The sequence below is a fragment of the Brevibacillus sp. HB1.4B genome (genome assembly GCF_013284285.1).
GTDB lineage: Bacteria > Bacillota > Bacilli > Brevibacillales > Brevibacillaceae > Brevibacillus > Brevibacillus porteri.
This window is the reverse complement of record NZ_JABSUT010000006.1, coordinates 288358-345558: the sequence shown is the minus strand read 5'-3', so window position 1 is coordinate 345558 and position 57201 is coordinate 288358. Positions and strand designations below refer to the sequence as shown.

Here is a 57201-nt window from a genome sequence, read left to right as displayed (position 1 = left end):
GTGGCTTTGCCTGCCGTCGCAAATGAATCCATTACTCTCGTAAAGGATACAGCGCTGCTCTATGCGGTTGCCGTCCCAGAATTGCTTCACTTTGCACAAACGGCTGTGAATCGCGACTTTACCATCGTTCCGTTTTTTATTGCCGGAATCATTTATTTGTTGATGACGCTATTGTTGACGTTATTCTTTAAGTGGCTGGAAAAAAGGTTCAAATTCGAATAAAGGGCTGGCGCAATATGGATATCATTCAAGTATCGAATCTAAAGAAATCGTTTGGCAATCAGGAAGTTTTGCGAGATGTCTCGTTTTCGGTGAAAAAGAACGAAGTCGTGGCGGTCATTGGACCGTCTGGCTCCGGCAAAAGCACAATGCTACGTAGCTTGGTCAATCTGGAGCAGGTGAATGGTGGCAGCATTCGGGTGCAGGATGATTATTTGGTGAAGGACGGCGTTTACGCCAGTAACCAGGAAATCAAGCAGATCACCTCGAGAATGGGCATGGTATTTCAGCATTTTAATCTGTTTCCTCATTTGACGGTGAAGGAGAATCTTGAGATCGCACCTAGAGTGGTCAAAGGGGAGGCGGCGGAGGACATCCAGCGCATGAGTGCAGAGCTCTTGGAAAAGGTCGGCTTGTCTGATAAGGCAGGCGCATACCCAGCAAGGCTCTCAGGCGGACAGAAGCAGCGTGTGGCGATCGCCAGAGCATTGATGATGAATCCGCAAATCTTGTTGTTTGACGAGCCTACGTCTGCGCTCGATCCAGAACTGACAGGTGAGGTCCTGCAAGTCATCAAGCAGCTTGCCCAAGAGCATATGACGATGATGGTTGTGACGCATGAGATGGGATTCGCGCGCGAGGTGGCGAACCAAATCATGTTTATGGACAACGGGGAATTCGTAGAGTCGGGGACACCTGAGCAATTGTTTACAAACGCTAAATTTGAGCGGACCAAATCATTTTTGCATCGCGCATTAAAATAGAGAAGATCAACAACAAATACCCTCAGTGTCGAGAAGACAGACTGAGGGCATTTTGTATAGACAGGTTACATCACCTGATAGTTCAAGTACCGTTGGCTGATGAACGAATGAAAATGATCGCTGAACGAGTCAGCATTTAAAAACGCATTGTAAGCGTAAGGAGTGACCCGACAGTAAACGACCTCGCGTCCATCGTGAAAACGGATGTAGAGGTGGTTTGTAACCAGATCGTAGCGAGCAGCTTTGATCAATTTCGAATCCAGTTCCTTGTAGGTAATTTCTTGGGGTTGATTCTGACGTGGCAGAAATTGGCGAAAAAAAGATCTCAATGTACGTGCAAACTCCTTTATCTAAAAATCGGCTTATCTATTTCTACGAGTCTTCATTTTACGCAAAAATTTGGATTCGGAATACAAAAATAGCACACCAATTGCAAAATAGGCTAAGAGAACTGCGTTCAGAACGATCGATGAAAAGTCGGCAAGCATGTAAGTGCCTCCTGTTAGAGAGAATGAAGTCACGAATTGAAAGGAACCTGCTCCATAAAAGGGAAGATCTTCTTTTTGGTTCATTCTATGGGCCTATTATCTAGTTGTGTTTTGAAAAGAATGATCATCCAAAAGTACGTAGACTCATGAAAAATCTTGTCGAATATAGTCTATATTACCTATTTTATTATTGTCAATAATTACATAGAACTAAATGAATTATCCGCAAATTTCCTTGATCAACTACCTTGTATCACGAGGTATAGTGTGGTAATCTCTAGGCATGTCACAGGGAGGAGATGCTTTTGTGAACAAAGAGTTGTTGAAAGGAAGCATCGATCTATTGCTACTCTCGCTGATCGCACAGAAAGATCAGTACGGCTATGAGTTGGCCAAGAAGATTCGCGATAAAAGCGATGAGCTGTATGAAATCGGTGAAGGCACACTATATCCTGCCCTAAAGCGATTGGAGACGCAAAAGGCAGTGGAGTCTTACTGGGGGGAAGCCAATGAGGGCGGACGCCGTAAATATTATCGGATCACCAAGACAGGCCAGGGACTTCTTCAAGACAAGATGAAGGATTGGCAGAGCTTGAGCAGACTCATTACGCTCGTCAATGAGGGAAGTGAGTAAGCGAATGAAGCTGGAAGAATACGCAGAGCGGGTTGTCAATCGTTTGCCGTGTTCCAAATGGGAAAAGCAGGATGTCAAGGATGAGCTGATGGATCATTTAAGGAGCATGAAGTGTGAGCTGGTCGAAGAAGGCTACGAGGAACAGCAAGCCGTCTCTCTGACCATTCAACGATTTGGACCTACGGGGGCAATCAGCCGGGAACTGTCTGAATCGATGCCGCTCATTGATAAATACTTCCGCAAATGGTTCATGACGTTGTTTTTCTTGTATGTAGCGATCTCCAGCTATCTCTTGTTATTGTCGCCTGATCGCTTCCGGCGCAGAGCTTTTACAGTGGAATGGAAGCAGAGGATGATCGAGTACGGCGTCCCGCAATATACGCATCTTTTTCAAAATACGAAGCCATTTCAAACCTTGGTGGATTACGTCTTCCATTATGATCATTACAGCTTCGGTACGGTGATGTATAACTTGATAGGGAATATCCTTATTTTTTTGCCGCTGGGATTGTTTTTGCCGCTGTTATTCTTGTCCTTTCAAAACATGCATCGCGTGTTTTTTCTCACATTGTCTGCCAGTCTTATCATTGAAGCGTTGCAGCTTTTGCTTGCATTAGGAAGCTTTGATGTCGATGATCTACTGCTGAATGTAATCGGGGGACTGATTGGTTATGGCATGTTTCGATTAGGAGCAGCTATGATACACAGGCGAAGGAAAAGTATTCGCTTCGATGATGATTTGTCCGCTACACCCTCGTAAAAAGCAACATAAGTCGAAGAAGACTCATGGACCGAGGTCGCCGGGTTGTAAGGTGACCTTGGACAAGGTTTTCGATGACTTTTTATGCATATGTACATCGTAATACGATATACATAGTTATTCGATCTAGGAGGATTTCATGAAAAGAAAAGCGATTTTACTCATCGTGTTCGCCCTCATGCTCCAAGTAGTAATTGGTTGTGAGAGCAACCATGCTAACGGGCAAGTGCAGGCGAAGCAACACGCAGATTTTACTTTTGATGTGAAGCCGGAGACCTTCGAAGTATTTGTCGAGAAAGACGGAGTTAAGGAAAGCGCTTCTGAGCCTATGCCAGCGCGTAAGGTAGCGAATGTACAAAAAGGTGAGCAAGAGATTACCTGGAGCTACCCAGACGATAAGCTGGATGTCTCGCTTCAAAAGAAAGAAGATCATTTGCAAATCACCCTGACCTCGACAGGGACAGAGAGCTTTTCCTGGCCTACCGTGAAAGGACCTAGCTATATGCTGCCTTTGGGGGAAGGAAAGTGGATTCCTGCCGACGACAGAGAGTGGCAGTCCTTTTTCAAAGAGGAGAGTCTTACTTTCGCGGAGTCATTCTCGATGCGCTTTTTTGCTGTCAATAAGAACAAGTACGCGCTCATGTTCGTGGTGGACAACTTGTTTAACAGTACAGTCGATTTTGCAGTCGATCCGACGATTTCCTTCACGTTCTCGCATGAGTTCCCGACGATTCATTCAGACAAGACCTACGGATTCCGCTTGTATGTAACAGACAATGATCCAGTCAGCATTGCAGGCGTGTACAAGGATTATATAAAGGAAAAGGGAGAGCTGCTGACTCTTGCTGAAAAAGCGAAAGCGAACCCGGATGTGGAAAAGCTGTACGGAGCTCCTCATTTTTATTTGTGGAACAAGAGCTTCCTGACTGCTGAGGATGTAAAATGGCGTGCATTGAAAACCAAACTGGACGCGAATTTCATCGGATGGATGGAGCAGTTCTTGCAAAGCAGCGAGGATGGAAAAGAGAGCATCCAGCAATTCCGCGAGATTCAAAAACAGGATTACGTTGCGGACTACCAGAAGAGAGCGATCATCAGCGGGTTCAACTATGCATTGCGCTCGCGTGAGTTTTACAATCCGAAGCTATTTACGAACGTCGATGAGAAGACAAAAGAACTCATCGGAAAAGGGATCGACAAGCTGACGGAAGCACAGCTGTACGACTTGAACAAACAACTGCTGAAAAGTGTATTGCAGGATGCCGTTCCACCGGTAGAAAAGTGGGGCAATGCGGATTCTACTGATCTGCTCAAGGACATGAAAGCAGCCGGAATTACGAATGCATGGATCGGCTTGCCGGACTGGACAGCCGCATACATGAAGCCAGCATTCATTCAACAGGCGAATGATACAGGCTATTTGATCGCTAGCTACGACTCGTACCATTCCATTCATAAGGAAGAAAATCAGGATTGGAATACGGCCATTTTCAAGGATAAGAGCTTGTATGAGAATGCGACAATCACGAAGAAAAATGGAGAAAAGAAGGCTGGTTTTCTGCAACGTGGCAGATTGCTGAATCCAACCTTATCGCTGCCAAGTGTGAAGCAGCGCATGGATGAAATCATGAGTAACGATGTCGCTTTTAATTCGTGGTTTATTGATGTGGATGCAGCAGGAGATTTCAACGATGATTATTCACCTGAGCACACGACGACAGAAGCACAGGATATGAAGGCGAAGCTTGCACGGATGGACTACATTCGTGATGAAAAGAAATTGGTCGTTGGCTCTGAGACGGGCAACGACTTCGCTAGCAGAAGCATTGCTTTTGCCCACGGGATTGAGACGCCTGTCATCAAATGGGCAGATCCAGATATGCGAAAAAACAAGCAAAGCCCGTATTATGTGGGAGGTTATTGGTCCCCAGCGGGTGAGATTCCAGAGAGATACAAGAAGCAGGTTCCGATCAAGGAAGAGTACCAGCATGTGTACATTGATCCAGCGTACTCCTTGCCGCTATACAAACTGGTGTACAATAACTCGGTGATCACAAGCCATCACTGGGAGTGGGGGAGCCTGAAGATCAAGGGAGAAGTCGGTACTCGCATGCTCAAAGAACTGCTCTACAATGTTCCGCCGCTCTATCATGTGGATAGAAAGATGTGGGATGCTGAACAAGAGTTGATCATGAACTATCTGAAGGTGTGGTCTCCCTTCCATAAAAAAGCAGTGCAGCAAGAGATGACCGATTATCGCGTGTTGTCTGAAGACAGACTCGTGCAAAAGGCAGTTTATGGGGATGATTTGCAAGTGATCGCCAATTTCTCACAGAAAGATTTCACGTACGAGAATCAAGTGGTGAAGGCTAGATCGGCTCTCATCATCGATGGTAAGAATAAACAGACATTCCTTGCTCCAGCGCAGTAAGAATGAATAGAAAAAGGCTGTCCGCGAAAATAATGCCGGCAGCCTTTTTGCTTACTAAAGAAGCGGGGAGTATTTCTTGCTTTTCAAATCGTATTGGAGTCGATTGATAAAGTTCATGGAAATGCGGGAGTAATGCCGTTCCGCAGAGCGGACCCAGCCATAATAAATAGGTTGCTGATAAGGGATATCCAAATCAAGGGTTCTCGTATCGGAGTCTTGCAAATGTGGTTCATGAACAAAAGAATAATCCAGTCCGATCGTAACAGCGAGATTTTGCCGGATCGCATTGCGGAGGGCTTCTGTGTTGTTAGTCGTAAACAAAATGTCGACAGGACCATACGTAGCGGCAAAATCCTCTACGAACCATTTGACATAGTCGTCGTTGTACAGGACAAAGGATTGCTTGCGAAGCTCTTCGGGCGTAACGGAATCCTGATAGGCAAGGGGCGAGTTTTTGGGGACGCCGACGACCATTTTCCCCTCTAGCAACTGTTCGAACACCAAGCCAAGTCCCTCGCTCTTTTTGAGCAGGTTCTCGTGGATGATGACTAGCCCGATGTCCAGCTTGTCATGAAGAATGTCCTCTAATATTTCCTGCGTGCCTTTTTCTGCAATTTCGGTACGGATGTGAGGATAATCTTTTTTAAAGCTCGCGACGGCATCGACCAGTAGATTCATGGGACCGGGAATCGTAGCGAGTCTCAACTCACCAGTCAACGTGTTCGTGTAGTTTTGTGCTTCCTCCCAAATCTCCTGGATTTTTCCCAAGGCTTCAAACGCTTTTTTGATGATGATGCGCCCCTCAGAGGTCGGTACAGCTCCAAGGCGCGAGCGTGTAAACAGAGTAACGCCTAGCTCTGCTTCCAGACTGGCGAGCGACTGACTGATGGCGGAGAGTGTCACATGCTTGTTCTGAGCGGCTTTGGTCAGGGAGCCTGCCTTCGCTATTTCTACGATATATTCCAGTTGTTCCAGATGCATTTGGCAAGCTCACATCCTTTAGTCGTACTTAAGGAAGGGTAAGTATGTTTACATATTTTTAAATATAAAAGAGTCCTATAATGAAAGCAAGGCAAGAGATCAGGTACAAAAGACATAATAAATGGAGGCGTTTACAATGGCGAGACTCGAAGGGAAAGTAGCGATCATTTCCGGTGGTGGAACAGGAATCGGGAAAACAACGGCGATTCGTTTTGCCAAGGAAGGTGCGAAAGTAGTCGTTACCGATATCAATCTGGACAGTGCCTCTCAGACGGTAGCCGAAATCAAGGATGCGGGTGGAGAAGCCATCGCGATTGCGCATGATGTAAGCCGCGAAGAGCAATGGCAGCAAGTAGTAGCAACCACCGTAGAACAATACGAGAAAGTAGATATCCTGTTCAACAATGCAGGCATTTATATCATTAAACCGTTGGCGGAGATTACCGTAGAGGAATGGAATCGCCTCATGGCGATTAACGTAACGGGTGTCTTTTTGGGAATGAAGCATGTGATGCCACTCATGGCAAAACAACAAGGTGGTTCTGTCATCAATGCCTCTTCCATCGCTGGGCTTTTTGGTGCGCCGGGTCACGTCTTGTACGGAGCGAGCAAGGGAGCGGTTCGCATCATGTCCAAGGATGCAGCGATGGAGTATGCGGCACACGGTGTGCGCGTGAACTCGATTCACCCTGGCTATATCGATACAAACATGGTGTCCTATGCTTCGGAAACGACAAAGCATTCCAAATCAGAGTTGGCACAAGCGACTCCAACAGGTCGACTCGGAACTGTTGAGGATGTAGCCCATATGGTGCTGTTCCTCGCTTCTGACGAGTCTTCTCATGTCACAGGGGCGGAATTCGTCATCGATGGCGGCGCAACAGCGAGATAAAACGGTATGAATACCATTTTTGAAAATAGGAGGAGTTACCCATGAGACTCGAAAATAAAGTAGCGATCGTAACAGGTGGAGCAAGCGGAATCGGAGAGACGACCGTCCGTCTCTTCGCAAAAGAAGGGGCGAAAGTAGTGATTGCTGACTTCTCCCCACGTGGTAATGAATTGGCGGAAGAGCTGAATCAAACTGGCTTCGATGCGTTGTTCGTGAAAACGGACGTAACGAAAGAAGACGAAGTGAAAAACATGGTGAACGCCACTGTAGAAAAGTTCGGAAAGGTAGACATTCTGTTTGCCAATGCGGGTATCGCGAAAGACGCACCAGGTCATCTGTTGAGCATGGATGATTGGCAAAGAACGATTGATATCAATCTAACTGGCGTGTTCTTGTGCGATAAATACGTTATCGAGCAAATGCTGGCGCAAGGGACTGGCGGCGCGATCGTCAATTGTGGCTCGATCCATAGCCATGCCGGAAAAGCTGGCGTGACCGCATACTCTTCCGCCAAAGGTGGAGTGAAGCTCCTGACCCAGACACTAGGACTTACGTATGCGAAGCAAGGGATTCGCGTAAATGCGGTTTGCCCGGGCTATATTGACACGCCGCTGATCGCTGGTCGAAATGAAGCCTTAAACGAGCACCTGATTGGATTGCATCCGATGGGGCGCTTGGGTAAACCAGAAGAAGTCGCCAAGGCTGTTCTGTTCCTTGCCAGCGATGATGCTTCCTTCGTCACAGGGACAAGCCTACTGGTCGACGGCGGTTATACCGCGCAATAAAAAGGTCTTTCTCCTCGCGTAGATTTGTCTACTCGGGGAGATTTTTTTTTCGCAAGATCACATCAGACAAATGCCCTCAACCATCGTCCAAGCGGGCGCAAAACCGTCCGAATATGATGGAAATAAGCCATTGCAGACGGGGAGGGAGAGGAATTGCCGACTTTTGTGGGAACTGTGACAATCAACAACAATGTCGGAAACATTAACTTTGGTGATACGGCAAATAACTCTCCTAAAAGCGTAACCAAAGCGTTTGCCGGTTCAGGTGGAAACAACAGTGGTAACGTGGTAAAGGTCATCAATGAAAATAGTCAAACCATCACATGGGTGGGTTCAATTACCCGTGGAATGAAGGAAAAAAAAGCAAAGAAACAAATCCGTCGCAAAGCCCGAAAAGGCAAAAAGAAAAAGTAGCCTTGATAAAGGCAGTTGCGAATGTGGACAAGCCTGTGGAATAGAAAAGAGATTAAGACTATTGCGAATTTATGTGAATTGAGATAAAAAAGATGAAAGACGATCGCAGAAAGGAAGCAAACCAGATGATGAAAACAAATGAGGAATCACTCTTATTTACCCGTGTGAACAAAGACACGCAGGCACTGCCGATTTCCATTGAGGATTGGGAGAAAAAGGCGCGAGAGGTGTTACCGGATGGGCCATTTGATTACGTTGCTGGGGGATCAGGGGCAGAGGAAACGCTGGTAGAAAACCGGACAGCTTTTTCCCGTTGGGCAATCATTCCGCGGATGATGCGGGATGTGACGAATCGTACACTTGGTATCTCGCTGTATAATCAAGCGTTACGCACACCGATCTTCTTGGCTCCTGTGGGTATGCAGACGATTTCACATCCCGATGGGGAGCTGGCGTCTGCAAAGGCGGCGGCAGCAGCCGGAGTGCCGTTCGTAGCCAGTACGGTTTCCGCTCACTCGCTCGAACAGATTGCTGAAGTGATGGGCGATGCCTATCGTTGGTTCCAGCTCTATTGGTCGAATGATCGAGAGGTTTCTGCGAGCATGGTCAGACGAGCGGAAAAGTCTGGCTATTCTGCCATTGTCCTCACGGTAGATACCGTTATGCTAGGGTGGAAGCGCAGAGACTTCCGTAACGGGTATTCGCCACTGCGCGAAGGAAGAGGACTGGCGAATTACTTGACAGACCCTGTTTTTTGCTCGAGACTCCCTGAGGTAACGCCGGAGAATGCAGTGGAGGAAGTGTTGAAAAACATTTATCATCCAGCGCTGAATTGGAACGATATCGCCTTTTTGCGTGAGCATACTCGCCTGCCGATTTTGGTAAAAGGCATTTTGCATCCGGATGATGCGCGGCTTGCTTTAGAGCATGGCGTAGATGGAATCATCGTTTCCAACCACGGTGGGCGACAGATGGATGGCGCCATTTCTACACTGGATGCGTTGCCAGCGATTGCCGAGGTGGTAGCTGGCAAAATACCTGTCTTGCTCGACAGTGGCGTGCGTACAGGAGCAGATGTCATGAAAGCGATGGCTTTAGGTGCCAATGCTATCCTGATTGGTCGCCCATTCTTGTATGGACTGGCCGTTGCCGGAGAGCAAGGTGTAGCGAGTGTGTTAGATACACTCATCCATGAATTTGACGTCGCGATGGCGCTGTCTGGCAGCAATTCTGTCGCAGACCTCGATCGCAGCATTCTTGCCCGCTTGTAAGGGGGAGCAGTCTCATCATACCCATTGTTGAAAAAAGTGAGCCAGGCTACGTGTGCTGGTTCATTTTTTTTCGTATGGACACATCAAGAAGTTTGTAAAAATGTTGTTTCTACCGCAGTTGTTCTCGTTGAACTTTCGGAAAAACATGGTAAAATGGAACGAACTTGTATTCAGAACGTTACGATCCTTCTGTAAGGATCATTTTTTTTGACTGTATTCGAAAGTATAAACAGGAGATTGAAATGTATAACCAAATGATATCTTCACTGACACCCCAAGATTGGGCTGGGCTACTACGCGAAAAAGATGGTGAGCTGAACATGGTTGTGAATGAGCTGGCAGATGTCAAATACGCTTTGGACCAATCCACGATCTTGGCAATTACGGACCATAAGGGGATTATTTTGCGGGCAAATGAGCAATTTTGCCGCATATCGAAATACGAACGAAGCGAATTGATTGGAAAAGACCATCGTATTCTTAATTCGGGTTACCATCCAAAAGGCTTTTTTAAAGAAATGTGGTCTTGTATTCGATCTGGCCAGGTCTGGCGGGGGGAAATTCGTAATCGCGCCAAAGATGGTAGCTATTATTGGGTCGATACAACCATCGTGCCATTTAAGAACCAAGAGGGCGAAATCTATCAATACCTTTCCATTCGCAGTGATATCACATGTCGCAAGCAAATGGAAGACGAGCTCAAGCGGAGTGAAGAAAAGTATCGCATTATCGCGGAGAACACATCGGATATCATCAGCATCATCAACTTGGATGGGGAGTTTCTCTATTTGTCTCCATCTCACAAGCGGGTATGGGAGCATACCGTTCCTGATGAGGAAATCCATAACCTGTTCGAGTGGATTGTGGAGGATGACCGAGATATTTTTGCTTATGCGATTCAGCATGCCTTCTCTACACGTAAAGAGTACATGGTAGAGTGCCGGATTAACACCCAAAGAAACGATGTTATCTGGACAGAAAGCAAAATCAATCCGATAGCGGATGAAGAAGGAAATGTGACCAAGCTGCTCCTCGTAACCCGTGACGTCACAGACCGGAAACAGTCCGAAGAGACGATTCATCACTTGGCTTACCACGATGCGTTGACAGACTTGCCGAATCGACGGATGTATGTTCAACAGCTCAGCAAGGAAATGATGCAGGCCAAGCGTTTCCAATCGAATCTGGCTGTGCTGTTTTTGGACATGGATCGCTTCAAGGATGTGAACGATTCGTTCGGTCATGACGTAGGGGATATGTTGCTGATTGAAGCATCAAAGCGTCTACAGGCATGCCTCAAGCAAGGAGATGTCGTGGCCAGGTTAGGTGGAGACGAATTTACGATTATGCAGAACCATCTGCAAGATCGAAGCGAAGCGTCTGCATTGGCAGAGCAGATCATGAATCAGTTGCAGCGGCCGTTTGAATTGGAGGGTCATGTGTTCAACGTGTCGTGCAGCATCGGCATCGCCTTGTACCCGCAAGATGGGGACAATCCCGAAGATTTGTTGAAACGGGCCGATACGGCCTTATATACAGTGAAATCGCGCGGGAAGAATGGCTATGACTTTTTCGATCCGACGATGGAAGCGAAGTCGCTGGAGCGTATCTTGATGGAAAATGAGATGCGGAAAGCCATTGAACAAGAGCAGTTCCAAATTTACTACCAGCCCAAAATCGATATTATGACAAGCGCGATGACTGGCATGGAGGCGCTCGTCAGATGGGTGCATCCAGAGCTGGGCATCATCCCGCCGAATCGTTTTATTCCTATCGCTGAGGAGACAGGGATGATTCTGGCGCTTGGGGAATGGATTTTGAAACAGGCGTGCAAACAAAATAAATTCTGGCACGATCAAGGATATACCCTGAAGGTCTCTGTGAATTTGTCTGCGAGACAGATCTATCAAAAAGATCTGGTCGAGATGATCAAGGATATTCTTCGGGAAACAAATCTGTCCCCTGATTGGCTAGAGCTCGAGATTACGGAGAGTATTTTTGTCAAAATGGAAGAGGCGACGGCAGTCCTGCAGCAGATTCGGGACATCGGCATCCAAATTTCGATTGATGATTTTGGAACAGGCTATAGCTCGTTTAGTTATATTAAGAGCTTGCCAGTCGATACAATCAAAATTGACGCCTCATTTATTCGCGACATTCATCACAACCAAGAGAGTCAAGCGATTGTAAAAGCGATTGTCACGATCGCGCAAAGTCTCAATATGAATGTCATCGCAGAGGGAATTGAGCTCCATGATCAAGTAGCGGCTTTGAAGGAAAATGGCTGCGACCATGGTCAAGGCTATCTGTTCAGCAAGCCGCTTCCGACAGATGCTTTCGACCAGTTCCTGCGCCAAGAGCTGCAATAATATGGCAGGAAGCAAAGCCGGGTGAGAACATCCGGCTTCTTCTTTTGTGTGGTACTATAAGAGGCGGACAAAAACAGAAGAGCAAGTGTGCAGCTAGAAAGGGAGGCCCCTCGTGGGAAAGTTTTCGGGTAAGACTGTTGTCGCTATTGCAAGTTTGGTATTGATGTGGGGTTTAAGCTGGTCGATCTACAAAATGTCACTCGCCTATACGCCACCAATTTTATTCGCAGGAATGCGTTCGCTGATTGGCGGACTTCTGCTCGCTTTATTCATTTTACCGAAATGGAAAAAGATCAACTGGCGTGAAAACTGGTTGCGCTATTGTATATCTGCCTTTCTGAATACCTTGTGCTTTTACGGCATTCAGACGGTTGGACTCGTATATTTGCCAGGTGGATTATTCTCTGTGTTGGTGTACTTCCAGCCAATCTTGATAGGACTCTTTGCTTGGTTGTGGTTGGGTGAGAGCATGACGGTCCTCAAGGTCATTGGGCTGATCATGGGATTCCTCGGGATACTTGCGGTCAGTGCAGATGGACTGACTGGACAGGTTTCCATCGTGGGCGTCATTTTAGGTTTGTTGACGGCTCTTACGTGGGCGTTGGGCGTGATCTATGTGAAAAAAGTCAGTGCCAAGGTAGATTCGCTGTGGATGGTTGCCATGCAATGCATCATCGGTGGCGCGGCCTTAACTCTTTTGGGGACAGGCGTAGAGAGCTGGTCCGACATTGTCTGGAATGTTCCGTATCTGATCGGTCTCAGCTATGGCGCTACATTTGGGGTACCGATTGCCATTGTCATTTACTTTGGGCTCGTGAATGCAGGCGAAGCGAGCAAGGTGGCCGCCTTTACGTTTCTTGTGCCGCTCATCGCAGTCGTCACTGGTACCATTTTTATGGACGAGCCGATTACGTATTCGCTCATTGCTGGTCTGGTATTGATCGTGTGCAGTATTTACTTGGTGAACTATCAGAAAAAGATAAGACAGCCTGCAATTGCCAATACTCTCAATCGTTGATGGAGACGACAAAAACAGCCGAACCTGAGAAGGTTCGGCTGTTTTTCTTTTTGGATTTATACGTAGGGCTCTTTGTAAATTCCTTTTTCATAAATGTACTGAAGGCAAGCATCCGGCAACAGGAAGCTGGGGTCCCCGCCTTTGCGGATTTCGTCTCGGATATAGGTAGAGCTGATTCCCATGTTGATGCCCTTGCTCATAATGAGAAAATGCTCGTCGTGATTGCGCAGCAGCGCGTCTTCCGCGATCAGGTCAGCGGTCGGATAGCCTTCACGCGACATCACGATGAAATGGAAGCCTGCGACCAGCTTTTCAGCGTTGCCCCAGTTAGACAGTCCCTCTAACAAATCCGATCCCATAATGAAAAAGAGCTCGTCGTTCGGGTACTTCTTTTTCATGTGTATCATCGTATCATACGTATAGGTTTCACCTGGCAAGGCATCCATCTCGACTGTAGAAATTTCGAAAAGTGGTTCGCCATACTTGTTTGTTTTGTGTGTACTGCTTGCCAAAGCCAGTTTAAGCATATGCAAGCGATGGACGTCCTCTGTCTGCAATTTTTTATCATGACGCTTTGAAGAGCATGGTACGAAAATGACTTTATCCAGTCGTCTCCGATGAGCGACGGTCGCTGCCGTGAACAAATGGCTGTACGTGATGGGATCAAAGCTGCTGCCATAAATGCCAATTCGCATGAAGATTGCCTCCTATTCGCCATGAGCCTGTTATTTTTTGCGGACAGTCATACCAAGCTGGTTCTGAAAATGACCGAGAGCCCATTTGTGACCTTCTGGAAGAAAGCTCGCTACGGCATCCTCGTGGATGACGACAGAAAATCCATTATAGAAGCCTTCAATCGCTGTATGCAATACACAAATGTCCGTGCAGACACCTACCAGATGAATCTCAGTGATACCTCTCGTGCGCAACAATAGCGCAAGGTCGGTGCCTTGAAAAGCACTGTAGCGCGTCTTATCCATCCAGTGAATCGTATCTTCGAATTCCTCGTAAATCTCCTGAATGCTGCCATATAAATTCCGGCCAGACGTACCGATAATGTTATGCGGAGGGTAGAGGCCTGTCTCAGGGTGGTACGGGTCCTGCTCGCGATGTGCGTCGACTGCCATGACGACAAAATCGCCTTCTGCGAGGAAGTCGCGGATCAATTCTCCAATGCGTCCTTCAATAGCTTGACCAGGCTCACCACAAGTCAATGCACCATCTGTCGCGACAAAATCATTCGTGTAGTCGATCACAATCAAAGCTTTCATGGCAAAAACCTCCTGAATTTGTGCGTTCAAAAAGTCAGCTGTTCAGCACCGAGAAAGTGTCCTTGCTCAGTAAATCATGGCAATTGGGGTAAAGCCAGTAAAGCGATAGAGCTTGGCTGGCGAATTCGAAAACTCGGTCGAGTAGACAGGCTGTCCGTTAGCCGATAGAACTGGCTCGAGAAGTCCTTGTCGTCGGGTTGTCGCAAGCAAGCGACGCTCAAAATTACCGCGATCTTTTGCCGAAAAGGATGGAACGACAGTCTCAATCACTTGCAGCAGCTCACTCAAGGTAAACTCATCTGGCAAAAACGCTTTGGCAATAGTCGTTTGCAGCATCTGCTCACGAACTCGCTGTAAGGCGTCAGTTAAAATTTCACGATGGTCAAAAGCAAGGTTGAGCGCAAAGGCTTCCTCAATCGGAAACAGCTGCGCGTCCGATGCGTCGTCGTTTGCCTGTGCGTGCTTCAATAAATCTTCATGAACGAGGGAGACATAGGCAACACTCGGGATCCAACCACGAGGGTCTCTTCCCGGCTTGTAGTACGTCTTTAACTGCTCGATGTGTACATCGCGGTCAATATTCGTCTCTTCTTTCAGCTCACGATAGGCGCATTCGTCCAGTGTCTCCGATTCATGGGAAAACCCGCCAGGCAAGGCCCATTGCTCTCCAAATATATCGCTTTTTCGCTTGATTAAAAGAACGGCCAATTGCTTGTGTGGCAGCGATTTGGTTTTCGTTTGGCGCGGGATGGAAAGGATCGTAAAGAGACAAATATCTGTTGGAAGTCCATCCGGCGAGCGGTACTTTTTGGTACGATAGTGGATGCGTTTGGCTCGAAGGGGAGACGTACTCACAAGATCATCCTTTCCGTTTGCTCGAATCTGTTATCATGCTTTTATGGTATGATATCGAATTAACAATGTCAATATCACAATGTAAAAATATGTGAAAAAAGACGTCTGTGAATGTCAGACGTCTCTCGAAGCAGTTCCTGCGAAAAGCGATTGATTAAACAGCATCCAGCGCGAGTCGTAATGTAATGTTAATGTTTTCTTCCGTTTTGGCCACGATTGTATGAGGGCTGGTCAATCCGAAGTCACCAAACGTTACGATGGACGTTCCTTCCAACTGTAGCTTGCCTTGGGAATAAATCGCGTCAGCATTAATTTTCACGTCTTTGGCAATTCCTTTTACGGTCAGGACGCCATTGATGGTGAACGAAGCCTTTTGTCCTTCTGTCCATGCCGTTGGCCAATTCTCAAAAGATTTCGCTTCAAAAGTAGCAGCTGGGTGCACGGCAGTATCAAAGTAATCAGGAGATTTAATATGGGTGTCGCGCTTTTCATTACCGGAGTTCAGCTGATTCAAGTCAGCGGAAGCTGTTGCTTTCATTTGATCTGGTGCAGAGAGGTTCACATCCCAGCTGCCGGTAATCCCGTCCATTTCAAAGTTTACCGTTTCTTTCGACGTCGTTACGGAGAAATAGACTTTGGACTGGTCATTAATCGTCCATTTTTTATTCAGTTGATCTGCTGTCAGAGCCGTTGAGGAAGCGGTAGATGAGGCTGTGGTTACCGCAGCTGCAGGCTGAATCTCCACATGGTTTCCCACGAAATAGTCATAGAGCATGTAACCTCCGATACCGACCACGAGCGTGGCAACTGAAGCTGTCAGGATAACCGAATTCTTTTTCATTATTGTATAACCTCCATGTTTTTGAAGTGTTCAGACTTGAGTCGTATGTATTTGACTGCGCAGGGATCATTATGAGAGAGGAAGCTGAGTGGGTCTTGAAAGCTGGCTGAAAGTTTGTTGAAAGTGCAATGGTAAGAGAATTATCAACGTTTTTTATGTTAAATTTACATTTTTTGGTTTGTCATTCTGTAAAAAGCCTTCAGCTCGTACTCAGGGCATATTCAGCAAACATTCAGCTACTCTTGGCCTGTTCAGGTAAAATAGAGGTGAGGTGAAAAAAATGAGCCTAAACAAAGGCGTTAAAATATTGCTTGTCGATGATGAACCGACCATCCTGCAATTTTTGGAGATGGGTCTTGAAAATGAAGGCTTCCAAGTATTGACGGCACAAGATGGGATGACTGCGGTGACCATGGTGAAGGAGCATCAGCCCCATGTCGTCATTCTCGATGTGATGATGCCAGGTATGGACGGCTTCGAGGTATGCCGGATGCTGAAAAAGATACAGAATGTAGCAACGATCATGCTAACAGCCAGAGAAGACGTGGAGGATCGGGTAAAAGGTCTGACGCTGGGTGCCGACGATTATATGATCAAGCCGTTTAGCTTTGAGGAGCTGCTTGCCCGTATCCATGCTCGCATTCGCAATCATTACCCGCATCTGCTCTCCAAGGTGCATCTCGGCCCCTTCCAGATCGATGACAGACGAAAGGAGATTAGCTACGAGGACACGCTTCTGGAGCTATCGCCAACGGAATACTCTTTGCTGAAATATTTGGTGACGAATCACGGCTTGGTGTTGAGTAAACCCATGATTCTGGATAACGTGTGGGGCTATGATTTCGGTGGGGAGGAGAATATTGTCGAGGTGTATATCCGCTCCCTGCGTGACAAACTGAACGATCGTCAGCATCGGATCATTCGCACATTGCGCGGTGCGGGCTATCGGGTTGATTTTGTATGACGATGAATCGAAACAATCAATGGGCCGCCTTCCTAGAACCGAACTCTTTGCGCTATCAGCTATTGTCACGTTCGTTATTTATCTTATCCGGGTTGCTGCTTCTAATCGGCATGATTCAATACTTATTGATGGAGCAGTTCTTGTATCGCAGCAAAGCGGAAAGCCTGTTAAATCTGGCAGTTACCGTTCCTTATCAGGTCTTGGAAGACACGGAAACGCTCCCGAAAAACGATCAGTATGTCAGCGCGTTGCTTTCCTTGCGTACACCCGATATCAAGTATGCCTTTATTGACAATGACGCCAACGTGACGGAGCTGTTTGCGAATCCGACCGAAGGGTATTCCCCGCGCTTTCCTGAGAGTTTATACCGTGAGATCTTAGCTAGTGGCGTATGTAGTTTTAAATACAAAATTTTGGAAGGTAGCACTGGGAAGGATTATTTGGTCGTGCTGGCACCTATCAAATCACCTGAACAGCTGCAAGGAATCGTACAACTGAGTACACCTGTTGGCTCGATGCGGGAAGTTCTCTTTCCACAGTTGATCATTTTCTTCTCTGCATCTGCACTCGCCTTGCTCATTGGTTTGTTAACCTATGTGCCTGTGCTCCGTCGTACGCTGAATCCACTTTCGCGTATTGAGGTTACAGTTGAACGGATCAATGCGGGTAATTTGGATGAACGACTGCCGATGGATCAAGGTCAGATGGAGATTGATCAATTATCGGCGGTCTTTAATGGAATGCTGGAGCGGTTGGAAACCTCCTTTAAAATCGAGCAAGAGGCTGGAGAACGGATGCGACGCTTTGTGGCGGATGCCTCTCACGAATTGCGAACACCGCTGACATCCATCCATGGTTTTTTGGAGGTGCTGCTGCGCGGTGCGGCGGCAAATCCCGAACATTTGCAGAAAGCATTGAAAAGCATGCACGGCGAGACAGAGCGGCTGAACAAACTCGTCAACGATTTGCTGTACCTGGCTCGGATGGATCGGGAACCTGCTTTCTTTTTGCAAGAAGGGCAGTTGGACGCGGTCGTGCACAGTATGGAATCGCAGCTCATGGTTCTGGCCGGTGACCGAAACGTTCATTTCCGCGTAGAATCGAATGTTTCGGCTACTTTTGACTGTGACGGAATGAAGCAAGTCATTCTTAATCTGTTTCAAAATGCGGTGCAGCATACTGGACCTGTGAACGGTGAGATCGAGCTTACATTGAGAAAGCTTTCCAATGGGATTGAACTGACGATTAGAGATAATGGGGCCGGGATCGCACCGGAGCATGTCCCGCATGTATTTGACCGTTTCTACCGGATTGAATCCTCACGCGCACGCAAAAGCGGAGGTGCTGGCTTGGGGCTGTCAATCACCCAATCCATCGTAGAAAATCATCGGGGAAAAATTGACGTACAAAGCAGCCTGGGAACAGGGACGGTGTTTCGCGTCTGGTTGCCTAACGGTTTGAAAGAGGTCCAGAAGACAGAAGTTGTTGGTTGACAATGAGAGAAAACCTCATTTATAATCTGAGACATTCAATAAAACAACCAACACAGCCGTGAAAAGGAAAGTAAAAAAGGGATTTTGACGTCCAGAGAGTTGCCTGTTAGCTGAGAGGGCAGCCGCGAACTCTTTTTGAAAGCCACCTTGGAGCTCTGCTTTTGAAAATGCCAAGTAGAAAGCAGCGGATGGCCCACGTTATGGGGCGCATGTCTTTGTAGACAGCACAAGTTTGCCTTTTGTGAGAGAGGCAAAAAAGCTGAGTGGTACCGCGATACCTTCGCCTCAGCAATCGGATTCATGGAAATCATGAGTCTGGTTGCTGAGGCTTTTTGCATGGTGCCGTTGTTCAAAAAGTCGACTACTTGAACACGCACTTATGTACAAAAAATAAAGAGAAAACTGGAGTGGTGGGGCATGGATCGCTTGAAGCAAAGAGAGCTGTTGCACCTGTTGGAAGAAGACAGTCGCATGAGCGCTGAGCAAATCGGAAAAATGATCGGAGAGCCGACCGACGTCGTTGAGCAGACGATTGCAGCATTGGAAGCCGAAAAGGTCATTGTTAAATATCCAGCGCTGGTGAACTGGGAGCGTGTGGACGATCATCCGTACGTGAACGCCATGATTGACGTGAAAGTCACGCCGAAGCGCGATGTTGGTTTTGATGAAGTGGCGGAGCGAATCTGCCGTTTCCCAGAAGTGAAGGCTGTTTACTTGATGTCTGGTGCAAGCTATGACTTGTCGATTATTTTGGAAGGCAAAACGATGAAAGAGGTAGCTACTTTTGTTTCGCAAAAGCTGTCCACTCTCGATTCAGTTGTCTCAACAGCTACACACTTTATTTTGAAACGTTACAAGCACGATGGTATTGAGCTGGAAGATCGTGACGAAGATCACAGGATGGTGGTTACGCCGTGAGTACACAAGTCAAAGTCAAAAACCGTTTATCCAATACAGTTCAGTCATTGAAGCCATCAGGCATTCGCCGCTTTTTCGATTTGGCAGCATCGATGGAGGGAGTCATTTCCTTGGGCGTAGGGGAGCCTGATTTCGTCACTCCTTGGCGCATGAGAGAAGCTTCGATTTCTTCTCTGGAGCGTGGACATACAGCTTATACATCCAATGCAGGTATGCTGCCATTGCGCGTGGAAATTCAGAAATACTTGGAAGAACGTTTCTCTGTCAGCTATCATCCAGAGACAGAAATTCTCGTGACGGTTGGTGCCAGCGAAGCGATTGATATCGCACTGCGTGCCATTCTTGATCCGGGTGATGAAGTATTGGTCGTGGAGCCTTGCTATGTCTCCTATGAACCAGTCATTCGCTTGGCTGGCGGGGTGCCGGTTTTCCTGAAAACTACGATGGAAAACGAGTTCAAGCTGACACCGCAAGAGCTGGAGACGCACATTACCGCGCGTACAAAAGCAATCATTTTCTGCTATCCAAATAACCCGACCGGGGGGACCATGACGGCTGAAGAGTGGAAAACACTTTTGCCGATCATTGAAAAGCACGACCTTATGGTGATCTCCGATGAGATTTATGCAGAGCTTACTTACGGTCGAATGCACGATAGTATCGCGGCTCTGCCAGGGATGAAAGATCGGACGATCCTGATCTCCGGTTTTTCCAAAGCGTTCGCGATGACCGGCTGGCGTCTGGGATATGTTTGCGCGTCGCCTGATTTGCTCGCAGGCATGCTGAAAATCCACCAGTACACCATGCTGTGTGCACCGACGATGGCTCAGATGGCTGCATTAGAAGCCCTGCGTCATGGACGCTCTGATATGGAACGAATGATTGAGAGCTACCGTCAGCGCCGCAATTATGTGGTAGATGGATTCCGTCAAATCGGATTGACTTGCCACGAGCCGGACGGAGCATTCTACGCATTCCCGTCTGTAGCTTCTACAGGTTTCAGTTCTTCTGAGTTTGCGGAGAAGCTGCTGATGGAGGAAAAGGTAGCTGTTGTACCTGGAGACGTGTTCGGTGAAAGCGGACAGGGTCATATCCGTTGTTCTTATGCAACATCGATGGAGCAATTGAAAAAGGCGCTGGAACGTATGGAGCGCTTGATGGGACGGCTGTCCTAACATTTTCCGGGAAATAAAGGGGGGCGGCTTTCAAGCTGCTCCCTTTTTTATGAGTAGTTGTTGGGGGGAAGAAGCGGCTGTGGTAGGGGAACAGCTTGAAAGCTGGGGCAAGAGGATTTTGCAAGTAGTTCGAGGAGGGGGTTCCTAATGATTTCATTGCCAACCCAATTTACCCAAACAATTATGGGCATACATAAAGAAGCGGGACGTCTTTGGCTGGATTCCTTTCATGAGCTGATTGCCGAATGCGAAGCACGTTGGTCTTTAAAAGTGCTTGAGCCGTTTCCACTCTCCTATAACTTTGTCGCACCTGTTGTGTTGCAGGATGGGAGAAACGCAGTGCTGAAGCTGGGCGTGCCTGGACTGGACTGGCAGAGAGAGCTGACGGCGATTCGGGCTTTTGCGGGGCGGGGGATGGTGCAGTTACTCGATGCTGACGAGGAAAAAGGGATCATGCTTTTAGAGCGCATCATGCCAGGGGAGACAATGGACAAGCTGAGCAGCGAAGAAGAACGAATTCAATGCTTGGCGGACGTGATTAAAAGGATGCATACCCCTGTTTCGAACGCTGGCAAGCTTGCGTCTACGTTTCCAACGATAGCGGACTGGGCTGTGGGACTGGAAAAGATTCGTCCTTATTTCCAAGGGGGGACAGGACCGATTCCCGAGCAAATGGTGAACCGAGCCATGCAATGGTACAAAAAGCTTCTCTCCACACAAAAAGAACAGTGCCTGCTGCATGGTGATCTTCATCATGAAAATATTTTGCGTGCAGAAAGAGAGCCGTGGTTGGCAATTGATCCAAAGGGGCTGATCGGGGAGACGGAGTATGAGGTGATTCCGTTTTTGCTGAACCATTTACCAGAGGATGGGGTAGAAGAAGTAATGAAACAGCGGATCGATGGACTGACGAAGGCGCTGTCTTTGCAAAAAGAGAGAGTGTTGGCGTGGGCGTATTGCCATAGTGTGCTATCGGCTTGGTGGTTTATAGAGGATTTTGGTGTAGACGGTGGTCGTCTGGTGATGCCGGGAGTTTTTGAGAGGCTAATAAATGAGTAAGGGCTTCACCCTGTGGGATGAAGCCTCCTATATTTTAAATGAATATATAAGATCCTTCGTGATACGAAATATTAATAACCAGTCGACTGATTCAAGGTGGTAGCAGCGAGATTGTATTGATAAACCGATTCGATTGCTTTTGCTTCGGAGTCAAACAGGTTTGCTTCGTCTTCCATCAGTTCTTTCATCGATGCTTTTCCTAATCTATATTGATCGATTGTTGCCTGATAGCGCTCCAATGCGGTTTCTTTCTTTGTTGTACTTTCCTCTAATGCCTTTTTCGCTGTCAGTACCTTCGTATAGTTGTCACTTACTTCTTGACCGATTTTCTTTTGTGTTTTTTGTTTTTGCAGTTCCGCTTTTTTGTGCTCATTTTTTGCGATTGTACCTTTATGTGTGCTGAGTGCGGAATACTCTGCTGTGTAATCAATTCTTACTTGGGCAAAGTCTATTTCTGCTTGTGCTTTGATCATTTCAGGACGATTTTCATAAGCTTTTGCTTGCAATTGCTCTAAGGAAAGCAACTCGTGTTGGGTCAGATCAGTAGCGATCATTTTCCATTGTCTGTCCGCTTTTTCATTCAATAAATCGTTGAGTTTGGCCAATGCTTGCTTGTAGCTGGCTTCTAGTGCAGCAAGATTTTTGTGAGCTTCTGTTTCTTCGGAGTCCAACCAGTACTGTCTTTGCAAGCTTTTCTTCTGCGATTTGATTTTGGCGTCTAATGATTGGACTTCGAAGAATGCTTTTTGCACTTGCAATTGAATGGTGTTTTTTTGCGTATTCAGGGCGACTTCATCGACAACCACTTCTTTGACTGCTTTGGCAGCGTCTTCGAATTTCTTTTTTGCATCAGCCAGTGACATGATGTCGGCTTTTTTGATTTCTGCTTTTTCTCTCAATGTGATGGATGTTTCGTGCTTCGTAATATCTAAGTCAAGCCGAAGCACCTCCAGATCAACGCTGTTCTTTATTGCCTGTTCGACTGCGAAATCTAGCGACAAAGGGGAAACATCCGTCTGTTCAGCAGTGGCCACGAGTGGTGCGGCCAGAGCCATATGGGCGCCACCTGTGAGGAGAGAAGTGACTAATGTTGTGCTGTAAATGTGTTTGAAGAGCCTGGATTTCATGGGGCAACCTCCTGATCATATATACAAGAATATGATAACGATTCTCATTATCAAATCCATGAAAAGTATATATTTCCAATAGAGTTTCGTCAATAAGAAAATGTTCTTTCACCATGTTCTTGATCAGAAATCCAAAAGAATCCCCTTCAGGAAACAGGCAAAGTGAGTATCTGCCTGTTTCCCCAAAGGGGATTTGTTCATCGTGACGGGAAAAGAACTATTCTTTGTCCCTGTTTTCTTTTTTTGCCGCAGCCGACTTGTCAGTTTGGTCCAATGTCCCTTCCTTTGCTGTAAGGGAATAACCATGCATATTGCTTCCGTTATAACCCATGTCCGGTTTTTCCTTTGAGCTGCGATCAGTCATTTGCTTCCCCCTTATTTTGTCCAGTGGGTGTAGAGTCTTGCTGCACATACGGATTGTCGACGTCATTTGGTTCCTTGTCTAGATTGGTACGGATTGCGATTATGGGGCTAGTAGGAGGTTGAGCGATCAGTCTGTCATCCAGTTGTTTGAAATCAGGCAGGTCGTTTTCGAGATTGTCATACATGTTCGTCCCCTCCTTTACGGGTTAGTATGTCCATCAGCTACACAAAAAAAGAGCCCCAGTCCCAGGGAAGTTCGGGAGGAGGCTGTGACCATCATCTTTGTGTAGTTAACTTGTTTTCTTGGTCAAGATCTTCATAAAAGAGGCAAGATTCGTTTGAAGCAATGGTGTGAAGGTAGAAAAGGAAGCATTTTCAGCGAGCGTATTCATTCGACGAACAAATTCAGTGTCGTCCTTTGTATTTACATTCTCAAAGCGGTTAGTGATTTTCGTATTTTTTAAATCGGAAAGAAGCGTAGCTTGTTCGTTCCGGTATTGAGAGATCCAGTCTGGTCGATGTTGCAGCTTTTTGACGAATTGAATCAGCATGCTTACTTTCTCTGTTTGATTGGTAGCCGCATGCATTTTTTTGTAGGCTTCCGGGTCATACCGCTCCATCAGCTTGGACGGGTTAACATAGTCGCTCGGCGCCCCATGTGGTTTTTGCGGAAGCTCTACGTAGCTGACACTGCCGGTTGCAGGGTCAACCTTTCGTGTTTTGGCAACGCCAGCGAGCAAATGGAGGGTATCCAAAAATTCAGCAGCATTTTCATCAGCCATGTATTGGTCTGCCAAATATTTGCCTTGGGTTAAACCGACTTCTACCAAAGCAGCTCTTTCTTCATCGGAGTAGGTGGATGGGGAGTTGAAAAAGTTTTGCTCCAGGATGTGGTCAAAGGCTTTGCGAGCCTCGGGTGGTTTATCTGCAAAAATTTTATCCAAACGCTCATTAATCTCTGTGTTAAAGAAAAATTGGACACTGTGATGCTCGATGACATCAGCAGGGAGCTCTCGTGCCTTGTGAGAACGAAGGTCTACTGTATCGTTCTCGGGCAATGCTAGACGAGTTCCTGTCACCATTTTGGGTGCAAGTTGGTTAGTTGAAAGCTGGGGGGTTAGGTAGCGGGTATTCGATTGGATGTGCATGTTCTACTCTCCTCACATGGATTCATGTTCAGTCGTGATGGCAGGAGATCTGGTTACCTTATATCAGATGACTGGTATGAGTTGTGAGAACGGAAGGAAACGGATCTCAATGGCTTCTTGTCTATACTATCGGCAATTTTTGGGCAGTTTTTAATATGCTGGCAAACATGAAAAAGACTTCCGTTATCTGAACGGAAGTCCGTACTTATTTCTTCGATTATTTCGTGTGCTCATCCATGCTGAAGTCTACTTGTTCAAGAGGGACGAGCTCGGTCTTTTTGGTAATTTTATAAGCGAGCCAAACGATTAAGAAGAGTGGCAGGCCAATGTAAGAGACCAGGACGCCATACCAGTCAACCGTTCCACCCATGAATGCGGAGTAGTTTTGCCCAATAATAACGATACAGCAAATGATGAAGGCAAAAATCGGTCCAAACGGGAACCACTTTGCCCGATAAGGCAATTCGCTTAAGTCACGACCCTGAGCGATAAACGCTTTACGGAAACGGTAGTGACTAATGGCAATGCCCAGCCAAGCGATGAAACCTGACATACCGGAAGCATTTAGAAGCCAGACGTACACTTCGCCTTCCCCAAACAGAGAGGACAGAAAAGCAAGGGCGCCGACGAGCGCAGTCAAGATCAAGGCATTGATCGGTACGCCGTTACTTGTTACTTTTGCGAACCATTTTGGTGCGTTTCCTTCTTTCGCCAAGTTCCACAGCATGCGTGTAGAGGCGTACATGCCAGAGTTTCCAGCAGACAATACAGACGTAAGAATAACGGCATTCATGACGGATGCTGCAAAAGCAAATCCGGCATTTTCAAAAACAATCGTAAACGGACTGATCGCAATATCCGTAAGGTCGCCACTGATCAGATTTGGATTATCGTATGGAACCAACAACCCGATGATCAAAATAGCGAGGATATAGAAGAGTAGGATGCGCCAAAAAATTTGACGGATGGCCTTCGGAATGTTGCGGGCAGGGTCTTCGCTCTCCCCAGCTGCGACACCAACGAGCTCTGTCCCTTGGAAAGAGAATCCGGCAATCATAAAGACACCGAGCAGGGCCATGAAGCCGCCATTGAATGGCGCGTCGCCTTTGGTGAAGTTTTGGAGGCCGACTGCTTGGCCGCCCATAATGCCAAAAATCATCAACACACCAACGATAATAAAGACGATTACCGTTACTACTTTAATCAAGGCGAACCAATATTCAGATTCTCCATAGGCTTTCACAGACAGGAGATTCAAGGCAAACAGCAATCCGAGGAACAAAGCGCTCCACAATATCGCTGGGGTATCCGGGAACCAATATTTCATAATGAGTGCGGAAGCTGACAGCTCGACGGCAATGGTAATGGCCCAGTTGTACCAGTAGTTCCAGCCGAGAGCAAAGCCGAGAGATGGATCGACGAACCGTGTGGCATACGTCGAAAACGAACCAGAAACAGGCATGAAGGCCGCCATTTCCCCCAAGCTGGTCATTAAAAAGTAAACCATGATACTAATGGCGAGATAGGCAACTAAAGCTCCACCAGGTCCGGCGGAATGAATCGAGCCTCCGCTCGCGAGAAACAATCCCGTCCCAATCGAGCCACCGATGGCGATCATCGTCAGGTGTCGGGCTTTTAAACCACGTTGCAATTGATTTTGTGACATAAGCTACTTGCACGACCTTTCTTGATTTTTGAGAAGGAAGGTCGGAAACGAAAAAACCGCCATAGCCAAAAAAATGGCATAGGGCGGTATCATCCAATCCCCACCAAGCCTTCACTGAAGATAGCTCACCACGCTTGCTTGGCATGCAAACGTGACAGTTCTGCCCCTTTCGAGTACAGCCCCAACCCAATCGCACAGAGACGCGATATGAGCTTCGGCGGATTTTCCTTACCTGGAGTCATTGATTTTCTCTGAATCTCGTACAGGATGATATAAAAGCCGCGACCTCTATCCTCACCGTGAAAGATGAGGATAACATGTATGAAATTATGTGATTTATCAACTATAATGGATTGTTTATGATTAATCAATGTGAAATTTTGTTATTCAAATGAGCGTCTGGCAGGCCAAGAGCCTTGTAACTTGCGAATTTGGACAATTTGTCCCGTATGAAACGCATCATGCAGGACCAGACTCATCACGGTTTGGTAAATGGGCGTATAAGTAGCCGTCTGGTTTAAATCCTCATCCGTCAGCAAGGAAAGCTTTTCATGAATGTGGCGATGGACGCTTTCCATGCGCAAGAGGGTAGCTTGCCAAGCGTCTTCGTCATCCGGACCGCCGGACGGGATGAAGGTATCATCGTTCGTCTCAGCCGAGCTAGGAAATTCAGTGCCCAATAGACGATGCAACAGGCGTTCTTTGTAATAAAGAAGGTGGCTGATGTTTTCCCAGATCGTGTTGGCTGCTTCTCCCACAGGGCGCCAGCTGGCCTCGGCTGCTGATACTCCGGAAAGCGCTTCTTTTAAGGGTGGATACCAGTCTTCCTTGTCATACGTACATTCCCATCCATGCAAAAGCAAATCCTTCCGATTCATACGCTTCCTCCTCGTCTGTGAAACAGATTGATGAAACGCTATAATAGCAGTAAGAAATGAAGATGTAACCAGTTAATTTGATTACGATAGTTACAAAAAGATATTACCATATTCTGTATAGTCATACAAGAGAGAAAAATGTAGGGTTTCGTCAGGAGAGATAATAACATGGACTGGCTTTGTATCGATTTTTTAAATAGTGATTGGCGGGATTGGCGTGGTTCTGGTCGTGCGGAAAATCGTTTGGAGAACCAGGAATGGCTGTCATCCTTTTTGCAAACATACAAGCTAACCGCTCCGCTTCCGATAAATGAGGAGTGTGCCGCTTCCCTTTTGCAGCTGCGCGAACGTTTGAGACGTATGCTGGAAGCTGTTGTCCGTGGAGACCGAATCCAAGAGGACGACCTTGCGGAATTGAACAGAGCTTTGGCTCAGGCCCCTTTTCATATACAGGTGTTGTATGTAGATGAGGAGGGCGGCTACGGGCAAAAGCAATCCAGCTCAACAGAGGGCTGGCCTCTCGTCATGGCACAAATTGCGGCTTCTTTCGCGGAGCTGCTTGCCCCGCAGCATTTGGAGCGAATCAAAATATGTGACAACGAGGATTGCCGCTGGGTGTTTTATGATGAAAGCCGCAACCGGGTGCGCCGCTGGTGTGATGACAAAATGTGCGGAAACCTGATGAAGGTGCGCCGTTTTCGGGAGCGACAGAAGGAAAAAGGCTGATGGAGCCATTACTAACGACCGTCGGGATTTTGTCTCTGACGGTTTTTTTCTAGGTTTGAGACATAATATATAGAGCTATACATGGGAACGGAAACGAGGTGGGTAGGATGAGTCAAGCACGCAAAAAATGGTTTCAGGCACTCGTATTGGTGACACTTGGAGCGATTTGTCTGGCGATATGGTATTTGCAACCCTATCAACCCGATCAGGCAGCATTAACGGCCATGCAAGGCGGTGAAGGGATTACGGTCATGGATACGAATGACTGGATTATTTTCCAAGGCGGGGAGTCACGCGAGCCGGGACTCATCTTATATCCAGGAGCACTGGTCAAACCGGAGAGCTATGCACCGATTGCCCGTGCTTTGGCAGGCTACGGCTACCATGTTTTTCTCGCACGAATGCCGCTGAATTTGGCTGTAAGTGATATGACGCGAGCCACACAAGTATTAAAGGCGTACCCGAATAAAACGTTTGTCATCGGAGGACATTCGCTCGGTGGTACTATGGCAGCTCAATTCGCAGCAAACCATCCGGACCGAATCAGTGGAGTATTTTTGCTGGGAGCGTATCCGAACAGTCAGGGGAACTTGAAGAAGGTGAATTTGCCTGTGCTGTCTTTACTCGGATCTCGCGACGGTGTGATCCATATAGAAAAGTTTGAGGAGAGCAAGCAATACTTGCCGGAGCGTACCGTGTACATGTCCATAGAAGGGGGGAACCACTCCCAGTTCGGAAGCTATGGATCTCAGGAAGGCGACCAGCCCGCTGCCATTACCCCGCAGGAGCAGTGGCAGCAAACGGTGGCAGCGATCAAGGATTGGCTGCTTAATGAGGTTACGATGATGAACGTGGAATAATACCGGATACAACACCTGTAATGCGAATGTTTTCCGAGGGGAGTAGCATGGGGGTGTCTTGCTCGCGTGTGGTTGTAAACAGACATTCCAATGGATTGACGTCTGCTGCGATACGCACAAGGAACTGCCCCTCCTGTCGGATCAATACAGGTCTGTCTTTTACAGGTTCCATCGAAAAGTCTGAGATCAAGAGGGCGTCTCCGGGAAAAATACCGAGACCACGAAGGCCGTCATCTCGCATGATGAGAGCAAAGCGGGCCACGTGATAACTGGCTACCTGCAAGGAGGGTAACAGCGACAGCTCCTCGTCTTGGTCCAAGGCGAGATCAAAAAAATGAGTCGTGTATGCATCTCCGGCAATAAAGACTCGTTTCATCAGGTTTCGCCTCCTACATAATAGCGTCGTAATTTACCCATAGACGGGAAAGCCTTTGGCATACATACGGCTCAGTATGCGCTCAAAACGGGCACGAGCAAGAGGCATCGGTACCTGAAAGCGCTGAGCCAACATAGCTGGAGCGTTGTATCGAGAACAATCAGCAAGCAAGGGGCTCATCATGTAAATGGGAAGCAGCAAATGCTCGGCAAAATGATTCGCCTGCGATTCTTGCCAGTCAATCATCCATTCGCTGCTCTGGGGCTGAATGCCTTCATGAAGGAGCAAATGGCCGAGTTCATGCGCGATTTTAACCCGTTGGGTAGCCAGGTCGAGTCGCTCATCCACCGCAATGACATAACGTCCCGGCAAAAAAGGATGCGCGTGTGCACGACTCCTGCCGCAAATACGATGGATCTCGATGCCGTACGTCTCACACAGCAGATGCAGATCGATTTGTTCGGGCGAATCGATGCCGTGATGCTGAAGCAGCAAGTACACGCGACTCTCGAGCCATGTTTGCGGTTCGCAGATTTCTTTCAAAAGGGAGTGAAGCATCAAGAACCTCCTAAATGAATGGTGAGGAACGTACGTTCTACTTTTCGCTGAAAAGAAAACCCCGCACTGGGGTTATTTTTTTTTGATGTCTTCCGTGATGTCAAACAAAGACGGAAGTCTTTCTTCGCGTACTTTACTGACTTTCCACTGTTTCTTCAAGTCGTACCAGTAGCGGCGAATTTCTTTTTTCTCCTCTTCTGAAGCGTCCAGATACCCGTCTAGGAAAAAGTAGTCGTCCGGGTCATCGATCTTTTCCTGCAAGAGCTCGTCCAACGAACGTTGATTTGTCTGCTCTGTTGTTGGGAGAAGATAGGCCGTGACTTCATCTGTGCGACCCAACAACCAATCGGTCGTGACGTCCAGCACATCAGCCAATTGCCGCAGCATGTCATTCGGTGGTGTGCTGTGGTTGTTCTCGTAGTTACTGATCGTCCCCTTGGTCGTGCAGACATGCTCTGCCAACTCTTCCTGGGTCAGACCTTTTGTCTTACGAGCTGTGCGTAAGCGCTGAGATAGCATGAGCGAGCCAGTCCTTCCTGTGAGGATGTACAAATTTATTGTACTAAATGAGAGCGAAAAAGAAAAGTATGGATATTAATTTTGTTTTCAACGAATTATGTACAAGCCTTTTGTACAAAATACAGATAAGGACGATGCAGGAACACTCGTTCTGTACAGCGACAAAAGGGGAGATCAAACATGGAAGATCAAGTAACAACCGTATTACTTCAGCAAGGGCCATTTGCTGCTTTGTTTGTCTGGTTGTTGTTTTATATTATGAAAGCAAATCGCGAGCGCGAGGGGCGTTTACAAGACTTGCTGGACAAATACAGCGACAAATACGATCTGATCCTCGAGGAATTGCGCGAGATCAAGGGAAAAGTAAAGAAATAACTCTTTTACTTATGTTGCCCGATTCCTTGAAGAGCTTATTCAGCAAAGGGGACAAATCGTTGCAGCCTGTACCAGACCTTGATCGGCCTTTAGCCCTTCAAGGTCCTTTTTTACTTGCTGTGTCCTTTTCCACATTCACACGTCTTTCCTAATAAATTACCAATACTTAGCAAAAAGGAGCAGCATGACTATGCATCTACCCGTCGTCTACTCAACCATCTGTGAAAAAGCATTACAAAAAGTACTTCAGGAAGCATATCCAACTGAACAAATACAATCGGTTCACTACATGCTTCGAGGCATGAACGATACGTACCTCGTGGAGACGATCGATCAAAAACGAATATTCAGGCTGTATCGCAGCGATTGGCGAACAGAGGAAGCAGCAGTCGCTTTCGAGATGGATCTATTGCTCCATTTGAACAGACAAGGAGTATCTGTTTCTGTGCCAATTGCGGTCGGCTCAGGAAATCATGTCTTGAGACTGCAAGTAGCAGAGGGCAATCGCTTTGGTGCGCTGTTCACTTATGCCTGTGGCAAGGAGCAGGAGATCGATAGCGAGGAACTGAGCGCACGGTTTGGCAGAGCCGTTGCTGAGTTGCATGTCAAAGCAGAAGGTTTTTCCACCCAACAAGCTCGCGAGGTGTGGGATGTCAAGACGTTGATTCAGCGCCCGTTAGCTATCATCGAGTCACGTCTGCAGCATCGGAAGGAAGATTTTCAAATTCTCCAAAAGCTGGCGATTGAGCTGGAATCCAAGCTGAACGAGCATATCCGTGCGGGACTTGACTGGGGGATTTGCCACGGAGATCTTCAAGGGAATTTTAATACGAATTTTTGCGAGGACAACACCTATACCCACTTTGATTTCGATCTGTGCGGATATGGTTGGCGGGCGTATGATCTGGCTGCTTTCAAGCTGAGCCGAATATTGATCGAAGAAGATGACGAACTGGTGGAATTGCTATGGCGTGCTTTCCTAAAAGGATATACCGAGGTTCGTCCCCTATCTGAAAACGATCAGGCTGCGGTGTCTCTCATGACAGGTATTCGCCAATTGTGGCTAATGGGGCTTTGCATGCATGATCCTCAAATCATGGGTAACAGCGAATCAGATGATGCTTTCGTGAGTGAGAAGATACAATTTTTCAGCAAATATTTCGCGTGAACGAGAAATGTTTTTGCAAAGCGTTGTCAGAAAAACATGCGACCCGAAGTCAATGATAGGTAAGCCATACATTGACGAGAAAGAGGGAGAAACGCATGTTACCGTACATCGGAAGTGGCCACTACTGCTACGCAAATTCATCATCAATGCTTTTGGAGACAATTGGGGAGAAGGTATCGCCTGCCGTACTCGAGGTACTCTCCGGCGTAGGAGTCGGAGCCATCTGGTATGAGGAGCAGAAGGTCATTTATTTCGGACAAGTGATTCCTGACCGTGGTGTCAGTCATGCGCTAGAACTGCTTGGTTTTCGTTGGACGGAAAAGTCAGGAGATGCGGAGGGCGAGCCACCGTTGGCGGAATTACGGCGCGATTTGGAAAAGGGGCCCGTGTTGCTCGGACCGCTTGATATGGGCTACCTGACTTATAACCCAAATGCTCAGTACTTGGGTGGCGCTGATCATTTTGTTCTTGCGTACGAGATGGATGATCAATCGATCTACGTGCATGATCCCGCAGGTTTTCCTTTTGTCAGCCTGCCGTTGTCTCAGTTTGTCCTGGCGTGGAAGGCTGAGAAAATCTTTGATGGCCTCTTTTCCTACCATTATTGGACAGCGCCAAAGCGTGTAGGCAATCCGACAGAGGAGGAGCTGGTTGCAAATGCGCTTCGTTTATACAAAGGAATCTATCAGGAAAGTGCAGCGGCGGAACCAAAGCCTTCGATCCTATACGGAAAGGAAGCAATCTTGCGTGTAGTGAAGCGGATGGAAGAGGAGGGTGGCCTTTCGCCAGCGGAAATGGGCCACTTATCCTATTTTGCATTCCAGCTAGGGGCGAGGCGAGCGATGGATTTCGCTGTATTTTTCTCGAAGTATGAGCCAGAGCTGGCGGCGATCAAAGAGAAGCAAGCGAAGCAATTCGGACGTTGTCACACACTGACCGTAGAAAAGAATGAGAAAGAACTCGCGGATGCCATGCGCGTGCTGGCACATATCGAAGAAGAATTTCGCCAAGTGGTTTGCGCCAAATAATATCGTTCCCCCAAGTGAGTAAGCAACGCTCATTGGGGGTTTTTCTTTAATTTAAATATTATTACTTTTTTATGATTCATGACAATCTCATCCCGGATGTGTTACCTTGTTATTCATTAGTCCATGTAAAGGAGACACAGTCCATTCCACGTGGACGTTTTTTACCAACACGTAACGGGGGTTCAATTCATGAAACAGCTAGGTTTACTACCCAAAATCCTGATCGCCATTGTCCTTGGGATCGGGATTGGCTCCATTTCGCCAATTTGGGTTGTGAAAGGATTGGCTACATTTAGTGGCCTATTTGGAAATTTCCTCGGATTTGCGATTCCGTTGATTATCATTGGATTTATCGCGCCAGGCATCGGTGAGCTGGGCAAAGGGGCAGGGCGCTTGCTTGGGGTAACCACAGGGGTGGCTTACTTATCTACGATCCTTGCAGGAGCGCTTGCTTATTTGGTCAGTACGAGTATTTTTCCACACATTCTTGAGGTAGGTGGACTGGCGAATCAGTATGCCAACCCAGAGAAAGCACTGGTGAAGCCGTTCTTTACGGTGGACATGCCGCCGATTGTAGGTGTGATGACAGCATTACTGCTCGCCTTCACCCTTGGTCTAGGGGCGACTGTCATCAAAGGCAACGCCCTGCAAAATGTGATGGTAGACTTGAGAGATATCGTAGAGAAGCTCATTGCTTCCGTCATTATCCCGTTGCTTCCATTACATATCCTATCTGTATTTTCCAACCTGACCTATGGTGGACAAGTCACGATGATTTTGTCCGTGTTCGTTAAAGTTTTCGTTATGATTATTGCCTTGCATCTATTTTATCTGTTCGTGCAGTACTTGGTAGCGGGCCAGATGGGGCGCAAAAACCCATTCACGCTGATGAAAAATATGCTTCCCGCTTACTTCACAGCGATTGGAACACAATCCTCTGCGGCCACCATTCCTGTGACACTGAACCAGACCAAGAAAAACGGTGTGAGTGACAAGATCGCGGATTTCGTTGTTCCACTCTGTGCGACGATCCATCTTTCTGGAAGCACGATTACGCTTGTCAGCTGTTCCATGGCAGTCATGATGCTAAACGGAATGACGACATCATTCGACGTGATGTTTCCATTCATTTTGATGCTTGGTGTAACGATGATTGCCGCACCAGGTGTGCCGGGCGGAGCAGTCATGGCGGCACTGGGATTGATGGAGTCTATGCTCGGATTTACTACCACGTTGACTTCGTTGATGATTGCTTTGTACATTGCGCAAGATAGCTTTGGTACCGCTTGTAACGTAACAGGTGATGGAGCGATTGCTGTGATTACAGATCGATTGAGTGAAGAGAAAGTAGCTTGATGATGTAATAGAAAGAAGTAGGGGAAAAAGACCTGTCCATTTTTGGATAGGTCTTTTTTGGTAGGATTCTGAGTGCTTATGCTATAATTCGACAAAATTTTTGAGAGAAATTACATAAAACAACAAATAAAGGCAAAAAACATTATGTTTTGACAATTTTTGAATAAAATGGTATATTCCAATTATCCCAAAATATAGGAGGCAATCATTGTGAAAAAAATCTTACTCGCATTGACACTAGTATTTGCACTATCCTCATCCGCATTTGCTGCGAATACGGAAACAGAACCTAACGATACCTTTGAAATGGCGAATACTTTGGAGATTAACTCCTCTATCTTAGGTCAAGGGGAGAACGGTGATTGGGATACGTTTGTTTTTGTAGCAAATCAAACCGGAAAAATGAAAACGAACCTTACCAATAAGAACCAATCAGTAGTTCCATACGTTGTATTGGCTTCAGACAAAACTACCAGCCTTGCAGAGACTTCTGGTGAAGCAGAATTCGATGTAGTTGCTGGTGAAACATACTATATAAGACTCTGGTCTATTGGAAAATCCGATTACACTCTCTCATTGAACAATCTGTAATTAGCCTTTAAAAAACGCAGATAGCTTTTTACGAAAGCAGATTATGGCTTTGTAAAAAAGCTATCTTTTTATTTTGTAACCTGTGGCTATGATTGGGTGCTTCAAATTCCCATTTTCAACTAGTGAGAATTATATTATCATTGGGTATAATTCCATCATTCTACTTTTTGCGAAAAGGGGAATACATAACGCAATGTTTAACGAACGGAAAGCGTTACAAATGACATTGCAGGCCATGCTAGAACAGCGTATGGCACTGCGTCGACAGTATGTCGATCAGGACAAGCAGTTGGGAGCTGACATCAAGCAGCTTTTGAGCCGCATTCGTGAGTTGGATAACGAAGCCGGGATCGGAGACGATGAAAGCTCAGAAGATACAGCTATGTCGACAGAGGAATTTTCCGATGATCTGATGAAGCGAATGAAGGTGAGAAAGGCGCACATCCGTCACGATTATTTGGAAGTTGCAAAGCACATCGAAAACCTGTTACAGGAAGCGATGTCTCCGATGTCATTGGCTGATCTCTGTTCCGTGTTGAAAGCACGGCACCAGGTAGAGTTTGCGAGTCCCTACATTGGTGTACAGAAGTCATTAAAGTATCTACCCCAAGTAAAAGTAGAAAAGGACGGGCGGAAACTGATATTTTCACTTTAGGCAACCAGGGTGGATAAGCAGTTTCACGGGAGGCAAAACCCAAAAAAGGCGATGTGTCTATGCACAATCGCCTTTTGGTGTCTATTGATTTACTTGCTTATTGCAAGAAGGACTTGAGCATCCAAATGTGTTTTTCCAGGCCACTGCGGATTCCCAGCAGCATATCGGCTGTCGCTTCATCGTCAGCTTGGTCTGCCGTTTCCATAGCCAGCTTCAGCTCGTCTACGAGAATGGAGAAGTCTCTTGCGATCGTTTCTACCATTTGCTCAGCTGTTTCGCTTCCTTCTGCTTCGGTGATGCTCGCTGTGTTCAGACATGCAGCCAAAGTCGCTACAGGTTTTCCACCGATGGAGAGGACACGTTCAGCGAGGGAATCAAGATTCGCTGCTGCTTCGTTGTACAATTCCTCAAATTTTGCGTGGAGCGTAAAGAAGTGAGGTCCTTTTACATTCCAGTGAAAATTGTGTAGTTTCGTATAGAGGACTGTCCAGTTCGCCACTTGTTTATTTAGAACGCTGTAGAGTGTGTTTTCCATCGAGAATCTCTCCTTATTTATAATTATTATTTGTTTAAACTTATTATAAACTAATAAGGATTATTGTCAACACCCAGGAGGAAATTTATGCAGCAGCTGCGTATCGGTGCGGTTATCTTAGCGGGCGGAAAAAGCAGCAGAATGGGCTCGCCCAAGCAAAAATTACCGTGGAGGGACGGAACCTTTTTAACAGAGCTGGTAAAGGAAGTACAGGCGGTTGGTTTGTCTTGTTTCATTGTAGCGAACGATTTTTCGGACACTCAAGTGACACAAAAGGAACAAATTGATGAACAGCCCGTCACAATTACACCTGATCTGGTACCATCCTGTGGCCCTGTCAGTGGACTGGTTACTGCCCTTCGCGTAAGTTCCGAGGATGCTTTGCTGGTATTGTCCTGTGACCTACCTTTTATGGATCGTGGGCAAATCGCCAAACTTATTGAATTTGCGAGGGAGAGAAACGATTGGGATGTGATTGTCGCCCAATCAGAGGAACGAATCCACCCATTATGTGCAGTGTACCATCGGAGAACACAGACCAATTGGGAGCAGGCGCTGTTGCATGGACAGCGAAAACTGATGCGGACTTTAGATGAACTGCGCGTGGTGCCCTTGCCTGATGAATGGTTGGACCCTTGGGCTGTTTTTAATGTCAACACGCCTGAAGAGTACGAACAGGCCAAAATTGAAGAAGAACGCAGAAAGACAGGACATGCTTGAGGTATGTCCTGTTTTTTGTTTGGAAAAAAGAGGCTTTTCATAGAGGGCTATCATACAAGCGTTTCTCTGGACAAACCGTATAAATAGTAGTGATGGCTAACGAAAGGAGGGAAGCGCAATGATAAGAAAGTGCAAAAAACAAGGCAAACACCACGACCACCACTGTTGCTGCAAAAAACACGACAAGCATCACGACCACCACTGCTGCTGCAAAAAACACGATAAGCATCACGACCACCATTGCTGCTGCAAGAAACACGACAAGCATCACGACAAGCATCACGACCACCACTGTAGTTGCAAGAAACATGACGATTACTACGAGCTTCACTGCTACTACAAAAAACACGATGAGCCGCATTGCTGCTGCAAAAAGCATGAACATTGCCACGATCACTGCTGTTGCTGCAAATGCCATGATTGCAAATGCTTTGAAAAACATGACCATCACTGTTGCAAGAAGTATGAAATAGATGATGAAGAAGAGGACGACGACGACGAAGACGAAGATGATGACGACAGCCATTGCAAGCATCACAAAAAGAAACATTGCTGCTGCAAATAATAAACTCCCACGTACAAAGAACAAAAGCCCGAGAGATAACTCGGGCTTTGAGATTACCAACAGCTTGTCCCGCTTTTGATTGAATCCTCCTTTAAGGTAGGAGGATTCTCTGGGCTTGTGTATACACGTTCATTTTGTCATTGCGGATAAATCCGACAGCGGTGAGCTTCAGCTCATCTGCCAATTGTAGGGCGAGATCAGTTGGAGCGGACTTGGATAATATGATGCCAGCACCAATCTTGGCAGCCTTGAGCAGCACCTCAGACGAGATGCGTCCACTGAAGACAAGAATTTTGTCCGTGGTCGAAATGTCATCTCGCAAGCATTTCCCATAGATTTTGTCGAGAGCATTGTGACGTCCGATGTCGGAGAACTGAAGCAAAACTTCATCCGGTGTACAGAGAACTGCATTGTGGACGCCACCTGTTTGGCGGTGGATCTCAGACGACGCTTGCAATTCTTTCATCAGGCGCATGCACTGAGCAGGGGTGACAGTTGTTGTGCTTTCAACGGGCTTTGCTGTGCGCGCATCACTAAAAAAGTAAAAGGATTGTCTGCTTTTTCCGCAGCAGGAAGTAATTCTGCGTTTGGAGTAAAAGCTCTGTGACAAAATTGTTTCTTTATGCAAATCAACGTAAGCAAACCCTTGGGCCTCATTAATCGTAAGCTGTTTGATTTCCGAGTAGCTCTTGATAACGCCCTCGGCTGCGAGAAAACCGATGACCATTTCTTCCAGGTCGGCCGGAGTACATACGATTGTAGCGAATTCCTCATCATTGAGGAAAATGGTGAGGGGGTACTCGGTAACGATTTCGTCGTCTTCCCAGCCATGTTGGTCAGCCGAAATTTTCAACACAGGCAATCGGGTGGTGATGGTTAGTTCGGACATACGGGCCTCCTTTTTGTCGAAAATATGAAGTTTTTATGGCTATTTTGTGAGGAAAATATTGTCGAGTGAACGCTTACATGGTAGTATACTATGAGAGATGAAAAGTGTCATAAAATTTTCGTCTTTCCATGTATGCATAGCGTAAGGACAGATTGACACGGAGCAGCGACCCTGCCACCGATTATTTTGTAGCCTTGCAGCGAATTACATAGTGAACACAATGCTTGTTGATGCTGATGTAGCGTTCCTGCTGATGATTAACTGCTGTGTTTCATCGTAGCCCTCGTTTCCATTTGTGGAGACCTGGGTGAGTCGGTGAAATCAGCAGTTTTTCTTTTTTTCGAGAAGGCTGCTGATGGATCCACAGCATGCGAAAGACCATTGCGAAGGAGATGAATGATTTGGAACAAAAAGTGAAAAACCGCTGGCTCATCGCGTTGGCTGCGGTAGGCATCCACATCTCGATTGGATCGGTATACGCATGGAGTGTATTCACCAAGCCAATTACCGAGCAGTTCGGCTGGGACTTGCCAGACGTTCAATTTACGTTTAGTATTGCGATCTTGTTTTTGGGGCTGTCTGCTGCCTTTCTCGGTCATTATGTAGAAAAGCACGGCCCGCGCAAAGCTGGCATTCTCGCATCTATCTTTTTTGGAGTAGGAACTGTCGGGGCTGGCTTGGCGATTCAATTGAGCAGTTTGCCTCTGTTGTACTTATGTTATGGCGTGCTGGGTGGTATCGGACTTGGGGTAGGCTATATTACGCCAGTATCAACGTTGGTCAAATGGTTTCCGGATCGCCGTGGTTTAGCAACAGGTCTTGCGATTATGGGCTTCGGCTTTGCTTCCATGATTGCCAGTCCGATTATGAACGCTTTGATTGCAAATGTAGGTATCGCGAACACCTTTTATATTTTGGGCATTATTTATTTCGTTGTAATGTTGGCTTCGGCTCAATATTTGGCTCCACCTCCAAAAGGTTGGGTACCGGCTGGATTTTCCGCTGAGGGAAGAGCTGGCAGCAAGCAAATCAAAAAAGATTTGTGTCAATTGACTGCCAATGAAGCGATCAAGACACGCCGTTTTTACTGGCTGTGGCTGATGTTGTTCATCAATGTGACATGTGGAATCGCGGTTATTTCGGTAGCATCGCCGATGGCGCAAGAAATGGTGGGCATGTCTGTCGGAACAGCAGCTCTGATGGTAGGGCTAAACGGTTTGTTCAACGGTGGTGGACGCATCGGATGGGCGTCTCTGTCTGATTTCATTGGACGACCAAATACGTACACAGCTTTCTTTGCCATCCAAATGGTATTGTTCTTCCTATTACCGAATTTGACCAATCCAATCCTGTTCATGGTTGCGATGTTTATCATTATGACCTGTTACGGTGGTGGCTTTGCATCCATTCCGGCATACATTGGTGACTTGTTTGGAACGAAGCAATTGGGTGCGATTCACGGCTATATTCTGACGGCATGGGCTGCTGCCGGCTTGGCAGGACCGATCTTTGCAGCATGGGTTCGCAAGACGACAGAAAGCTATACAGGAACTATGAGTGTTTTCGCAGGAATGTTCGTTGTCGCTCTGGTGATCTCGCTAATAGTCCGTCTGGATATCAAAAAACTGAAGGAAGAAGCCAAACAAAGAGAAAAGTCTGTTGAATTGGCTAGTTAATCAATGGTAAAGTTTAAGTAGAGAATGATTTGAAGTAAAGGTGATTTTCCTCGATGAATAAGTTCGAAGCAGAATTCAGTAATTTGGTCAGGGCTTTCCGAAAGCGCCATATGGGAAAGGGACCTAGCAAGATCAGCACCACGTTCTGCAAGAACTGGGCGATCTGCGAGATGGAAGGCAACCTTTCTCCGGTGGAAAAGTTCATCGCCACTTCGGAAGACGGAAAGCAGACATTACGAGCTGCCCGAACCGAAATGGTCAAAGAGATCTATCGGAAACACCAGCCAGTTGACATGGAAGCGTTTCTTGGAGCAAAACTCGTTGATCTTTTCGTCGATATTGACATTGAACGGGATTTTGGAATGTCGATCTTTGTTTTTGATCAAGACATCGAAAAAAGAATGAAAAACGAACCGTAAGTCTAAACGAAGCAGCGTTCCTGTTCACCGGCTTAGACGTAACGGAATTCGCGAAAGCAAACACGAAGTTGAGACTAGGTAGCGAACCTGCCGTAGACAACCACCGTGAACACGCTCTTTTCCTATAGGACAAGGGACGGTTTCATGGTGGTTTTTTCGTTTCAATGGAGTTTATTAGAGGGGAGACAAAAGAAATGGGCAAGACCAAGCATGGGGGACCAATTAAGCTGGATACTTCGTGGAAGCCTTCCTTATGGGCTTCACTGATGCCGATGGGACTCGGAAAAATCAAGCCGCATCACATTCGCGATACGATGAAGGTGGCCTATGACAATCGCGATAATTTGGGCTATGCGTATCGTATTTTGACACAAGGGGTATGTGATGGTTGTGCTCTCGGCGTATCCGGTCTCTACGATCAGACGTTGACTGGTCCTCATTTGTGCACCACGCGACTGAATGTACTGCGTCTAAATACTATGTCTGCCATGGATGCCAAATGGTTTGAAGACGTGAATGCGCTGCGCAAGCTATCTAGCGAAGAATTGCGCAAGCTGGGAAGAATTCCGTATCCACTTTCAAGAAAGCCAGGCGAAAACAAGTTCACCCGCATTAGCTGGGATGAAGCGTTAAACCGCATCGCCACAAAAATTAAAAACATCAGCCCGAAACAGCTGGCCTTTTTCTTGACGGCTCGTGGGATTACCAACGAGGTATACTACACGGCAGCTAAAATGGCTCGTTTCCTCGGAACCAACAACATCGACAACGCATCACGTATTTGTCACTCGCCGAGTAAGACAGCACTAAAGCGTTCGGTTGGAATTGGTGCATCGAGCTGTAACTATCAGGATTGGATCGGTACGGATGTGCTCGTATTCTGGGGCTCTGTACCAGGTAACAACCAGCCTGTATCGACGAAATACATGTATGCTGCGAAAAAAGCAGGAACGAAAATCATCTTGATCAACCCGTACAGAGAGCCAGCGATGGAGAAGTACTGGATTCCATCTGTACCGGATAGTGCTTTGTTCGGAACGAAGATTGCAGACGATTTCTACCAAGTGAACATTGGCGGCGACATTGCATTCATGAACGGCGTGATGAAGATTTGGTTCGAGATGGAGGAAGCCAAACCAGGTTCTGCGATCAATCATGAATTCATCAAGGAGCACGCAAACGGAATCGAAGAGCTGCGCAAGCATGTGATGAATGAATCGTGGGACAAAATCATTGAATCCTCCGGTCTCAGCCGTGAACGTATCAAAGAATTCGCGCAACTGCTCGCCAACTCCAAAAATGGCGTATTCGTATGGAGTATGGGACTGACCCAGCACAAATTCGGTACGGACAATATTTCTCAAGTAGCCAATCTGGCTACCCTGCGTGGATTCTTCGGTCGTAAGCACACAGGTCTCATGCCTATTCGCGGTCACTCAGGCGTACAAGGCTCCGGTGAAATGGGTGCCGATCCATTTAGCTTGCCTGGCGGAGACTTCGAAGAAAAATCGTGGGACCGCATTGAAAAGATCTGGAACTTCCCGATCCCGAAATGGCAAGGGGATATCGTGGGTATTACTTTGGAAAATGCAGTGTTGCCAGATGGACATGAGCGCAAGACCAGACTGTTCTACACAAGCGGTGGTAACTTCCTGGAGACGATGCCAGATCCGGACTTCATGGAAAAATGCTTGGAAAGCGTAGAGCTACGTGTACATCAGGACATCATTTTCAATACATCTACGTTGGTGGACGCGAAGGAAGAAGTGATCGTTCTGCCTGCTATGACTCGTTACGAGCAGCCGGGTGGCGGAACTTCGACTAGTACAGAGCGTATGGTCTACTTCAGTGCAGAAGTCGAAGGGCCACGTATTGAAGAAGCCCGTTCGGAATGGGAGATTTACGTAGACTTGGCGGCACGGGTAAATCCAGAGAAAAAGCATCTGATGCACTTCTCCAATGCGGCTGAAATTCGCGCAGAGATCGCCCTAGCGAATCCGAACTACGACGGCATCCAGCATTTGAAAAACCGTGGAGATGTCTTCCAATGGGGTGGCGCATGGTTGTGTGAAGATGGCGTATGCCCGACACCAGACGGACGTGCGAATCTGATCCCGATTGAGATTCCGGATTTGAACAAGCCAGAGGGCCATTTCTATGTAACGACTCGTCGGGGCAAGCAGTTCAACTCGATGGTCTATAGCAAGAAAGACCCGTTCAACAATGCGGACCGTTATGATATCCTGATCAATGCAGAGGATGCAAAAGAACTGCGCATTGCAGAAGGCGAAAATATCGTCGTTTACAATAAATATGGAACGTTCCAAGGACGGGCCAAATTCGAGGACACCAGACGCGGAAACATTCAAGTACACTGGCCGGAAGGGAACGTACTCATTCCGAAGGGTGTATACGAGACATACGCAGGTATTCCCGAATACAATACAGCCGTGAAGGTTGAAAAAGCGGACACTTTCCACGCCAACAAAGATTTGAAATACGTGGAGAGAGAAGTAGAAGATTTGGAAGTAAACGTCGGCTGACGAGCTGTAGCAATGGGTGGTCAAGATTAGGAGGAACAAGCCATGCGTTTTTCGCGACAAACACTCTCGGTTGAAGAAGCGATGAGCAAGCTGTTGGCAAAATTGCTGACAGGGAGAACGGAACAAGTGCAGATCGGGGAGGCATACGGGCGGATACTGGTCTCTGATCTATGTGCAACATACGATTTGCCGCACTTTGACCGATCGCCGCTGGATGGGTTTGCCGTGAGAGCTGCGGATACGGTTGGGGCCTCCGTTGACCACCCGATTACGCTAACAGTGCTAGAGACGGTTGCGGCCGGGCAAGTACCTACTAGAGAATTGAAAAAGGGCTACGCTACGCGGATCATGACAGGTGCGATGATGCCTGCGGGTGCGGATGCGGTCATCATGTTTGAGCAAACGTACAACCCAGCCGAAGAGGCGGATGCTGTACGGCTCAAGCGGGAGATGAAGCCTGGGGAAAATGTATCGCGTCGCGGTGAAGAGATGGCCGCAGGAACGATCATTGCCAAGGCGGGCGAGCGGATTAACGCAGGTACTCTCGCCAGTTTGGCTACGTTTGGCTATTCGCAGGTTGAGGTGTTCTGCAAGCCGCGTGTCGGTCTGATTTCGACTGGAAGCGAGCTGCTGGAGATTGATCAGCCGCTTGCTCCTGGCAAAATTCGCAACAGTAATACGGTGATGCTGACTGCCTTGATTGCCGAGGCAGGGGGCATCCCTGTTTCGTTTTCAAGACTGCCGGATGATTTGTCGGTGGCAAAGACGAAAATCAATGAATGCTTGCAGGGCGTGGATCTGGTCATTTCAAGCGGCGGTGTGTCCGTTGGGGATTTTGATGTGATCGCGGCATTAGTGGATGAGCCCGAGGTGGAGCTTCTGTTCAACCGGATCGCGATACGTCCGGGAAGTCCGACAACAGCGATGATCATGGAAGGCAAGCCTTTTATTGCCCTATCAGGTAATCCGGGTGCCTGTTTTCTCGGATTTGAGTTATTTGCGCGAACAGCGATTCGTCGCATCTCGGGAGAAGCCCATGTAATGCAGCAGGTGATTAAGGCGAGACTTGGTGTCGATTATACGAAGCCTTGTCCATACCCGCGTTACCTGCGAGGAAAGCTCCTTGAAAAAGACGGGGTTTTGCACGCGATCCCTGATTTTAATGAAAAGGCAGGGAATCTGGGGACGTTGAAGGACAGTGAATGCTTTATGATCATACCAGCCGGGGGAAGCGGGCAAAAAGCAGGAGAGCTGGTTGATGTTCTCACGCATACCGCCCCAACCTGGAGAAGAGAGGGATAGCGAATGGTTAAGCCACCTTGTGTTTTGCAGATTGTTGGTTATTCGAACAGTGGCAAGACGACGCTGCTCACCAAGCTCATTCCGATCCTCGAAAAGGCAGGGATAAGAGTCGGGGTCATCAAGCATGACGGGGGACATGATTTTGAGTGGGATCAGCCAGGGAAGGACACCTGGCGTTATCGTGAAGCCGGAGCATCGCTTGTTGCTATCACTTCGAAAACGAAGACAGCCATCGTGGAGCAAAAGCCGCAGGAGTTGTCCGTCCTTATCCAGCGCTTAGCAGATGCCGGGGCCCAGCTCGTTTTAGTAGAAGGCTTCAAGCGTGAAGGTTTTCCCAAGCTCGTCCTGCTTCGCAGGCCAGAAGATGAGGAGCTTTTATCGATCGTTACTCATCTGGTAGGGATCGTAGGTTGGTCAGACAATCGTCAGCCGGGGTTGCCATTTTTCGATATTAATGACATAGACAACTTGGCCACGTTTGTAAGGGAACGGGTATCCGTTTGGTATTGTCAAAACTGATTAGAATAATTGAGATCATTCCAGCTTGGGTTGGGATGATCTTTTTTTGTAGCACTTGCTGGCAAGTTATCCATGTAATGAAAGATGTGGTAATGTAAATAAAAAATCGGCGAGAAATGATAAGGAGCAAAGAACATGAAATGCCCTCACTGTAACGAAGAATTAAATGAACTTCCTTTCTGTTATGGAATGGAAGCACCACATTATTTTTACATGGTACCAGAAGAGAAAAGAACAGAATTAATAAAAGATTTTTGTGTAATTGATGAACAGCATTTCTTTATTAGAGGACACATTGAAATACCAATATTGGATACAAATGAGAAGTTTATATGGAGTGTTTGGGTTTCTCTTAGTGAAGAAAACTTTTTGAAATCAAATGAACTGCTGCACGTAGAAGGAAGAGAAAATGAAGAGCCTTATTTTGGTTGGTTATCGACTGAACTTTCCATCTATCCCGAAACGACACTATCATTAAAGACATTGGTACATACACAAGAAGTTGGTGCGGTTCCATTAATAGAAGTAGAACAAACGAGTCATCGACTTGCAGTTGAACAAAGAGAAGGAATTACAATGGATAGAGTGAAAGAAATTGCTCATTTAATCAATCATACTAAGTAAATGGATTGCTTCAATCTGGTAGTTTTGGACGTATATATTCACTCCAATGGCTGATAAACTTGCAGCGTGTTTCAAAATAATAGGAGTGATAACAATGAATGGAGTGCGTTACAAAATTAGAGAAGTATTGGATGAGAGCAAGATTGAGGCATTTTTACAGCAAGCTAGAATCGGACATCTTGGAATGGTCGATGGTCATTTGCCGTATGTTGTTCCGCTCAATTTTGTCTGGACAAACGGGAAGCTATATTTCCATGGAGCCACCGGCGGGAGAAGAAATCAGGTTATGGATGCGAATCCAGAGGTCTGTTTTACGGTTTGTGAAGAATATGGAACGATTACTGATCCGGTGCCAGCTAAGACGGACACAGCGTATATGAGTGTAATGATTTTTGGCAAGGCACAGCCTATAGTCGATCTGGATGAAGCTACTCACATGTTGCAAGAAATGATGAATAAGTATGTACCTGGCTACTTCAATCGGCCTTTACCCAAGCAGCACGTAGACAAATACCGTTCAGCAGTATTCGGTGGTCCGGTTCAGGTGTATCGAATAGATCCAGATCATATCACAGCGAAAGAAAATCCAATGGAAGAAGAGAAAATGTTCAAACCGGGTAAAACTGTGTAAATGCTTTTGTGAAAACAGAAATGCTGCCGTTATTGATGCGGCAGCATTTTGCATGATGAACGCCGTGTAATCTCCGCAAGACGAAGAATGCCTTCTTCAATGGTTGATTCATCTACTTTAGCAAAACCCAGCACCCATCCTTTTCGATCGCTTTTCAAACAATACTTGCTAAGTGGATAAACACGGATTCCTTTTTCGAGTGCTAGGTTCGTCTCGGCTTCTTCGACAAACGATTTATCAGCTTCAAGAAGGATATGCAACCCCGTTTCTACGCCGCTTAGTGTGAAATGTTCGCCGAGACCTGTCGTGATGATGGCCTTTGTCATGGCTTCATGTCTGCGCCGATATACATTTCGAACTCGTCTCATATGGCGCATGAAATGACCATGCTCAATAAAATGAGTAAGCGTTAATTGTTCCATAATCGGAAGATGACGATAGGTTAATTCATGGACTTGGACGAGCTGACGAATGGCTTCTTTGGGACCAATGATTGCCGATATTCGAATACCAGGAGCAATCATTTTGGAAAAACTCATCATATACAGCGTGTTCTGAGGTCGCTGACTGAACAAGGTTGGAAGTGGGTCGCCGCGATAGCGAAATTCGCTGTCGTAATCATCCTCAACAATCCAAAACTGCTGCTCGGCAGCCATGTGTAACAATTGTTGCCTGCGAGGTTCCGACATAATGACTCCAACCGCACACTGGTGCGATGGCGTAACATAGACAAGCTTGGATCCCGGATGAATATGGTCTACGCATAACCCGTACTCGTCAACTGGAACGGAGACAACTTGCATACGCCGATACTTCATTGCCATCCAGGCAGCAGGGAAGCCAGGATCTTCAACAGAAACGGTATCTCCTTCTTGTAAAAGGGCTTGGGCGATCAAATCAATGCTATGTTGTGCGCCTGAGGTTAACATGATTTGATCGATAGTCACATGAACGCCCCGTTCAAGTGACAAATATCGTTGGATCTGTTCACGTAGCGGTTGGTATCCATAGGCATTGCCATAAGCCCAACTGTCCAGATTCGTTTCTGTGGAAGCTTGTAAAAACGAACGTCTCCAATTCTTTTGGAAATGTTCGTCCAAATATGGCTCATGGGGACTGAAATCGATCTCAACCTTTCGACTATCTTTATCCCCGAACCAACCGTGCAAATGACCGATTGTAGCGTTTAATAAAGGCAAGTCGGGGGGGACAGGTCCTTCGGTCGCAACATCCTCTGAAGGACGCGTTGCATACGTCCATTCGCTCACTCTAGTCCCGCCGCGACGTGAGGTTACCGTGTATCCGCGGCTGAATAACTCCTCATAAACAATCTGTATGGTGGAACGGGAAACGCCAATTAAAGAAGCGAGTTCGCGGGAGGGGAGCAGCAATTCACCTGGCTGCCATTTTCCAGTGGTAATATTATGGATCGCTTGGTCCAGCAGTTGCTGCCAGATTGGACGCTCGTCATCTCGGTTTACTGTTAGCATTCATTCACCTTCAGTGTTTTTGTTGGAATGATAGATTTGGCTGATATGCTATCATGGCAATCGTTTCTTTTGCAACAAGAGAGTTGGGGGACGACTTTTTCTTATGGTCTTTTGCAGTTGTCACAAATCGTTTCTATTTCCTGTGACCAGAATCACATGTGTATTTCTGAACCTCCCGTACACTTGAAATATAGAAAGAACGAAGCACTTCAAGGAGGTTCTACGATGTTAAGCCCAAAAACCATTGAAATCATAAAATCAACCGTTCCTGTGCTAGAGGTACACGGAACTGCCATTACAAAACGCTTTTATCAAATGATGTTTGCTAAGCACCCTGAGCTTCTCAATATTTTCAACCACGCCAATCAAAAGCAGGGAAGACAGCAAACAGCTCTGGCAAATGCGGTGTATGCTGCGGCTTTGTATATTGATAAGCTGGAAACGATTTTGCCTGTAGTGAAGCAGATTGGACACAAGCACCGCAGCCTGGGAGTGAAGGCTGAACACTACCCAATCGTCGGGGAAAACCTGCTTGCTGCGATCAAAGACGTACTTGGGGATGCCGCTACGGACGAGATTTTACAAGCATGGGCGGAAGCGTATGGCGTCATTGCAGATGCTTTTATTGGTGTAGAACACGAAATGTATGAAGAGGCGAGCGGGCAGCCTGGAGGATGGGTAGATTTCAGAGAGTTTATCGTCCAGCGCAAGGTGAAGGAAAGCGACGTGATCACTTCCTTTTATCTGGTTCCGGCGGATGGCCAATCGATTTCCAGCTATGAGCCAGGGCAGTATGTCAGCGTCAAGGTAGAATTACCGGGCGAGCAATTTACGCACATTCGCCAGTACAGTCTCTCAGATGCGCCAGGGAATGCGTACTACCGCATTTCTGTCAAACGCGAGGACGCGATGCAAGATAAGCCAGCAGGAAAAGTATCCGTTTATTTGTCCGAGGAAGTGAAGGAAGGAGATAGCCTGCAGCTGTCTGCTCCTGCTGGAGATTTTACCTTACAGCAAGAGGACAGCCGTCCGGTTGTGTTGCTCAGTGGTGGTGTAGGATTGACCCCCATGATCAGCATGCTAAACACACTGATCAAATCAGGAACAGACCGTCCGATCACCTTCATTCACGCAGTCAAAAACGGAAATGTGCATGCCATGAAGCCGGCAGTAGAGGAGCTGGCCGCAAAACATCCGCAGCTCTCTGTTCACTGGTGCTATACACAGCCGACCGAGCAAGATCGAGTGAACGGTGCATATCAAAAAGAAGGATATATCGACTTGCCGTGGCTGCAAAAGGTCATCGATACAAAAGAGGCAAGCTACTATTTCTGTGGTCCAATTCCATTCATGAAGACAATCAACGGTGCTCTGGTGGAATGGGGAGTGCCAGCTGACGATATTCATTTTGAGTTTTTTGGTCCGGCAGCGACCTTGGCATAAAGAGTCTCTCACGAAAAAAAGCTCAAGCTTACTCGCGATTCGCAGCTTGAGCGCGCAGCAGCCGATTTACCGTCTCGCGGCGAAGCCCGATGAGCTGACCGATTTCATCCTGAGTCAGCAAGTCTGAAAGCGAGGCGACAGGAATGAATGTCTGAAACCAAAGCTGGAGCTTGCGCAGCTTTTCAGCAGGAGAGACTTCGGTTAGTTGGTCGATACGCTGCTGCATCATCCGCAGCTTCCCTTGCAGCTGTAGCGCGATATCACGACACTTTTCAGGATTGTCATCCAGATGGCGATACCAATCCGGGGCAGACAATACTTCGACCTCGCAGGTCACGAGAGCGATTGCTGTCCCGTAATAGGGATTCGGGCTCATCAATGAATGATGCGGGATGATCTCATCCGGAACGATGATGTTGACCAGCGTCAATGCTCCGTCTGCATGTACCCGAACGATTTTTAACAGACCGCTCTTCAAATGATAGAGCGGTCCAGATTCTCCTTGTCGAAACAGGACTTCTCCCTTGTGCAGGATCATGGGTTTCTCCTCGATTCTCTACGTTTTTCTCTAGCAATTATAGCAAGCCCGGCAGGAGGAAGTAAGCAAGCGTAAAAAGCAGTTTGCCGCTTTTTTAGGCTTGCTACAGCAAGGATGCCTTTTGCTATAATGGGGAAATCACAGCTAGATAAAGGGAGTTGTCTGATGCTCAACTTTGTTACATGGGTAGGCTTCATAGTGGGGGGACTCCTTATCGGATTGATTGGCTATGTGGTTTACCGCTACTGGTACCATATGGGGCAGCTTCCGAAGCCGGAGTTTCGTCATCTGGATACAAAAAAGCCAATGCCTGCCGACTGGAGTCATGATGAGGTTACATTTACATGGATCGGTCACTCGACGATTCTGTTGAATATGTTTGGTACGAAAATACTGACGGATCCGGTTTTGGGCGAGAAGCTGGGGATTAAGCTTGCAGGTGTCCATTTTGGTCCCAAACGCTTCACACCTCCTGCCCTCGACTTTGCTGAAATTGGCGAGGTAGATATCATCTTGCTATCGCATGCCCATTTGGATCATGTCGATCTGCCTACCTTGCAGAAAATAGCGAATCGCTCCACACATGTCATTACGGCGCACCAGACGAGCAAGCTGTTTAAGCATATGCCGTTTGGTTCGTATGAGGAAATGCAGCCGGGAGAAGCAATTACAACCAAAGAAGGAATGACGGTTACTGCGATTCCTGTTCGCCATTGGGGCAACCGCTTTCCATGGAATCATGAGTATGGCTACAACGGCTATATGATTGAGAAAAATGGCGTGCGCATCCTCTATCCAGGGGATACCGCTTATATCTCCATGGAAAATTTGCCGAAGCAATTCGGGCCGATCGATCTGGTGTTCATGCCGATTGGCGCCTACAAGCCAGACGCGTATCAAGCAGCACATTGTACGCCAGAGCAAGCATGGCAAATGTTCAAGGAGACCCAAGCCAAGTGGCTGGTGCCTATTCATTGGAACACGTTTGTGCTCTCGCGTGAGCCAGTTGATGAGCCGTTCGAGCGTCTGTTGGCAGCAGCGGGGGACGAGAGGGACAGGATCGTTGTTGAAAAACAAGGGGAGACGTTTTCGATCCCTGTTCAATCGATGTGAAAAGCTGGCGACTGCATACATGGCAGTCGCTTTTTACGTTGATATGAATAAATGGGGAAGGAATAGCTACCTTATTATAGAAATATTTTTATCGAAGGAGTTTTTGGAGGAGGAGTACATATGACAAAAGCATTTCCACAACGCTGGGATATGGATGTGATTTTTCCTGGTGGTAGTGAATCGGAGGATTTTCTGGCGTTTTTAGGGACGTTGGAAGGGGATATTGCGAACCTGAAGGCGCGGTTGGAGCAATCTGGTGCAGGTTTGCATGAAACAGCGGCTTTCAAGGAAGTTATCACTCATGTCCAAAGCATTGCCGTGCGGGTGAGACAAGCAGGTGCATTCATTTCCTGCCTGACTGCTCAAAATGTAAAGGATGAGCCAGCCAAACTGCTGGGTGGGCGTGTAAAGAGCATCTCGGCTGCGTTTGGTGCAGTATTGACGCGCTGGGAAGAACAGCTGCTGGCTGTCGACGAGGCTGCATGGGAGAAGCTGTTGGCAGACGAAGAATTGCAACCGCTTGCTTTTGTGCTGAATGAGCGCCGCCGCCGTGCACAGGAAAAGCTGTCCCCTGAACAAGAAGTGCTGGCAAACGATTTAGCCGTAGACGGGTATCACGCTTGGCAAGATTTGTACAATACCGTCGTGGGACGTATGACCATTGAGGTTGAGGTCAATGGAGAGACGAAGCAGCTGTCCGTCGGGCAAGCTTCTAACCTGATGAGCAGTCCTGATCGTGCTGTTCGTGCCCATGTTTTTGAAAAGTGGAAAGAAGCTTGGGGCAAGGAAGCGGAGTTGTGCGCGCAGGCGCTGAATCACTTGGGTGGTTTCCGTCTCTCTCTGTACCGTCATCGCGGCTGGGATTCCGTCCTGCGTGAACCGCTGGATATTGGACGGATGCAGGAAAAAACACTCGACGCGATGTGGCAGGCCATCGACAATCGCAAGGATCGCCTGGTTGCCTACCTGGAGCGCAAGGCAAAGCTGCTCGGTGTAAACAAACTGAGCTGGTACGATGTAGGAGCTCCAGTCGGTAAGGTACATAAAGAAGTGTCTTACGATGAAGCAGCTGCCCTGATCGTTGAGCACTTCAACCGCTTCAATCCGAGCATGGCTGAGTTTGCGCAAAAGGCATTCGATGAGGGCTGGATCGAGGCAGAGGATCGTCCTGGCAAGCGCCCAGGCGGATTCTGCACGAGCTTCCCAGTCAGCAAGCAGTCCCGCGTGTTCATGACGTATGCGGGAAGCGCAAGCAATGTATCCACACTGGCACATGAGCTGGGGCATGCGTATCATCAGCAAGTCATGTGGGATTTGCCAGCACTTAACCAAAATTACGCGATGAACGTAGCGGAGACAGCATCGACCTTTGCAGAGATGATCCTCGCTGACGCTGCTGTGAAAAATGCAGCCAATGAAGATGAAAAACTGGTGCTCTTGGAAGATAAGCTGCAATCCATCATCGCGTTTTTCATGAACATCCACGCTCGCTTTATTTTCGAGAAAAACTTCTACGAGAAGCGCAAAGAAGGTCTCGTTAGCGCGGCTGATCTCGACCGAATCATGGAAGAGGCTCAAAAGCAAGCGTACAATGGAGCTTTGGCAGATTATGAGCCGCACTTCTGGGCATCCAAACTGCATTTCTATATCACGTCGTATCCGTTCTACAACTTCCCGTACACATTCGGGTACTTGTTCAGCATGAGTGTCTATGCGCGTGCGCTTGAAGAAGGCGAGAGCTTTGCGCCGAAATACGATGCACTGCTCCAAGATACGGGCCGCCTGATGGTAGAGGATTTGGCGAAGAAGCATCTCGGTGAGGATATGACGACAGTTGAGTTCTGGCAAAAAGCTGTTGATCTGGCTGTGGCAGACATCGACGAATTCCTGCGCCTGACAGAAGAAGCATAAATCACGAATAAATAAGCTCCAAGCAGTCTGTCGCTTTTCTGACAGGCTGCTTTTTCGTTGAGAGATTGTTAATATCGCAGACGAAATCTTCGGATAACCTTTACCTGCGGTTTATAGAATCCTCGCTATTTTTTCGTACAGTAAAAGAGAAGGGAGTACTTGCAAAGGGAGGCATCGTAATGGACACTGGCAGTCATCTTTTGTTGGGTGTCACACTGGCGGGCTTAGCTCATATCACGCCGGCAGTGGCACATGATCCGGCACTTGCTCAGGCGCTGATGGTCGCAACGGTAGTGGGCTCTCATGCCCCGGATTTCGACACTGTGGCCAGACTTCGCGGTATTTCTTTTTACATTCGTTTTCATCGGGGAATTACTCATTCGATTCCCGCCTTGTTTCTGTGGCCCCTCATCATCAGTCTTGCTCTCGCCTGGGGTTATGGTCTCATGGGGCAGTTCGGGATTTTGTACGGTTGGACGCTGCTGGCTGTTGTGCTGCATGTTTTTCTCGATATGCTAAACGCCTATGGAGTCCAGTGTATTCGCCCTATTAACAAGCGCTGGGTGCATTTGGATGTACTCGCGATTTTTGAGCCACTGGTGTTCGCGGTTCATCTAGCAGCGGCGATATGGTGGATAGCTTTTAACGGAGATCCCAGTGTGCTATTTCCGATAGCATATGGCATGACGTTCGTGTATATTGGTGTGCGGGCTTGGCAGCATCACCGTAACGTCAGACGGGTAGAAAGGGCATTGGAAACAAGGGGCATAACCCATGTTTTCCCTAGCATACATCCTTTTCACTGGCGATTCGTCGTAGAGACGGAGGAACTGTTTTACACAGGGAGAATCGAGTATGCACGTGTGATACTGGAGGATGTGTATCCGAAACAGCAGCGTGATGCAATCATTCAGGCTACTGTCGGTGTGGACGGAGTTCGTGCTTTTCTCGGATTTGCTCAACGAATCCACGTCACGTGGAAGGAGATTGCCGACGGTTATGAAGTCACGTGGAGTGATGTGCGTTTTTGGTACAACCGCAAGCTGCCATTTGGCGTAGATGTTGTCTTGGACCGTGATTTGAATGTTGTTGATCATCGGTTGGGCTGGCGAAAAAAAGCGTGGGACCCGCCGTTTGTATAAGGAAAGCTAGTATAGGTAAGCCCCGTCAGTTTGGTGAAGCTGGGGGCTTACTTTTTTTGCGTTGAACAAGGTGCCTCAGCGTCTGCTTCTTGCATGGTTTCAGTAAAACTTTCTGCTGCTCCCCCTTGAGGATGCCTAGCGCAAACAAAAATGAAGATCATCCATCAGTTTATGCTGATAAAAATAATCTTCTAAGGTGTAAGAGGTATCGATAAACCAACAAAGCTGGTGAGAAGAAAAAGCACAGGGCTCGTAGACCTTGACAGCGCCTCCCTAGTCGGAACTTTCAAAAGGGGACCACGCTTGTCGAACACTTCTTCCATGAGATACTTCCGCCCATAGGGTGGCTTTGGCTCGACGGGTCCCCTTTTGGAAGTGGAGACGGACAGTGAATCACCCCTGCTGGCGTGTCAGAGTCGAAGAGAACTGTGCTTTTTCTTCTCCTCCACTATGTTGACCCCATTCATAAGGACCTTTATAAGTTATTCTAACGAAATGGCGCTATGCAAAATCCTGCAAGAATGATACACTGAAAAAAACTAAACGTTCGATGGTGATAGAATGAATGGACTATATTCGATCAGAGTAGAATGGTCTCCTGCGTATGAATGTATCATTAGCCTCTACACTTACATTTACGAAAAGGAGCGCAAGCATTATTTGCTTGGTACGGCTTGGAAAGAGGAGACAAAACAAATGCTTCCGGCTTCTTTTGCAGATGAACTCGCAGATGAACGTTGGGAGGTACTCCACCGTTTGGTGCTGCTTGTAGCGCAATCGCCTCAGACCAAATCCGTCGAAGAATTTCTTGGGTGGCTAGAAAGCATCCCTCCCGGTGAAATTTATGAGCGTCTCGCGCCATGGGTGGAGACAATCCCGCTGAACCTGGGGGAAATCCGTGATCACAGCTTGTCGCTGCTTACCCGGTGGAATGAACATTATTTTTCAAAGGTGGAACCACGCATTTTGGAGAGTCTGCAACGGAGCGCCAATGAGCTGACAAGCCGTGCTAAAGAAACGCCTTCGATCGAATTGGTCGATCATGTTACGCACGGTATCTGGATTGAGCCGATGGCAGATTTGCGAGAGGTTGTACTGATCCCGCAATATCATAGCGCCCATTCTTCTGTGCTCGACTTTTATCGAGGGCTTGCCACTTGCATGTATCCTGTCAAAGATGCGGCAATGACCAGACCACAGCCGCTCCTGGAGCTGTTACCCATCACACAGTGCCTGGCGGATGAGAAACGTCTGCAAATCTTGCGTTGTCTAGCGAAAAAGACTTGCACTCTCGGGGAATTGCAAAAGCAAGTATCACTGGCAAAAAGCACCGTCCATCATCATGTAACGGTGTTGCGCAGAGCGGGGTTGATTCGAGCTCATTATACAGGCAGTACGACGATTTCCTACTACAGTCTGCGCGAATCGTTCGTCGAGCGTCTTCCCGTCTTGCTTCGTTCCTTTTTTCATACACCAGAGTAAATTTGCTTACGGAAATGGCATGATTCTGTTGAGAGGGTAGGTTGAATCAGTATGAGCAAAATGAGGCAAGTGTGGGAGGCGTATCACCCGATTGTTCATTTATTGATGGCAGGGACGGTTTTCGTTCAGCTAACGCAATCCATGAGCATTCCGTTTTTGGCCATCTATCTCGGTGAAACGACGAAGCTCTCTCATGCCTATATTGGACTTATTATCGGTGCAGGTCCCTTGGCTGGAACAGTCGGGGGATTTGCTGGCGGGATTCTCTCGGATTTATTTGGCAGACAAAAGTTGATGTTTTTTTCCTTGCTGGCTATGGCGTGCTCGATTATCGGATTCATTACAGTAGCGTATCCGATCGGTTTGCTTTTGATCAGTATGATAATGGGATTGTCGGCCTCGATATTTGCGACGGTTTCAAAAGCATTGATGGGAGACTTGACTCCTGAGCATAAGCGTTTTCGTGTGTTCTCGAATCGCTATCTTGCGAACAATCTTGGCTTTGCGATTGGTCCTATGCTCGGTGCTTTTCTGGGGATTTCCGGCAGCAATCTGGCATTTTTTTTGACGACGGTATCCTTGGTGAGCTTTGCTATCATTTTAGTAGTGGCATGTCGGAAATGTGGGGTCACCGATGATGACGGGGGGAACGGAGAGGTAGAGAGAGCTAGTTTGGCTGAGATCTGGCAAGTGCTCAGAAGGGATGTCGTTCTTCTTACCTTTGTCACAGGTGGAGTCCTGTTAGTGACGGTGTACGGTCAGATGTCTGTTACTCTCTCCCAATACTTGCGGGAAAACTTTTCAGAGGGAGTCGCCTTGTTTGGAACATTGATGAGCGTCAACGGATTTACCGTCTTGCTTTTACAAATTCCAGTGACGAGGCTGGTTGAGCGTTATTCCTTGTTTGCGCGGATAGCAGGTGGCGCTGTGCTGATGGCCATAGGAGAAATCGGCTTTGCTTTTTCGCCAGACTGGGCTTGGTTTATTACGGCGATGATCATATTTACATTAGGGGAAATCCTGATTGTACCTGCGGAGTATGCGCAAATCGACGAGATCAGTCCCGCGAATATGAGAGGGACTTACTATGGGGCACAAAGCGCAACGATGCTGGGTAGCTTCCTCGGACCATGGGCAGGTGGTATGGTGCTCACTGCATATGGTGGCCCTGTGATGTTTTTGGTCATGGCAGTATTGGCGCTGGTTAGCTTGATCTTTTATTGGCTGGGGCGCAGGCTGCATGAAAAGCGGAAGCAGCCTAGAAATGCGATCGTAGAGACTGTCATGTAGCTTCTTGCCGATTGATTACGAATGCCGTATAATGGAAAGTATCTTTTCAAAAGGGGTCGTTTTGATGTCGGTGTGTGTTCTTAACTAAGCAATTGGATAGGGTACTCCCATTCTTTTTGGCAAAAACCTCATTTTATGTGAGCTTATTTGCTATGGAATAGAGGAGACCTTGATTGGTTAAGAACTTACGGTCATCCATCTACCCATTTGCTCGACTACGGGAACCGTGCTCTTACGCACGGTTTTTTTGCGTGACTATCCACGCGCACGTAGCGAACGTATGCCCTCAAGGCGGAGATGAACGAATGTTCATGCTCTGCCTTTTTGTATGCATCGATGGGTCCATCCCTTTTGAAAAGAGGTTCTCTACATGAAAAATTATATCGAAGACACCTATAAACAAGTGCGTTTACAAGAAGGTCAACGAGTGATCGAACAGTTTCTGCTTGCGTGTTATTTTCATCCGGGTTTGCCTACGAAAGAGCTGGCAAGAAAGCTACTCTTGCCTGTACCTGTGGCGACTGCCATTAAAAAAGAGCTGATCAAGGCAGGTGCCATACAGCAGGGGAGTGGGGTAAGATGCACCGCAGAAGGGGAAGCGTTCATTGAGCAAAAGCTAGGGTATGGTGGGTTGGATCGAGAGCTGTACGAGAAGCTGATGAAAGACGACGAAGCTTGGAAAAACGAGCTGGTTGACTTGCAAACGGAGATGGAGACGATTTTTGCTGGGCGTCCGCAAGTCGATGTACAGATTGATCAGTCCAAATGCACAGTCGAGACGAGCTTGCGCAGGGCAATCTTATGCTTGCGGCATCAGAGCTTGGTGGGCAAAAAAATATTATGCGTAGGGGATGATGATTTAGTCAGCATCTCGCTGGGGCTTTTGCTCAAGCGTTTGTTTCCAGGGAATCAACAACGACCAGAGCAAATTGATGTAGTCGATATCGATGAACGCTTTCTCCAGTACATTACGGATGTGTCCAAGCAAAAAGCATTGACCGTAGCCTGCCATCAGGCTGATTTGCGGCAGCCGCTGCCGAAGAAGCTACAGGGTGGGTACGATTGCTTTTTTACTGATCCACCTTACACGCTGCAAGGAATGGCTTTGTTTTTATCTCGCGGAATCAGTGGGCTGCAAAAGCAAAAAGGACTGTCCATCTTCCTGTCCTTTGCGCATAAATCCCCGGATTTCACGCTGAATATGCAACGGGAGTTCGTGCTGGCAGGCTTGACCGTACGAGAGGTGCTCAGTCATTTCAATGAATATGAAGCGGCGCAAATGATTGGCAATAAGGGGCAGATGATCGTGCTCACCACTACAGAGCTGACGGCTCCGACGATCAAGCATCCGTTTCTGGAGTCGCTATACACAG

Annotated in this window: 59 protein-coding genes, 1 riboswitch and 1 other annotated feature (2 of these 61 cut by a window edge); of the genes, 39 read left to right on the top strand and 20 right to left on the bottom strand. The window is 47.3% G+C overall.

Features of this window, described 5'->3' with window-relative positions:
- Positions 1-222 carry the end of an amino acid ABC transporter permease gene (locus HP398_RS17400; RefSeq protein ID WP_173623239.1) on the top strand. 438 nt of this gene lie to the left of the window's left edge, so 222 of the gene's 660 nt are visible here — the last part of the coding sequence; its start codon lies beyond the left edge, outside the window; its stop codon occupies positions 220-222.
- A 14-nt stretch (positions 223-236) separates the two neighbouring features.
- The gene (locus tag HP398_RS17395) at positions 237-983 is read left to right on the top strand and encodes an amino acid ABC transporter ATP-binding protein (protein ID WP_017251948.1); all 747 of its coding nucleotides are present in this window, start codon (positions 237-239) and stop codon (positions 981-983) included.
- Between the two features lie 65 nt (positions 984-1048).
- Here HP398_RS17395 and HP398_RS17390 read toward each other — a convergent pair whose 3' ends face one another.
- Positions 1049-1312, bottom strand: a complete 264-nt coding sequence (locus HP398_RS17390) for a KTSC domain-containing protein (protein WP_017251949.1) — start codon at positions 1310-1312, stop codon at positions 1049-1051.
- Between the two features lie 466 nt (positions 1313-1778).
- On the opposite strand from HP398_RS17390, the gene HP398_RS17385 reads away from it, so the two are divergent.
- The 3 genes from HP398_RS17385 to HP398_RS17375 all read left to right on the top strand — a co-directional run bounded on the left by HP398_RS17385 (position 1779) and on the right by HP398_RS17375 (position 5296).
- Positions 1779-2105, top strand: coding sequence for a PadR family transcriptional regulator (locus HP398_RS17385; RefSeq protein ID WP_173621031.1), 327 nt, complete (start codon positions 1779-1781; stop codon positions 2103-2105).
- Complete coding sequence (locus HP398_RS17380; RefSeq protein WP_254476180.1) at positions 2089-2865, top strand: VanZ family protein; 777 nt, start codon at positions 2089-2091, stop codon at positions 2863-2865. The genes HP398_RS17385 and HP398_RS17380 overlap by 17 nt, the downstream gene beginning before the upstream one ends.
- Before the next feature lie 139 nt (positions 2866-3004).
- Positions 3005-5296: a glycoside hydrolase gene (locus HP398_RS17375; RefSeq protein ID WP_173623238.1), complete on the top strand. Its 2292-nt coding sequence runs from the start codon at positions 3005-3007 to the stop codon at positions 5294-5296.
- A 54-nt stretch (positions 5297-5350) separates the two neighbouring features.
- On the opposite strand, the gene HP398_RS17370 is transcribed toward HP398_RS17375, so the two are convergent.
- Entirely contained in the window at positions 5351-6277 is a 927-nt protein-coding gene (locus HP398_RS17370; protein ID WP_017251954.1) for a LysR family transcriptional regulator, read from the bottom strand.
- Positions 6278-6413: 136 nt separating this feature from the next.
- Between HP398_RS17370 and HP398_RS17365 the strand changes: the two genes are divergently transcribed.
- The 6 genes from HP398_RS17365 to HP398_RS17340 all read left to right on the top strand — a co-directional run bounded on the left by HP398_RS17365 (position 6414) and on the right by HP398_RS17340 (position 13026).
- On the top strand, positions 6414-7169 hold the full coding sequence (locus HP398_RS17365; protein WP_173623255.1) for an SDR family NAD(P)-dependent oxidoreductase: 756 nt from the start codon (positions 6414-6416) through the stop codon (positions 7167-7169).
- 41 nt (positions 7170-7210) lie between these two features.
- A complete protein-coding gene (locus tag HP398_RS17360; RefSeq protein ID WP_017251956.1) occupies positions 7211-7954 on the top strand; it encodes an SDR family NAD(P)-dependent oxidoreductase in 744 nt (247 codons plus the stop codon).
- Positions 7955-8119: 165 nt separating this feature from the next.
- Entirely contained in the window at positions 8120-8368 is a 249-nt protein-coding gene (locus tag HP398_RS17355) for a spore germination protein (RefSeq protein WP_328139110.1), read from the top strand.
- Between the two features lie 125 nt (positions 8369-8493).
- Positions 8494-9639 (top strand): alpha-hydroxy-acid oxidizing protein, encoded by a 1146-nt coding sequence (locus HP398_RS17350; RefSeq protein WP_173623237.1) that lies wholly within the window; start codon positions 8494-8496, stop codon positions 9637-9639.
- Between the two features lie 242 nt (positions 9640-9881).
- A complete protein-coding gene (locus tag HP398_RS17345) occupies positions 9882-12008 on the top strand; it encodes a bifunctional diguanylate cyclase/phosphodiesterase (protein ID WP_173623236.1) in 2127 nt (708 codons plus the stop codon).
- 112 nt (positions 12009-12120) lie between these two features.
- The gene (locus tag HP398_RS17340) at positions 12121-13026 is read left to right on the top strand and encodes a DMT family transporter (RefSeq protein ID WP_017251960.1); all 906 of its coding nucleotides are present in this window, start codon (positions 12121-12123) and stop codon (positions 13024-13026) included.
- Positions 13027-13082: 56 nt separating this feature from the next.
- Here HP398_RS17340 and nadD read toward each other — a convergent pair whose 3' ends face one another.
- The 4 genes from nadD to HP398_RS17320 all read right to left on the bottom strand — a co-directional run bounded on the left by nadD (position 13083) and on the right by HP398_RS17320 (position 15993).
- Entirely contained in the window at positions 13083-13721 is a 639-nt protein-coding gene (gene nadD, locus HP398_RS17335; protein WP_173623235.1) for a nicotinate-nucleotide adenylyltransferase, read from the bottom strand.
- 30 nt (positions 13722-13751) lie between these two features.
- On the bottom strand, positions 13752-14297 hold the full coding sequence (locus tag HP398_RS17330) for a cysteine hydrolase family protein (RefSeq protein WP_017251962.1): 546 nt from the start codon (positions 14295-14297) through the stop codon (positions 13752-13754).
- 66 nt (positions 14298-14363) lie between these two features.
- Entirely contained in the window at positions 14364-15152 is a 789-nt protein-coding gene (locus HP398_RS17325) for an NUDIX hydrolase (RefSeq protein ID WP_173623234.1), read from the bottom strand.
- Between the two features lie 154 nt (positions 15153-15306).
- Complete coding sequence (locus HP398_RS17320; RefSeq protein ID WP_173623233.1) at positions 15307-15993, bottom strand: YceI family protein; 687 nt, start codon at positions 15991-15993, stop codon at positions 15307-15309.
- A 280-nt stretch (positions 15994-16273) separates the two neighbouring features.
- Between HP398_RS17320 and HP398_RS17315 the strand changes: the two genes are divergently transcribed.
- The 5 genes from HP398_RS17315 (at position 16274) to HP398_RS17295 (ending at position 21602) form a co-directional block, all read left to right on the top strand.
- Positions 16274-16957, top strand: a complete 684-nt coding sequence (locus HP398_RS17315; protein WP_020477559.1) for a response regulator transcription factor — start codon at positions 16274-16276, stop codon at positions 16955-16957.
- On the top strand, positions 16954-18450 hold the full coding sequence (locus HP398_RS17310) for a sensor histidine kinase (protein ID WP_017251966.1): 1497 nt from the start codon (positions 16954-16956) through the stop codon (positions 18448-18450). Before HP398_RS17315 ends, HP398_RS17310 begins: the two co-directional genes overlap by 4 nt.
- A 49-nt stretch (positions 18451-18499) precedes the next feature.
- Positions 18500-18741 (top strand) — a binding site (T-box leader).
- 126 nt (positions 18742-18867) lie between these two features.
- On the top strand, positions 18868-19368 hold the full coding sequence (locus HP398_RS17305) for an Lrp/AsnC family transcriptional regulator (protein WP_173623232.1): 501 nt from the start codon (positions 18868-18870) through the stop codon (positions 19366-19368).
- Positions 19365-20543: an aminotransferase gene (locus HP398_RS17300; RefSeq protein ID WP_017251967.1), complete on the top strand. Its 1179-nt coding sequence runs from the start codon at positions 19365-19367 to the stop codon at positions 20541-20543. Before HP398_RS17305 ends, HP398_RS17300 begins: the two co-directional genes overlap by 4 nt.
- A gap of 147 nt (positions 20544-20690) precedes the next feature.
- A complete protein-coding gene (locus HP398_RS17295) occupies positions 20691-21602 on the top strand; it encodes an aminoglycoside phosphotransferase family protein (protein WP_173623231.1) in 912 nt (303 codons plus the stop codon).
- Positions 21603-21673: 71 nt separating this feature from the next.
- Here HP398_RS17295 and HP398_RS17290 read toward each other — a convergent pair whose 3' ends face one another.
- The 6 genes from HP398_RS17290 to HP398_RS17265 form a co-directional block, all read right to left on the bottom strand.
- The gene (locus HP398_RS17290) at positions 21674-22729 is read right to left on the bottom strand and encodes a TolC family protein (RefSeq protein ID WP_173623230.1); all 1056 of its coding nucleotides are present in this window, start codon (positions 22727-22729) and stop codon (positions 21674-21676) included.
- Between the two features lie 217 nt (positions 22730-22946).
- On the bottom strand, positions 22947-23093 hold the full coding sequence (locus tag HP398_RS17285; protein ID WP_173623229.1) for a hypothetical protein: 147 nt from the start codon (positions 23091-23093) through the stop codon (positions 22947-22949).
- Positions 23086-23277 carry a hypothetical protein gene (locus tag HP398_RS17280; RefSeq protein ID WP_173623228.1) on the bottom strand — a complete coding sequence of 64 codons (192 nt, stop codon included), beginning with the start codon at positions 23275-23277 and terminating at the stop codon, positions 23086-23088. The genes HP398_RS17285 and HP398_RS17280 overlap by 8 nt, the downstream gene beginning before the upstream one ends.
- Before the next feature lie 105 nt (positions 23278-23382).
- Positions 23383-24240, bottom strand: a complete 858-nt coding sequence (locus HP398_RS17275) for a hypothetical protein (RefSeq protein WP_173623227.1) — start codon at positions 24238-24240, stop codon at positions 23383-23385.
- A gap of 217 nt (positions 24241-24457) precedes the next feature.
- Complete coding sequence (locus tag HP398_RS17270) at positions 24458-25906, bottom strand: amino acid permease (RefSeq protein WP_173623226.1); 1449 nt, start codon at positions 25904-25906, stop codon at positions 24458-24460.
- Between the two features lie 113 nt (positions 25907-26019).
- A riboswitch (Lysine riboswitch) is annotated at positions 26020-26205 on the bottom strand.
- Positions 26206-26289: 84 nt separating this feature from the next.
- Positions 26290-26784 carry a DinB family protein gene (locus HP398_RS17265; protein ID WP_017251974.1) on the bottom strand — a complete coding sequence of 165 codons (495 nt, stop codon included), beginning with the start codon at positions 26782-26784 and terminating at the stop codon, positions 26290-26292.
- 168 nt (positions 26785-26952) lie between these two features.
- Between HP398_RS17265 and HP398_RS17260 the strand changes: the two genes are divergently transcribed.
- Together HP398_RS17260 and HP398_RS17255 are read left to right on the top strand one after the other, a co-directional pair.
- Positions 26953-27510: a CGNR zinc finger domain-containing protein gene (locus HP398_RS17260; RefSeq protein ID WP_173623225.1), complete on the top strand. Its 558-nt coding sequence runs from the start codon at positions 26953-26955 to the stop codon at positions 27508-27510.
- A gap of 107 nt (positions 27511-27617) precedes the next feature.
- Positions 27618-28370: an alpha/beta fold hydrolase gene (locus tag HP398_RS17255; protein WP_017251976.1), complete on the top strand. Its 753-nt coding sequence runs from the start codon at positions 27618-27620 to the stop codon at positions 28368-28370.
- On the opposite strand, the gene HP398_RS17250 is transcribed toward HP398_RS17255, so the two are convergent.
- The 3 genes from HP398_RS17250 to HP398_RS17240 form a co-directional block, all read right to left on the bottom strand.
- Positions 28348-28746, bottom strand: coding sequence for a hypothetical protein (locus HP398_RS17250; RefSeq protein WP_017251977.1), 399 nt, complete (start codon positions 28744-28746; stop codon positions 28348-28350). The genes HP398_RS17255 and HP398_RS17250 overlap by 23 nt on opposite strands.
- 33 nt (positions 28747-28779) lie before the next feature.
- Positions 28780-29304 (bottom strand): ImmA/IrrE family metallo-endopeptidase, encoded by a 525-nt coding sequence (locus tag HP398_RS17245; protein ID WP_017251978.1) that lies wholly within the window; start codon positions 29302-29304, stop codon positions 28780-28782.
- Between the two features lie 72 nt (positions 29305-29376).
- Positions 29377-29823, bottom strand: a complete 447-nt coding sequence (locus HP398_RS17240) for a helix-turn-helix domain-containing protein (RefSeq protein WP_173623224.1) — start codon at positions 29821-29823, stop codon at positions 29377-29379.
- A 180-nt stretch (positions 29824-30003) separates the two neighbouring features.
- On the opposite strand from HP398_RS17240, the gene HP398_RS17235 reads away from it, so the two are divergent.
- The 6 genes from HP398_RS17235 (at position 30004) to HP398_RS17210 (ending at position 34996) form a co-directional block, all read left to right on the top strand.
- Positions 30004-30198, top strand: coding sequence for a BhlA/UviB family holin-like peptide (locus HP398_RS17235; RefSeq protein WP_017251979.1), 195 nt, complete (start codon positions 30004-30006; stop codon positions 30196-30198).
- 184 nt (positions 30199-30382) lie between these two features.
- Positions 30383-31366, top strand: coding sequence for a homoserine kinase (locus tag HP398_RS17230; RefSeq protein WP_254476178.1), 984 nt, complete (start codon positions 30383-30385; stop codon positions 31364-31366).
- Between the two features lie 95 nt (positions 31367-31461).
- Positions 31462-32394, top strand: coding sequence for a cysteine peptidase family C39 domain-containing protein (locus tag HP398_RS17225; RefSeq protein ID WP_017251982.1), 933 nt, complete (start codon positions 31462-31464; stop codon positions 32392-32394).
- Between the two features lie 189 nt (positions 32395-32583).
- Positions 32584-33750 (top strand): dicarboxylate/amino acid:cation symporter, encoded by a 1167-nt coding sequence (locus HP398_RS17220; protein WP_069846512.1) that lies wholly within the window; start codon positions 32584-32586, stop codon positions 33748-33750.
- A gap of 210 nt (positions 33751-33960) precedes the next feature.
- Positions 33961-34341 carry a hypothetical protein gene (locus HP398_RS17215; protein ID WP_017251984.1) on the top strand — a complete coding sequence of 127 codons (381 nt, stop codon included), beginning with the start codon at positions 33961-33963 and terminating at the stop codon, positions 34339-34341.
- Between the two features lie 193 nt (positions 34342-34534).
- Entirely contained in the window at positions 34535-34996 is a 462-nt protein-coding gene (locus HP398_RS17210) for a hypothetical protein (protein WP_017251985.1), read from the top strand.
- A gap of 97 nt (positions 34997-35093) precedes the next feature.
- Here HP398_RS17210 and HP398_RS17205 read toward each other — a convergent pair whose 3' ends face one another.
- Positions 35094-35531 carry a Dps family protein gene (locus tag HP398_RS17205; protein ID WP_017251986.1) on the bottom strand — a complete coding sequence of 146 codons (438 nt, stop codon included), beginning with the start codon at positions 35529-35531 and terminating at the stop codon, positions 35094-35096.
- An 87-nt stretch (positions 35532-35618) separates the two neighbouring features.
- On the opposite strand from HP398_RS17205, the gene HP398_RS17200 reads away from it, so the two are divergent.
- Positions 35619-36251 (top strand): molybdenum cofactor guanylyltransferase, encoded by a 633-nt coding sequence (locus HP398_RS17200; protein WP_173623223.1) that lies wholly within the window; start codon positions 35619-35621, stop codon positions 36249-36251.
- Between the two features lie 37 nt (positions 36252-36288).
- Here HP398_RS17200 and HP398_RS17195 read toward each other — a convergent pair whose 3' ends face one another.
- Together HP398_RS17195 and fdhD are read right to left on the bottom strand one after the other, a co-directional pair.
- Entirely contained in the window at positions 36289-36876 is a 588-nt protein-coding gene (locus HP398_RS17195) for a hypothetical protein (protein ID WP_173623222.1), read from the bottom strand.
- Between the two features lie 31 nt (positions 36877-36907).
- The gene (gene fdhD, locus HP398_RS17190; protein WP_173623221.1) at positions 36908-37705 is read right to left on the bottom strand and encodes a formate dehydrogenase accessory sulfurtransferase FdhD; all 798 of its coding nucleotides are present in this window, start codon (positions 37703-37705) and stop codon (positions 36908-36910) included.
- A gap of 401 nt (positions 37706-38106) precedes the next feature.
- Between fdhD and HP398_RS17185 the strand changes: the two genes are divergently transcribed.
- From HP398_RS17185 to HP398_RS17155, 7 genes are all read left to right on the top strand, one after another.
- Positions 38107-39381, top strand: coding sequence for an L-lactate MFS transporter (locus HP398_RS17185; protein ID WP_026043355.1), 1275 nt, complete (start codon positions 38107-38109; stop codon positions 39379-39381).
- 53 nt (positions 39382-39434) lie between these two features.
- A complete protein-coding gene (locus HP398_RS17180) occupies positions 39435-39800 on the top strand; it encodes a Na-translocating system protein MpsC family protein (RefSeq protein ID WP_007722503.1) in 366 nt (121 codons plus the stop codon).
- A gap of 194 nt (positions 39801-39994) precedes the next feature.
- Positions 39995-42343, top strand: a complete 2349-nt coding sequence (locus HP398_RS17175; RefSeq protein WP_173623220.1) for an FdhF/YdeP family oxidoreductase — start codon at positions 39995-39997, stop codon at positions 42341-42343.
- Between the two features lie 42 nt (positions 42344-42385).
- Entirely contained in the window at positions 42386-43645 is a 1260-nt protein-coding gene (locus tag HP398_RS17170; protein WP_173623219.1) for a molybdopterin molybdotransferase MoeA, read from the top strand.
- A 3-nt stretch (positions 43646-43648) separates the two neighbouring features.
- Positions 43649-44164: a molybdopterin-guanine dinucleotide biosynthesis protein B gene (gene mobB, locus HP398_RS17165; RefSeq protein WP_173623218.1), complete on the top strand. Its 516-nt coding sequence runs from the start codon at positions 43649-43651 to the stop codon at positions 44162-44164.
- A gap of 135 nt (positions 44165-44299) precedes the next feature.
- Positions 44300-44788, top strand: a complete 489-nt coding sequence (locus HP398_RS17160; protein ID WP_017251995.1) for a DUF2199 domain-containing protein — start codon at positions 44300-44302, stop codon at positions 44786-44788.
- 94 nt (positions 44789-44882) lie between these two features.
- Positions 44883-45419, top strand: coding sequence for a pyridoxamine 5'-phosphate oxidase family protein (locus tag HP398_RS17155; RefSeq protein ID WP_017251996.1), 537 nt, complete (start codon positions 44883-44885; stop codon positions 45417-45419).
- A 29-nt stretch (positions 45420-45448) separates the two neighbouring features.
- On the opposite strand, the gene pdxR is transcribed toward HP398_RS17155, so the two are convergent.
- Positions 45449-46909, bottom strand: coding sequence for a MocR-like pyridoxine biosynthesis transcription factor PdxR (pdxR, locus tag HP398_RS17150; protein ID WP_173623217.1), 1461 nt, complete (start codon positions 46907-46909; stop codon positions 45449-45451).
- A gap of 225 nt (positions 46910-47134) precedes the next feature.
- Here pdxR and hmpA point away from each other — a divergent pair, with 225 nt between their 5' ends.
- On the top strand, positions 47135-48352 hold the full coding sequence (gene hmpA / locus HP398_RS17145; protein ID WP_173623216.1) for an NO-inducible flavohemoprotein: 1218 nt from the start codon (positions 47135-47137) through the stop codon (positions 48350-48352).
- Positions 48353-48380: 28 nt separating this feature from the next.
- On the opposite strand, the gene HP398_RS17140 is transcribed toward hmpA, so the two are convergent.
- Positions 48381-48890, bottom strand: a complete 510-nt coding sequence (locus HP398_RS17140; protein WP_017251999.1) for a Crp/Fnr family transcriptional regulator — start codon at positions 48888-48890, stop codon at positions 48381-48383.
- Between the two features lie 165 nt (positions 48891-49055).
- Here HP398_RS17140 and HP398_RS17135 point away from each other — a divergent pair, with 165 nt between their 5' ends.
- The 6 genes from HP398_RS17135 to HP398_RS17110 all read left to right on the top strand — a co-directional run.
- Positions 49056-50003, top strand: coding sequence for an MBL fold metallo-hydrolase (locus HP398_RS17135; RefSeq protein ID WP_173623215.1), 948 nt, complete (start codon positions 49056-49058; stop codon positions 50001-50003).
- A 120-nt stretch (positions 50004-50123) separates the two neighbouring features.
- Positions 50124-51914: a M3 family oligoendopeptidase gene (locus HP398_RS17130; protein WP_173623214.1), complete on the top strand. Its 1791-nt coding sequence runs from the start codon at positions 50124-50126 to the stop codon at positions 51912-51914.
- Positions 51915-52093: 179 nt separating this feature from the next.
- Positions 52094-53056, top strand: a complete 963-nt coding sequence (locus HP398_RS17125; protein WP_173623213.1) for a metal-dependent hydrolase — start codon at positions 52094-52096, stop codon at positions 53054-53056.
- A 561-nt stretch (positions 53057-53617) separates the two neighbouring features.
- Positions 53618-54538 carry an ArsR/SmtB family transcription factor gene (locus HP398_RS17120; RefSeq protein ID WP_173623212.1) on the top strand — a complete coding sequence of 307 codons (921 nt, stop codon included), beginning with the start codon at positions 53618-53620 and terminating at the stop codon, positions 54536-54538.
- A gap of 60 nt (positions 54539-54598) precedes the next feature.
- On the top strand, positions 54599-55828 hold the full coding sequence (locus tag HP398_RS17115; RefSeq protein ID WP_254476176.1) for an MDR family MFS transporter: 1230 nt from the start codon (positions 54599-54601) through the stop codon (positions 55826-55828).
- Positions 55829-56198: 370 nt separating this feature from the next.
- Positions 56199-57201 carry the 5' portion of a bis-aminopropyl spermidine synthase family protein gene (locus tag HP398_RS17110; protein WP_173623210.1) on the top strand. 170 nt of this gene lie beyond the right edge of the window, so only the first 1003 of its 1173 coding nucleotides appear in the window; its start codon is at positions 56199-56201; its stop codon lies beyond the right edge, outside the window.

What these genes read in the sequence shown, in the direction of transcription:
- HP398_RS17235 (WP_017251979.1), top strand. Translation starts at nt 30,004, where the DNA reads ATGGAAGATCAAGTAACAACCGTATTACTTCAGCAAGGGCCATTTGCT.
- HP398_RS17380 (WP_254476180.1), top strand. Translation starts at nt 2,089, where the DNA reads ATGAGGGAAGTGAGTAAGCGAATGAAGCTGGAAGAATACGCAGAGCGG.
- hmpA (WP_173623216.1), top strand. Translation starts at nt 47,135, where the DNA reads ATGTTAAGCCCAAAAACCATTGAAATCATAAAATCAACCGTTCCTGTG.
- HP398_RS17155 (WP_017251996.1), top strand. Translation starts at nt 44,883, where the DNA reads ATGAATGGAGTGCGTTACAAAATTAGAGAAGTATTGGATGAGAGCAAG.
- HP398_RS17315 (WP_020477559.1), top strand. Translation starts at nt 16,274, where the DNA reads ATGAGCCTAAACAAAGGCGTTAAAATATTGCTTGTCGATGATGAACCG.
- HP398_RS17210 (WP_017251985.1), top strand. Translation starts at nt 34,535, where the DNA reads ATGTTTAACGAACGGAAAGCGTTACAAATGACATTGCAGGCCATGCTA.
- HP398_RS17345 (WP_173623236.1), top strand. Translation starts at nt 9,882, where the DNA reads ATGTATAACCAAATGATATCTTCACTGACACCCCAAGATTGGGCTGGG.
- HP398_RS17290 (WP_173623230.1), bottom strand. Translation starts at nt 22,729, where the DNA reads ATGAAATCCAGGCTCTTCAAACACATTTACAGCACAACATTAGTCACT.
- HP398_RS17160 (WP_017251995.1), top strand. Translation starts at nt 44,300, where the DNA reads ATGAAATGCCCTCACTGTAACGAAGAATTAAATGAACTTCCTTTCTGT.
- HP398_RS17115 (WP_254476176.1), top strand. Translation starts at nt 54,599, where the DNA reads ATGAGGCAAGTGTGGGAGGCGTATCACCCGATTGTTCATTTATTGATG.
- HP398_RS17230 (WP_254476178.1), top strand. Translation starts at nt 30,383, where the DNA reads ATGACTATGCATCTACCCGTCGTCTACTCAACCATCTGTGAAAAAGCA.
- HP398_RS17240 (WP_173623224.1), bottom strand. Translation starts at nt 29,823, where the DNA reads ATGCTATCTCAGCGCTTACGCACAGCTCGTAAGACAAAAGGTCTGACC.
- HP398_RS17255 (WP_017251976.1), top strand. Translation starts at nt 27,618, where the DNA reads ATGAGTCAAGCACGCAAAAAATGGTTTCAGGCACTCGTATTGGTGACA.
- HP398_RS17220 (WP_069846512.1), top strand. Translation starts at nt 32,584, where the DNA reads ATGAAACAGCTAGGTTTACTACCCAAAATCCTGATCGCCATTGTCCTT.
- HP398_RS17280 (WP_173623228.1), bottom strand. Translation starts at nt 23,277, where the DNA reads ATGTATGACAATCTCGAAAACGACCTGCCTGATTTCAAACAACTGGAT.
- HP398_RS17360 (WP_017251956.1), top strand. Translation starts at nt 7,211, where the DNA reads ATGAGACTCGAAAATAAAGTAGCGATCGTAACAGGTGGAGCAAGCGGA.
- HP398_RS17120 (WP_173623212.1), top strand. Translation starts at nt 53,618, where the DNA reads ATGAATGGACTATATTCGATCAGAGTAGAATGGTCTCCTGCGTATGAA.
- HP398_RS17350 (WP_173623237.1), top strand. Translation starts at nt 8,494, where the DNA reads ATGATGAAAACAAATGAGGAATCACTCTTATTTACCCGTGTGAACAAA.
- HP398_RS17285 (WP_173623229.1), bottom strand. Translation starts at nt 23,093, where the DNA reads ATGACTGATCGCAGCTCAAAGGAAAAACCGGACATGGGTTATAACGGA.
- HP398_RS17260 (WP_173623225.1), top strand. Translation starts at nt 26,953, where the DNA reads ATGGACTGGCTTTGTATCGATTTTTTAAATAGTGATTGGCGGGATTGG.
- HP398_RS17135 (WP_173623215.1), top strand. Translation starts at nt 49,056, where the DNA reads ATGCTCAACTTTGTTACATGGGTAGGCTTCATAGTGGGGGGACTCCTT.
- HP398_RS17305 (WP_173623232.1), top strand. Translation starts at nt 18,868, where the DNA reads ATGGATCGCTTGAAGCAAAGAGAGCTGTTGCACCTGTTGGAAGAAGAC.
- HP398_RS17320 (WP_173623233.1), bottom strand. Translation starts at nt 15,993, where the DNA reads ATGAAAAAGAATTCGGTTATCCTGACAGCTTCAGTTGCCACGCTCGTG.
- nadD (WP_173623235.1), bottom strand. Translation starts at nt 13,721, where the DNA reads ATGCGAATTGGCATTTATGGCAGCAGCTTTGATCCCATCACGTACAGC.
- HP398_RS17330 (WP_017251962.1), bottom strand. Translation starts at nt 14,297, where the DNA reads ATGAAAGCTTTGATTGTGATCGACTACACGAATGATTTTGTCGCGACA.
- HP398_RS17130 (WP_173623214.1), top strand. Translation starts at nt 50,124, where the DNA reads ATGACAAAAGCATTTCCACAACGCTGGGATATGGATGTGATTTTTCCT.
- HP398_RS17175 (WP_173623220.1), top strand. Translation starts at nt 39,995, where the DNA reads ATGGGCAAGACCAAGCATGGGGGACCAATTAAGCTGGATACTTCGTGG.
- HP398_RS17250 (WP_017251977.1), bottom strand. Translation starts at nt 28,746, where the DNA reads ATGAAACGAGTCTTTATTGCCGGAGATGCATACACGACTCATTTTTTT.
- pdxR (WP_173623217.1), bottom strand. Translation starts at nt 46,909, where the DNA reads ATGCTAACAGTAAACCGAGATGACGAGCGTCCAATCTGGCAGCAACTG.
- HP398_RS17310 (WP_017251966.1), top strand. Translation starts at nt 16,954, where the DNA reads ATGACGATGAATCGAAACAATCAATGGGCCGCCTTCCTAGAACCGAAC.
- fdhD (WP_173623221.1), bottom strand. Translation starts at nt 37,705, where the DNA reads ATGTCCGAACTAACCATCACCACCCGATTGCCTGTGTTGAAAATTTCG.
- HP398_RS17265 (WP_017251974.1), bottom strand. Translation starts at nt 26,784, where the DNA reads ATGAATCGGAAGGATTTGCTTTTGCATGGATGGGAATGTACGTATGAC.
- HP398_RS17170 (WP_173623219.1), top strand. Translation starts at nt 42,386, where the DNA reads ATGCGTTTTTCGCGACAAACACTCTCGGTTGAAGAAGCGATGAGCAAG.
- HP398_RS17395 (WP_017251948.1), top strand. Translation starts at nt 237, where the DNA reads ATGGATATCATTCAAGTATCGAATCTAAAGAAATCGTTTGGCAATCAG.
- HP398_RS17205 (WP_017251986.1), bottom strand. Translation starts at nt 35,531, where the DNA reads ATGGAAAACACACTCTACAGCGTTCTAAATAAACAAGTGGCGAACTGG.
- HP398_RS17275 (WP_173623227.1), bottom strand. Translation starts at nt 24,240, where the DNA reads ATGCACATCCAATCGAATACCCGCTACCTAACCCCCCAGCTTTCAACT.
- HP398_RS17180 (WP_007722503.1), top strand. Translation starts at nt 39,435, where the DNA reads ATGAATAAGTTCGAAGCAGAATTCAGTAATTTGGTCAGGGCTTTCCGA.
- HP398_RS17370 (WP_017251954.1), bottom strand. Translation starts at nt 6,277, where the DNA reads ATGCATCTGGAACAACTGGAATATATCGTAGAAATAGCGAAGGCAGGC.
- HP398_RS17375 (WP_173623238.1), top strand. Translation starts at nt 3,005, where the DNA reads ATGAAAAGAAAAGCGATTTTACTCATCGTGTTCGCCCTCATGCTCCAA.
- HP398_RS17225 (WP_017251982.1), top strand. Translation starts at nt 31,462, where the DNA reads ATGTTACCGTACATCGGAAGTGGCCACTACTGCTACGCAAATTCATCA.
- HP398_RS17270 (WP_173623226.1), bottom strand. Translation starts at nt 25,906, where the DNA reads ATGTCACAAAATCAATTGCAACGTGGTTTAAAAGCCCGACACCTGACG.
- HP398_RS17200 (WP_173623223.1), top strand. Translation starts at nt 35,619, where the DNA reads ATGCAGCAGCTGCGTATCGGTGCGGTTATCTTAGCGGGCGGAAAAAGC.
- HP398_RS17295 (WP_173623231.1), top strand. Translation starts at nt 20,691, where the DNA reads ATGATTTCATTGCCAACCCAATTTACCCAAACAATTATGGGCATACAT.
- mobB (WP_173623218.1), top strand. Translation starts at nt 43,649, where the DNA reads ATGGTTAAGCCACCTTGTGTTTTGCAGATTGTTGGTTATTCGAACAGT.
- HP398_RS17245 (WP_017251978.1), bottom strand. Translation starts at nt 29,304, where the DNA reads ATGCTTCACTCCCTTTTGAAAGAAATCTGCGAACCGCAAACATGGCTC.
- HP398_RS17365 (WP_173623255.1), top strand. Translation starts at nt 6,414, where the DNA reads ATGGCGAGACTCGAAGGGAAAGTAGCGATCATTTCCGGTGGTGGAACA.
- HP398_RS17140 (WP_017251999.1), bottom strand. Translation starts at nt 48,890, where the DNA reads ATGATCCTGCACAAGGGAGAAGTCCTGTTTCGACAAGGAGAATCTGGA.
- HP398_RS17125 (WP_173623213.1), top strand. Translation starts at nt 52,094, where the DNA reads ATGGACACTGGCAGTCATCTTTTGTTGGGTGTCACACTGGCGGGCTTA.